The organism is Streptomyces sp. NPDC111628, assembly GCF_055635195.1.
In genome coordinates, this window is record NZ_JBVKBZ010000002.1 from 1,029,772 (window position 1) to 1,086,216 (window position 56,445).

Sequence of the window (56,445 nt, forward strand, 5' to 3'; positions counted from 1 at the left end):
CCTTCGCCGGCACCCCGCTCGGGCCCTGGCTGCTGGCCCTGGTGGCCGCGGGGCTGGTGCTGTTCGGCGTCTTCTCGTTCGTCCTCGCCCGCCGCCGGAGGGTCTGAGCCTCCCGGCACGGGGAACACGGGGCGAATGAACGAACACGAGATTCCTCCGCCGGACGGACGTCCCGTGGACGTCTACCTCGACCTGCTGCGCGTGCGCATGGCCAGCGACGACTACCAGCTGCTGCTCAGCGTGGTGGAACCGGTCCTCCAGGCGATCGACGAGCAGCAGATGCCGACCATCGACTTCTCGCTGGACGGGGACAGCACCGAGGCGCTGCCCCAGGAGATCAGGGACGAGGCCGCACTGGTCATCGCCACCGCCGTCACCGGACGTCTCGACAACGAGGTCGTCGAGATCAGCACCGACGAGACCGGCCCGGTACGGGTCGTCACCGACGCGGCCACCGCCTCCGACCCCGAACGACTCGGTGAGATCGCCGACTACCTCAAGGAACGCCACCAGCAGAACGAGGAGCTGCGCGGCATCGCCGAGGCGAGCGGTCTGCCCAGCGACTTCTGACCCTCATCACCCGGGCGGGGCCGTCAGCGCTGCGGCGCCCTGACGGACACGCCCAGCGGCCGGGCGAGGCCGACCACCGCCTCGTCCAGCCGCTCCAGGTGCCGCAGTACCCGGCCCGTGATGCGGCCGTACCGCGGCACTCCGGCGGCGTCCGGTTCCAGCAGCGAGGCGATGCTCGGCCCGGTCTCCACCTGCGTCCCGGCGTTCTCGTCCGCGACGTGGGCGGCGATCGCCTCGATGTTGCGCACCGTGCGCCGCACCGCGCCGCGCAGCCGCGGGTCGGCCGCGATCGACGGATGGGTGGGCAGCAGCTCGGCCGTCGCCGCCAGCGACCGCGCGTGATAGGCACAGGTCTCCAGCAGCGCCACCACGTACTGGGCGGTGTCCCGCCGGGCCCGCAGCGGTGTGATCGGATGGGTCAGCGGCTGGGTGGCGGCCCGCAGGTCGCCCAGCGCCTGGTCCAGCTCCCGCGCGGTGTCCAGCAGATCCGCCGCGGGTCCGCCGCTGAGCTGGTCGACGGCGCCCTCCGTGACGTCGGTGAGCCGCTCCAGCACCGTGCCGAGGAGGTCGTTGGTCCGCCGGTCGGTGCGTATCGGCAGCACCAGCGCCGCGGCCACGATCCCGCAGGCCGCGCCGAGCGCCGTCTCCTCCACCCGCAGCAGCAGCACCGACAGGCTGTAGGTGTGCAGCAGCGTGTACAGCAGCCCGAGCATCGCGGTGACGAAGAACGACATCAGCGTGTAGGACAGCGGCGCCGTGTAGAACATCGCGAAGATCAGCACCAGCACCAGCCCGAACGCGGTCCAGGTGTGGTTGCCGACCAGACCGGCCAGCACGATGCCCGCCACCACGCCCAGCACGGTGCCGAGCAGCCGGCGGTAGCCCTTGACCAGGATCTCGCCGGTCGAAGCGGTGTTGATGAAGACGATCCAGCAGGTCAGCACCGCCCAGTACCAGCGCTGCGAGGACAGGAACTCGCCGCCGACGATGGCCAGCGAGGACCCCACGGCCACCTGCACCGCGGCGCGCGTGGTGGGCCGCCGCCACCCGGTCTGCTCCTCCTCCTCGGCCGCCTCCTCACCGGCGTCGATGGCCGCGTCCTCGGCGTCCAGCTCCTCCCGGGAACGGGCGGTGGCCGGTGAGTCGTCGGACTCGTCCTGCGGCCCGTCCAGCGCGATCCTGAGGCCCATGACCGCGCGCGCCGTCTCTCCGATGCCGCGGAACACGTCCTGGACGGCCGCGGTCGCCTCGGGCAGGTTCTCCTCGTCGCGGTAGCCGAGCAGCCGGTTGCGCAGGTGGGACAGGGCCGTGCCGCGCGCCTCCGCGGGCGGCCGCAGCACCAGGGTGCGCAGCGCCGTGAGATCCCGGCGCAGCAGCTCCGTGGCCTCGCCGGGTGCGGGCGAGTGGCCCACCGCGGGAGCGGGCGCGCCCGGCAGATGCAGCGTGAGGGTGTCGGCCCGCTCGGCGCTGCGCGCGGTCAGCAGCAGCAGACCGAGGCGCTCGGCGGCGATCTCGGCGTCCGCGACGCGCCGCTGCACCAGGCGCGCCGTGGACGCGTCGGGCGTGCCCTCGTCCAGCCGGGACTGGATCATCAGGGCCGTCTCGTGCAGGCGCGCGGTGCCCTCGCGCAGGCGCTCCAGCGTCTTGTCGATGTCGTCGGGACCGGCGTCCAGCAACTCGATCTGCGTGGCGATCAGCTGGGCCAGCCGGGCCCGGAAGGCCTGCCGCAGCAGACCCAGGATGCGCGCGGGTGTCGCCGGGACCACCCCGAAGCGCACCACCGCGCTGGACGCGAACGCCACGGCGACGGCGGCCCACAGCCCCGGCAGCCCGGACACCTTCCCGCCGACGAACAGCGACACGAAGTAGACCTGGAAGCCGATCAGCCCGAGCGCGGTGCCCCGGTCGCCGAACCGGCGGACGAAGACCGCGCAGAAGATCAGGACGACGAAGAAGGCGTCGCCGACCACGACCAGGGAGGTGAGCAGCGTGCTCAGCGAGACCGAGGCCAGGGCGACGGGCAGGCCCAGCGCCAGCGTGAGGGCCTGCGGGCCCGGTTCCTTCTCCCGGATGGAGAAGGTCGCGACCATCGCCGCCATGGCGCCCGCGACCAGATGCTTGACGTCCACGCCGAACACGGCGAGCACGCCCAGCGTCAGCGCGATGGCGCCCACCGTCCGCAAACCCGCCGTCAGCCGCAACAGACCCGGGTCGGACGCGGCGACGCGGTCGCGCAGCCGTGTCCGCGCCGAGCGTCCCGCTGCCTTCACGCCGCCGTACACTCTCCCGATTCACAGCCGGCCCTGACAGCCGGTTCCAGCCATGTCCCGGCCGGTTCACGCCGAGATCCACTTCTCAGCATGTCATGCCCCGGTCCGTCACGGGAGGTGGGGGCGGGCGGGGGTCACGGCTTCGCCCGGTCCGCCTCCGCGACCCGCTCCCGCACCTGTTCCGGTGTCAGATACGCGTCGGTGTACTCGAAGTCCCTCAGCTTGGCGGGCTTGCGGGCCTGGAAACCGGTGCGGACGAAATCGTCGCCGGCGACCGCGTTGAGCGCCCAGTTGGCCGCCACCCGGGCCTTGGCCACGCCCGTGCGCAGCGCCGACCAGTGGTAGCCGCGGGCCACCGCCTGCGCGGGCAGTCCCGTCAGCTCGACCCCGAGCGGCTTGGAGACCGCGTCGGTGCCGCCGAGGTCGACGACGAGGCCCAGGTCCTTGTGGACGTACGGCCGCATCGGCTGGTTGCGCAGGGTGGCGATGAGGTTCTCGGCGACGTGCCGTCCCTGCCGCATCGCGTGCTGGGCGGTCGGCGGGCAGACGGCACCCTCCTGGCCCTTGGCGAGGTCGGGCACGGCCGCGGAGTCGCCCAGCGCGAACACCCCGTCGTGGTTCGGCAGGCACATCTCGGCGGTGACCGCGAGCCGCCCCTTGACCGTCTCCGCGCCCAGCGTGGCGATCAGCGGGCTCGCCACCACGCCGGCCGTCCAGATCAGCGTGCGGGTGGGCACCACCCGGCCGTCCGTGAAGGTGACCTCCTCGGGCGCCGCCTTGGCGATGGACACGCCCAGGGAGATGTCGATGCCGCGCCGCGTCAGGATCTGCTGCGCGTCGCGGCCGAGCTTCTCGCCCAGCTCCGGCATCAGCTTCGGCGCGATGTCGATCAGGTGCCACTTGATCAGGGCCGGGTCCAGCCGGTTGTAGCGCTTGACGGCCGCGTGCGTCAGCCGCTGCAGGCACGCCGCGGTCTCGGTGCCCGCGTAACCGCCGCCCACCACCACGAACTGCAGCCGGGAGGCCCGCTCCACGGGGTCCTGGCTGGCGTCGGCGAGGTCCAGCTGGGAGATGACGTGGTCGCGGATGTACGCGGCCTCCGCCAGGGTCTTCATGCCGAACGCGTTGTCGGTGAGCCCCGGGATGTCGAAGGTGCGGGTGATGCTGCCGGGCGCCAGCACGATGTAGTCGTAGGGCTCGTTGACGATCCGGTCGGTGATGGTGCGCACCACGCAGACCTTCGCCTCGAGGTCCACCCCGATCGCGCCGCCCGGAATGATGCGGGTCCGGTAGCGGCTGCTGCGGCGCAGCGAGAGCGCGATCGACTGGGGGGTGAGCACCCCGGCGGCGACGTGCGGCAGCAGCGGCAGATAGAGCTGGTAGGAGAACGGCGTCACCAGGGTGACGTCGGCCTCGTCGGGCGAGAGCCGCCGCTCCAGACGACGGACGCACTCCACGCCGGCGAAACCTGCGCCGACCACCAGGATCCTGGGTCGTGTCACGGTGTTCATCCCTTTCTGCGGCTCCGGGGCGGTCTGCCGCGAACGCCATTCGCCTGCCCGTGGATCGCCGCTTCGCACCTCGTCCATGCCACCGCGCCCGCACCGCTTCGGCCAGCCGGGTGCGGCAGGCAGGCGACACGTCCTGATCACCACCATGCCCCGCCCGGGCCCGCAGCGCACCGGGCGGGAGCGAACCGTTTGGAACTTTTCCCGGGGATCAGCCCGTACCGCGCAGGTGACACAGCAGCAGACACACGTCGTCGTCCCGTTCGGAGTCGCTGAGCATCGGACGCAGGATCCCGTCGGCCGAGCCCTCCAGGTCCGTGTCCAGCTCCGCCGGACCGAACGACCCGAGCGCGTCCGCCAGCCGCGCGATGCCCGGGTCTATGCCGCGGGCGCGGCGCTCCACCAGACCGTCCGTGTACAGCGCGAGCGTCGAACCGGGCGCCATCGGCACCGTGTGGTCCGCGATCTCCTGGCGCATCGGAATGCCGAGCATCGCACCGGGTTTGGCGTCCAGGGTGCGAACCCCTCCGTCCGGGGTACGCAGCACCGGCGGCGGATGACCGGCGGCCGCCCACGTCACCGTCGGGTCGTCGGGGTGGAAGCGGGCGATGACCGCGGTGGCGAACAGGTCGGGCTGCAGATGGTGCAGGAAGGTGTGCAGCCGGGTCAGCAGCTGCCCGGGGCTGCCCCCGTCGACCGCGTACGCCCGCAGGGCGGTGCGCAGCTGGCTCATCATCACGGCCGCCCGCAGCCCGTGCCCGGTGACGTCCCCGACCACGGCGATGACACCGCCGTCGGGCTGCCGGAAGGCGTCGTACCAGTCGCCGCCGATGTTCAGCCCGTGGGTGGCCGGCAGATAGCGCGCGGCCAGGGCGAGGCCGGGCGGGGCCGGCAGCTCCGTCAGCAGGGCCCGCTGAAGCGTCTCGGCGATGTCGCGGTTGTGCTGGTAGCGCTGGGCGTGGTCGATCGCGATGCTGGCCCGCCGGGTCAGCTCCACCAGCATCACGGCGTCGTCCGGGTCCCAGCGGTCCCCGGGCGGGGACAGGGTCACCACGCCCAGCGGCGCCTGCCGCGTCGGCAGCGGAATGCACAGCAGCGGCCGGTCCGGGGCCAGCGCCGAGGGCGGCTGGTCGTCGACGCCGGGCAGCCCGCCGGGGTGCGCGGCGGCGTACTGCGGGCGACCCGTGCGGGCGGCGACCACCGCGGCGGCCGCGTGAGCGGGGCCCGGCCGGTCGCCGTCCTGGTCGAACAGCCAGATGTCCACACCGGCCGCGTACTCCGGCACCAGCAGCTCCGGCAGCCTGCGCACGATCTCGTGATGGTCGAGCGACGCGGTCAGCACCGCGCTCGCGTCCGCGAGGAACGTCAGTCTGCGCCGGGCGTGCTCCGCCTCCGTACGCGCCTTGCGCTCGGCGGCGAACGCCTCGCGCTGGGCCCGCCCGGCGGCGTCCAGTTCGGCGTGCAGCGCCACCACGCCCTGGTTGGTCTGCTGGAGCTCCTCCCAGTGGAAGTCGACCAGACCCTCCTGCTCGGTGAGCCGCTCCAGCACCAGCGCCGTGTCCTCGTCGGCACCCAGGAGGGCCTGAGCCAGCTGCGCCGGGTCGTCCGCCACGGCACCGGCGTCGGTGCCGACGTCCGCCGTCTCCTCGGGACACGGCACCGTCACCCGCCACGGCAGCTGACCGGCGGCAGCGGCCTCGGGCGAGGGCGTCACCACGGCGTGCAGCACGCGCTCCGCGGTCTCCGGAGCGGCGCGGGAGACGGTGCCCGTCTCCAGCGCGAGCCGCCAGGTGCCGCCCTTGGTCAGGCACAGCCGCAGCTGTGCGCCGAGGGAGGCCGTCAGCCGCGCCCGTTCCACGGGCGGCACACCGAAGGCCGTCGCCAGACGTGCGGCGGCGATGCGTGCCGCCGCCGCGTCGGTGACGTCGCTGATCTGCCAGGTACGGGTCATGGGCCATCCGGCGGGGTCGGGGCCAGCACGGCGACGGCGGTGTCGTCCCGCACGGGCCGCGCCGAGCTGCTGGCGTCACGGATCGTGACGGCGGCGGTCACCGCCGGGTCGGTCGTGGTGCGGCAGGTGTCGGACGTCGGCGACCACCGGCTCGGCAGACCGTCGCTGTGCAGGACCAGTACCCGGTCGTCCGCCCAGGCCGTCTCCTCCTCGCGCAGCGTGCTGGGCCGGTGGGTGCCGACGATGCCGGGCCGCGACACCAGGTGCCGCCAGGTACCGCCCTCGCACAGCCGCGCCCCGATGTTGCCGACGCCGGTGAACCGGAGCACCGAGGCCCGGGTGTCGACCTGGGCCACCGCGACGGCGGCGCCGCGGGTGCCGGACAGCGCCCGGTCCAGTCGCCGCACCGCCTCGCCGGGCGGCAGGTGGGCCGAGGCGCGCAGTGCCTCCACGGCTGCGGTCGAGGCACGGGCGGCCTCGGGGCCGTGGCCCAGACCGTCGGCCAGCATCAGTGTGACGAGGTCGCCGTCCCGCACCCAGGCCCAGGCGTCGCCCGAGTACTCCGCACCGCCGAACGGTACGTTCACCGCGCCGGCCCGCAACCGCTCCGCCGGACCGGGACCGGCGGCGCGGGCCTCGGACACGCCGATCCGGGCGACCACCACCGTGCCCCGGCCGGGGACGCTGTGCAGGTCGAAGTCGTCGGCGACGCGTGCGCAGGTGCCGAGGCCCGCGCCGAGGGAGCCCGTGGTGGTGAAACCGTCGCGCAGCGCGGCGGACACGTCGGCGATCCCCGGGCCGTGGTCGAGCGTCGCGACCTGCACCCGCGGCCTCGGCTCCCCGTCGGCCGCGAGGGCGGGAGGCGCGACCACGTCGACGACGACCCGGCCGCCCCCGGCGTGCTTGAGCAGGTTGGTGGACAGCTCGGTCGCCACCAGCGCCGCCGCCGACGTCCGCTGCTCGTCGAGACCGGCCACGGCCGCCGCGTGCTCGGCGGCCACCCGGGCGTCCCGCACCCGGGTCGAGTCGTGCACCGGGACGTCCCACACGCGGGGCATCAGGACTCCTCACGTGGGCGTGGCGGCCGGCCCACCCAGGACGCCACCCGCACGGTCGTTCCGCAGCCCGGGGCGCTCTCGATCGCGAACTCGTGCACCAGGCGCCGCGCGCCGCCCAGCCCCATGCCGAGGCCGTCGCCGGACGTGAACCCGTCGCTGAGCGCCTGCTCCACGTCCGGGATGCCGGGACCCTCGTCGCTGAAGGTCAGCCGCAGCCCGTGCGTGGTCCCCTCCGCGAGCGACTCCGTCTCCATGGTGCCGCCACCGCCGTACACGAGCGTGTTGCGGGCCAGCTCACTGGCCGCCGTGACCAGCTTGGTCTGGTCCACCAGGCCGAAGCCGAGCTGGGCTGCGGCCTGGCGCACATGCTGTCGCACCCATACCAGATCCATGTCCGAACGGATCGGCAGGCGGGCCTGGGAGCCCGCGGCGGTGTGCATCACTGACTCTCCTGGCGCAGGCCGCCGAAGCGGGACGACGGGGCCTGCTGCCTGAGGAGCTCCAGGGCCACCTCGGTACTGAGCGCGGTGTGCACGCCCGGCAGCGTCAGCCCCAGCTCCACCAGGGTGATGGCCACCGCGGGCCGCATCCCGACCAGCACGGTCCGCGCCGCCAGCAGACCGGTCTGCCCGGCGATCTCGGCCAGGACCCGGCCGAGGAAGGAGTCGACGATCTCCACGCCGGAGACGTCGATGATCACGCCGGTGGCGCCGCTGCGCACGATGGTCTCGGCGAGATCCTCCTGGAGCTGCTGCGCCGTGCTGTCGTGCAGGTCCCCCTGAAGGGTGACCAGCAGGACCTCACCGAGCCGGAGCACCGGTACATGCCCTGTCACCGGAGCCCCGTGGGGCCCGGGAAACGCCTGGCTCACCGTGCGACCGCACCGTTCGCGTCGGGCGTCACGATGCCCACCCCGAGCTGGTGCAGCACGTACCCCAGCGCGTCGGCGAGGCTCGCCCGGGTGACCACCGTGCCCAGATCCAGACCGAGGTGGACCATGGTCTGCGCGATCGCGGGCCGGATGCCGGAGACGATGCACTCGGCGCCCATGAGCCGGGCCGCCGCGACCGTCTTCATCAGGTGCTGCGCCACCAGCGAGTCGACGGTCGGCACGCCGGTGATGTCCAGGATCGCGTAGCGCGCCTGCTGCTCCACGATGGACTCCAGCAGGGTCTCCATCACCACCTGGCTGCGCGCGCTGTCCAGCGTGCCGATCAGCGGCACGGCCACGATGCCGTCCCACAGCTTGATGACCGGCGTGGCCACCTCCAGCAGCTGCAGCCGCTGGCGGTCGATGAGCGCCTGCCCCTCGCTGAGCGCCGTCTGCATCACCACGACCCGCAGGGTGCCCATCAGTACGTTCAGCGCGGTGACACAGTCACGGACGTGTTCCGCGGGGGACTGCTCGGGCAGGGCGGCCACCAGCAGGTTCTCGACGGGCGGACGCAGCGCGGCCAGCTCGCTCGACACCTGCGCGGTGCTCAGCCCGGCGCGCGAGCGGGCCGCGCCCATCCGGGCCAACTGCTCGCGCACCGTCGTGAATCCGGCGGCGTCCGGGTCCTCGACCCGCGCCGCGTCCGCGACTTGGGCCAGCGCGTCCACGACGGCCTTGCCCGCCTCGACCGCCTCGTCGCGCGAGACGGTGAACACCGCCCGGAACAAGGGCTCGTCCGCCCATCGCTGGGCGATCTGCTCACGGTGGCGCCGCAGAAAGTCCCTGACCTCGCGCGTCGGCGCTCCCGCCGTTCCCTCCGCCTGCTCCGGCACCTGTCCCACTCCTCATCCGCGTTGCGCCGCACCCCACCCCGACCGGGACGGTGTACCGGCGGCGTGACCCAGCCGGTCGACAACTCTAACCACCCGCCGACCTGGCGCGTGACCTGCTTCCGCACGACCGGTACGGGGCGGGACGCGAGCGTGCGGCGGCTCAGGCGTCGGGTATCTGCGGACCCTCCGGCCGGGCGTCCACCCGGGCGAGGGCCTCGTCGAGGCTCTGCGAGACCGGCACCGTGATGCTCACCCCCGTCAGGTCCAGGACGCGCAGCACCGCCGGGGCCGGCGAGATGATGTGCACGCTGCCCGGCAGCTCGCGGGCCTCCTGGTAGACCCGCAGGATGATGTTCATGCCGGACGAGTCCATGAACGGGACCGCCGACAGATCCAGCAGGAAGTGCCTGCGGCCGTGGTGGAGCTGGTTGGCCAGATGGTGCTGGAACTCGGTCGCTGTGTCGACGTCCAGGTAACCCTCAACCTTGAGCAGCGCGACATCCTCCCGGGGCAGCGTCACCTCGACGGACAACGGGTTCTGGGCTATGGGCACGTGTACCTCCAACAACGCGGCGGCGCGGCGGGCCGTCGTTGTGGCCCACCGCGCCGGGCGGTTACCCCCGAATTCCGACTGCACACCTGCCGGCCGGGCCCGTTCGCCCCGCCGTGACTCACCCCACCCGGATGCCCACCAGACACGTGTCGTCGTCCGTGTCCGACCTGCTGTAGGTGAGCAGCCGGTCCAGATGCTGGTCCAGGGTGCTGGGCGTCGGACGCACCGTGCTCAGCAGCTGGGCCAGCGCCTCCTCCACCGGCCGGTCGCGGCGTTCGATCAGACCGTCGGTGTACATCAGCAGCGTGTCCCCGGCGGCCAGTTGGGCCTCCGCCTCCTCGTACGCGGCCTCCGCCACCGCGCCCAGCAGCATGCCCCGCACCAGCGGCAGCGGCTCCGCCCCCGGGCCCCGCACCAGCACCGGCGGCAGATGGCCCGCCCTGGCCCAGCGCAGCGTGCGCCGGGCCGGGTCGTACAGGCCGCACACCGCCGTGGCGGTGACCCCGCCCGTCAGATGGTGCGCCACGATGTTGAGCCAGGACAGCAGCTGTCCGGGACCGGCCCCGGTCACCGCGAGACCGCGCAGCGCGTTGCGCAGCACCACCATGCTGGTCGCCGCCTCCATCCCGTGCCCGGCGACGTCCCCCACGCACAGCAGCACAAGACCGCTCGGCAGCATCACCGCGTCGTACCAGTCGCCGCCCACCAGCTGCTCCGTCTCCGCGGGCCGGTACCGGACGGCCACCTGGAGGTCCGGCACCCGCAGCGGGGTCTGGGCGGGCGGCATGATGGCGTGCTGCAACTGCAGGGTGAGCCGGGCACGCTCGACGGCCTGCTGCTCGGTGTGCGCCAGCTGGTCGCGGGTCGCGGCGAGCGCCACCTCCGTCCAGTGCTGGGCCGAGATGTCCTGGCAGGCGCCCCGGACCAGGAGCAGCCGGTCGTCGGTGTCCAGGACCGGCTCGGCCACCACCCGCACGTGCCGGGTCACCCCGTCGGGCCGCCGCAGCCTGAACGCCGCCGACGCCGGCCGCCGGTGGTGCAGCAGCGTGCGCAGAAACCGCCCGATGGTCACGGCGTCGTCCGGGTGGGCGTGGGCGGCCAGCTCCTCCAGCGGCACCGGCGTGCTCGTGTGCGGGCGCCCGTACAGGTCGAACAGCTGCCCGTTCCAGGTGATCTCGCCGGTCAGCAGGTTCTCCTCGAAACCGCCGATGCGGCCGAGCCGCTGGGCGTGCTGGAGGAGGCTGGCCAGCCGGGCCGTCTCGTCCTCGATGCGCCAGATGAGCAGCACCGCGTTGCCGTGCCGGCTGATGCTGATGTCCGCGACCGCCGCCAGCGGCACCTGGTCCACCAGCGCGGTCAGGTTCAGATGCCGGGCGCGGAACGGCTCGCCCGTGGCGTACACGCGCTCCACGTTCTGGAACAGCTCGCTGTCCCCGGCGGCCATCGGATAGGCCTCGAGCAGCAGCGCACCGCCCACGACGGCACGCGGCCGTCCGGCCGGATCCATGAAGCGCCTGTTCACGTGCTGGATACGGAAGTCCGCCAGCTGCCCCGCCGCGTCCAGGTGCGGCACCAGCACCAGGGCGGGGTCGTGCAGCCCGTCGGCCAGGTCCATCAGCTCCACCGCGTCCGGGACGACCCGCGGCTCCTGCCCGGGCTCGCGCGGCGGCGTGTACGACTCCAGGGTGTGCGCGCACAGCTCCGCCAGGGCCTCCACCTGACGGACCACCTGCGGGGGCTGCGGGGCCAGCGGCACCGGCCAGGCGATCTCCAGCACGCCGTGGATGCGCCCCCCGGTGCCGGCGGGCACGGCGACCCTGCCGCCGTCCGGGTACTGGTGCCGGCCCACGCTGGGCAGCCCCGTCCCGGCGAGGGACGCGAACCACTGCCCCGAGCGCTCCGTCAGTCCGCACCGGGCCACCGTCGCCACGTCCGGCGGCACGTACCGCCAGCGGGCCGCCTCGGCGGGCGGGAACCCGGCGCTGCCCACCAGGGTGAGCGCCCCGTCGTACCCGGCCGACCAGATGGCCACCGCGACCGCGCCGAGCGGGCGCAGCGCCTGCTCCAGCAGCGCGTCGGCGACGGCCTGGGTGTCGTCCGCGGCCAGTGCGCCGCTCTCGGCCGCCCGCAGGCGTACGGCGGCGGACTCGGCCACCGTCCCGCCCGCCTCCCCGGCGCCCGTGCCGTCCGGGTCGTCCGGGTCGTCTTCGGGGGGTGCGGCCCGCACCGCGGCGGTGGCCGCGAGGAACGCGTCCGTCACCTCCGACACACGGTCCCGGGCGGCCTGGTTGATGACGTCGACCGCGAACTCCAGCGGCGTCGCCCGGGACTGCTCGGCCAGCTCGGCGAGCTGCCGGGCGGCCTCGGCCGGGCCGCAGCCGAGCCGCGCGACCAGGACGCCCTTGGCCAGCTCGATCAGCGCCCGGCCCTCGGCCTCCGCCTGGGCGGCCCGCACCTCGCGGCTGAGCCGGTCCACCGTGGCCGCCAGCCTGCCCACGGGCGACAGCGGCGTCATGCCGACCGGGTCGGACAGGCCCCGCCGGACACCGCCGCCCGGCTCGCCGGGCTGCTCGGACACGCTCATGCGGGCAGCCACCGGCGGACACAGGCGATCAGGTCCTGGGTGTCGACCGGCTTGGTGACGTAGTCGCTGGCACCCGAGGCCAGGCTCTTCTCCCGGTCGCCGGGCATCGCCTTCGCCGTGACCGCGATGATCGGCAGCTCGGCGTAGCGCGGGATGCGCCGGATCTCGGCCGTCGCCGTGTAGCCGTCCATCTCCGGCATCATCACGTCCATCAGGACCAGCGCGACCTCCGGGTGGTCCACGAGCGCCTCGATGCCCCGGCGGCCGTTCTCCGCGTGCAGCACCCGGAACCCGTGCAGCTCCAGGATCCCGCTGAGCGCGAACAGGTTGCGCGCGTCGTCGTCGACGACGAGGACGGTGCGCCCGGCGGGCGGACCCTGACCGGCCCGCGGGTCCGGACGCGGCGGCTCCTCCGGCCGCACCAGGGACAGCACGTCCCCGGGTTCCTCGGCGGCCAGGTGCAGCGCGATGCGCTCGCGCAGCTCGTCGAGGCCGGCCAGGAACTCCAGCGTCCCGCCGGCCGCGCGCGAGCGCAGGTCCTCCTCCACGGCGGCGTCCGCCCGGTGACCGCTGTGCACGAGCACCGGCACGCTCGCCAGCGCCGAGTCGCCCCGCAACGCCCGCAGGAAGCGGGACGCCTCGTCGTCCGGCATGCCCAGCTCCAGGACGACGCAGTGGCACGGCTCGGCGGCCAGTGCTCCGGCGGCCTCCTCGGCGCTCACGGCCGTGATGACGTCGAGCGGGGGCCGGTCGCCCGCGTCGTCCCGCCCGTGCGTCAGGTCGGCGACCACGCTCTCCGCGACGAGGGTCAGCAGACCGCGCGGACGCTCCTCCACGACGAGCAGGCGCCGCGGCCGCCGGCGGTGGCCGCCGGTCAGCTCGGCCACCGGTGCCGGACGGTCGAGGACGTCGGACGACGCGTCGGCCGCAAGGTGCTCGGGGGCGCGGGCCAGCAGGTCCTCGAAGTCGGGCCGGGCCACCGGCAGGTAGAGCGTGAAGGTGCTGCCCCGGTCGGGCGTGCTGTCCACCGTGACGGCGCCGCCGAGCAACCGGGCGATCTCCCGGGTGATGGACAGGCCGAGCCCGGTGCCGCCGTACTTGCGGCTCGTCGTGCCGTCCGCCTGCTGGAAGGCACCGAAGATCGACTCCAGGTTCTGCTCGGGGATGCCGATGCCCGTGTCCTTGACCCGGAAGGCCACCACGGACCCGCCCCGCACCACGCCCCTGGGCACCTCGTCGTCCGGTGCCGGTTCGACGGCCAGCTCCACGCCGCCCCGCTCGGTGAACTTCACCGCGTTCGACAGCAGGTTGCGCAGCACCTGTCGCAGCCGGGAGTCGTCGGTCAGCAGGTCCGCCGGTGCCCCGGGGGCCGTCGTGACCGTGAACTCCAGGCCCTTCTGGCTCGTCATGGGCCGGAAGGTGGCCTCGACGTACTCGATGAGCCGGCCCAGCGTCACGCGCTCGGGGGAGACGTCCATCTTGCCCGCCTCGACCTTCGACAGGTCCAGGATGTCGTTGATCAGCTGGAGCAGGTCGGAGCCCGCCGAGTGGATGATGCCCGCGTACTCGACCTGCTTCGGGGTGAGGTTGCGCGAGGGGTTCTGGGCGAGCAACTGGGCCAGGATGAGCAGGCTGTTGAGCGGGGTGCGCAGCTCGTGGCTCATGTTGGCCAGGAACTCCGACTTGTACTTCGAGGCCAGCGACAGCTGCTGGGCGCGCGCCTCCAGCTCCTGCCTGGCCTGCTCGATCTGCAGGTTCTTCGCCTCGATGTCCCGGTTCTGCGCCGCGAGCAGGGAGGCCTTGTCCTCCAGCTCCGCGTTGGAGTGCTGCAGCTCCTCCTGCTGGGTCTGCAACTCCGCGGAGCGGGCCTGCAGTTCACCCGTCAGGCGCTGCGACTCGGCGAGGAGTTCATCGGTACGGGCGTTGGCCACGATCGTGTTGACGTTGACGCCGATGGTCTCCATCAGCATTTCCAGGAAGTCCTGGTTGATCTGGCTGAAGGCGGCGACCGAGGCCAGTTCGATGACCCCGAGTACCTGCCCCTCGACCACGATGGGCAGCAGCACCAGCGCGGCCGGGACCACTTCGCCGAGCCCCGAGGAGATGGTCAGGTAGCCCGGCGGAAGCTCGTTCACCATGATGGTGCGCCGGCTGCGCGCGGCCTGGCCGACCAGGGTGCGGCCGAAGGCGATACGGGTGGGTCTGGCCGTGTCCTCCGGGTAGCCGTAGGAGCCGACGAGCCGCAGCTCGGGTCCGTCGTCCCCGTCCTCGGCCAGGTAGAAGGCGCCGTACTGGGCCGACACCAGCGGCACCAGCTCGTCCATGATCAGCTCGGCGACGACCGGCAGGTCCCGGTGCCCCTGCATCAGGCCGGAGATGCGGGCGAGGTTGGTCTTGAGCCAGTCCTGCTCCTGGTTGGCCCGCGTGGTCTCGCGCAGGGACTCCACCATCGCGTTGATGTTGTCCTTGAGCTCGGCGACCTCGCCGGACGCCTCCACGTTGACCGAGCGGGTCAGGTCGCCCTCGGCGACGGCGGAGGTGACCTCGGCGATCGCGCGGACCTGGCGGGTGAGGTTGCCGGCCAGTTCGTTGACGTTCTCCGTGAGGCGCTTCCAGGTGCCGGAGACGCCCTCCACCTCGGCCTGGCCGCCGAGCCGGCCCTCGGTGCCGACCTCGCGGGCCACCCGGGTGACCTCGTCGGCGAAGGCGGAGAGCTGGTCGACCATGGTGTTGATGGTCGTCTTGAGTTCGAGGATCTCGCCGCGGGCGTCGACGTCGATCTTCTTGGACAGGTCGCCCCGGGCCACCGCGGTCGTCACCAGGGCGATGTTGCGCACCTGGTTGGTGAGGTTGTTGGCCATCGAGTTGACGTTGTCGGTGAGGTCCTTCCAGGTACCGGCGACGTTCGGCACGTTCGCCTGGCCGCCGAGCCGGCCGTCGGTGCCGACCTCGCGGGCGACCCGGGTGACCTCGTCGGCGAACGCCGACAGCGTGTCGACCATGGTGTTGATCACGTCGGCCAGCGCCGCGACCTCGCCCTCGGCGTCCACGGTGATGCGCTGCGACAGGTCGCCCCGGGCCACGGCGGTGGCCACCTGGGCGATGGAGCGGACCTGGCCGGTCAGGTTCGACGCCATCACGTTGACGTTGTCGGTGAGGTCCTTCCAGGTGCCCGACACCCCGCGCACCCGGGCCTGCCCGCCCAGGTTCCCGGCCGTGCCGACCTCGCGGGCGACGCGGGTGACCTCGTCGGCGAAGGCGGAGAGCTGGTCGACCATGGTGTTGATGGTGTTCTTCAGTTCCAGGATCTCGCCGCGGGCGTCCACGGTGATCTTCTGGGAGAGGTCGCCCTTGGCCACCGCGGTGGCCACCTGGGCGACGTTGCGGACCTGGTTGGTCAGGTTGCCCGCCATGAAGTTCACCGAGTCGGTGAGGTCGCGCCAGGTGCCCCGGACGCCCTGGACGTCTGCCTGGCCGCCGAGCCGGCCGTCGGTGCCGACCTCGCGGGCGACGCGGGTGACCTCGTCGGCGAAGGCGGAGAGCTGGTCGACCATGGTGTTGATGGTGTTCTTCAGTTCCAGGATCTCGCCGCGGGCGTCCACGTCGATCTTCTGGGAGAGATCGCCCCTGGCGACCGCCGTGGCCACCTGGGCGATGTCACGGACCTGGGTGGTGAGGTTGCCCGCCATGGCGTTGACCGAGTCCGTCAGGTCGGCCCAGGTGCCCGAGACCCCCGGCACCCGCGCCTGCCCGCCGAGGGCACCCTCCGTGCCGACCTCGCGGGAGACCCGCGTGACCTCGGAGGTGAACACGGACAACTGGTCCACCATGCCGTTGAAGACCTTGGCGATGTCACCCATCAGCCCGTCCGCGTCGTCCGGCAGACGGGTGCCGAAGTCGCCGTCCCGCACGGCCGTCAGGCCCGCCAGGAGACGGCGCAACTCCTGATCGCCCGGAACCGCGTCGACCGGTCCCGTGCTGTCGCTGGTCATGCGCACCCTCGTTCCGCTCCCCGGGAGTCCTCGCGGCGAGGACCCACCACCCCCTGCCGGACCGTTCGGGCGGTCCGGCCCGCCGTGCCCGCGTTCGCGCAGTTCACGGATTCGCACCCAGCAGAAAAATATCAGCGCGCCGGTTCCGCCGCGCGCCCCGCACTCCCCGGCGGCCGCCCCTCACCAGGGCAGAAAGACGTGGATGTCCTTGCCCCGTTCCCCGGCGACGACGCTCACCTGGTCGGACAGGGTGTGGATCAGGTGCCAGCCGATGCCGCCGCCGCCCTTGCTCGGATGGAAGGGGCGCGGCGCGGGCTCCGTCGTGCTGGTGTCGTGCATCACCACGTGCACGCCGTCGAAGGTCCGCCGCAACCTCAGCTGGAACGGCCCCGGAGCGTACTGCACGGCGTTCGCCGCCAGCTCCGTGACGACGAGGAGTATGTCGTCCCAGTGCTCGGGCGCCGCGGGCGGCGCCGCACGGGCCAGGTCGTAGAGGAACTCCTCCGCGACCAGCCGCGCACCGGTCACGTTGTGCAGCTCCCCGGTGAAGCTGGCGGTGCGGTTCGTGATCTCCTCGGAAGCCAGTGTCCTGTCCCAACGCGACTCGGCTGCCATTGCGCCTTCCCGGCCCGGCACCGGCCGGGCGTCGTTCCGTCTCCTTTGCATCCCCTTCGTTTGTAAGTTCCCGTGCAGGCCGAACCTAGTCGCGCCGGTGTGCCTGCCGGGCCGGGGACGGGCCGGGCGCCGGTTCAGCGGAGGAACACGTTGTCCGTGTCCTCCCAGCCGGCCGGCTCCTGCGGCGGCGGCGCCGGCCGGCGGTGGGACCGCGCCTCGTACATGGCGTCGATCTCCAGGGAATAGGTCCGCACGATCTCGTCCCGCCGGAGTTTCATCGACGGGGTGAGCAGTCCGCCCGCCACGTCGAAGGGGTCGGGCAGGACCCGGAAGACCCTGATGGACTCCGAGCGCGACACCGCGCTGTTGGCCGCGGCCACGGCCCGCGCGACCTCCTCCCGCAGCGCGTTCTCCTCGCGTGCCTCCCGGGCCGGGGCGTCGCCGGGCAGGGCAAGGGACGCCCGCCAGTGCGTCAGGAACTCCGGGTCGAGCGTGATCAGCGCACCGACGCAGGGCCGGTTGTCGCCGACCAGCACCGCCTGGTGGACCAGCGGGTGCATCCGCAGCCGCTGCTCCAGGGCGGCCGGGGCCACGCTCTTGCCGCCGCTGGTGATGATCACGTCCTTCTTGCGGCCGGTGATCGCCAGGTAGTTCTCGTCGTCCAGGTGCCCGAGGTCGCCGGTGGCCAGCCAGCCGCCGCGCAGCACCTCGCGGGTGGCGGCCTCGTCGCCGACGTACCCCTGGAACAGCGACGGCCCGCGCACCAGGATCTCCCCGTCGTCGGCCACCCGGATCTCCATGCCGGGCAGCGGCTGTCCGACGGTGCCCGACTTCTCCCGGCCCAGCGGCTGCATCGTCAGCCCGCCGCTGGTCTCCGTCAGCCCGTAGCCGTCGTGCACGTAGACGCCGATGCCCTCGTAGAAGAGGGAGAGCTCGCGGCTGAGCGGCGAACCGCCCGACGTCGCCCGGGTCACCCGGCCGCCCAGCGCGGTGCGCAGCCGCCGGTACACCGTCCGCTCGTACAGGGCGTGCTGGAGGCGCAGGTCGAATCCGGGCCCGGTTCCCCGGCCCAGGCGTCGGCGCTCCAGCGCGGTGGCGAAGTCGCGCGCCGTGTCCGCGGCCCGCTCGAACAGGGCACCGCGTCCCGCCTGCTGGGCCGTGCGCAGGAAGTTCTTGTAGATCTTCTCCAGGACCGACGGGACGGCGTACAGATACGTCGGACGGAAGGAACGCAGGGCCGAGGTGAGCGCCTCCCCGGTCAGCACGGGCTCGTGGGCCATCAGGAACCCGCCGCGCACGCACAGGTTCTGGATCATCAGCCCGTACACGTGGGAGAAGGGCAGGTAGGCGAGGACCGCGCCCTGCTCTCCCGGCGGCGCCACCGTGTGACCCCAGCCGGCGAGCAGCGTGTCGCACGGGCCGGCCAGGCCGCGGTGGCTCAGCGCACAGCCCAGCGCGCGGCCGGAGGTGCCCGAGGTGTACGCCACCACCGCCGTGGCGTCCGGCAGCACGATGCGGCGCATGGAGTCGACCGTGGCCGACGGGAGGAACGCGCCGCGCGCCACCAGCGTGTCCAGCGCCCCCGCGTCCAGCTGCCAGACGTGGCGCAGCGCGGGCAGCGACGCGCACACCGAGCCGACGGTCATCACGTTCTGCTCGTCCTCGACCAGTACGCCCACGCAGCCCGCGTCCCGCAGGATCCACTCGACCTGGTCGCGCGAGGAGGTCGGGTAGATCGGCACCACCTCGGCGCCCACCGTCCACAGGGCGTAGCTGAAGACCGTCCACTCGTACCGGGTGCGGGCCAGGATCGCCACCCGGTCGCCCGGCGAGACCCCGCTCGCGATCAGGCCCTTGGCCAGGTCGACCACCTCGTCGCGGAACTCCACCGCGGTCACCTCGTCCCACGCCGTCGAGCCGGGGCCGCGGCGGCGGGCCAGCATCGGCAGGGTCGGTGTGCGGGCGGCCGTCTGGAAGAGGCTGTCGGCGAGACCGCCGGTCAGCGGCGGGACGGTCCGGGGAGCGAGTGCGGGGTCGTGCATGCGCCGGCTCCTGACGTGTACGGACGGTGACGTCGCCGACGAACACCGTGGTCGACGGTGCTCGGAGGCTAGCCCAGCCGCAGGCGGCGGGGGGCCCGGACGGCAGAAGTGTTCCCACCCGGTGATCTCGCCCGATCGGGGGACTCGGGGGACATGAGCTATGTGAATCCGGATCCCGAACCCCGACTCAGCACCGGCCTGGAGCCGGGCGGCGGCGTGCCGCCCGGGGAGACCCCGCCGGCGGAGAGCAGCATGCCCGAGGCAGGCCCGCAGGACCTGCTCAGCAATCCGGCCAAGGGCTGGGCCAAGGGGCCGATGGCCCTGATCCTCGCGGTCGTGCTGATCTTCGCGGTGGGCCTGCTGGGCTACGCGCTCGCGCTGATCTACTGATGCCCCTGACCCACTGATGTCTCAGGCCGCCTGCGTACGGCGCACGCACGCGGCGACGACCTCCCGCAGGCTGCCTGTGCGCGCCAGCAGCTCGCGCTGGACCCGGGCGCCGTTGCCGTGCCGCAGCAACTCCTCCGCGCCCTCGCGCACCCGTGCCAGGTCGCCCGCGGCCGCGAGGGCTTCCCCGGCATGCTCCAGCAGGTCCTGTACGACCGTCTCGGCCGGCATCCGCCGCATCGTCGCCGGGTGGAGCAGCTCACTCGTCAGCCCGGACCGGGCGGCCCGCCAGGCCGCGAGGCGGAGCAGGCTCACACTGTGCTCGGCCGGTTCCGCGCCCGCCCGCCACTCCCGCGCCGCCGTGTCGACCAGCGCGCGGGCGAGCGCGGCCAGGACGACCGCGGTGGAGGCGTCGAGACAAACGTCCGCGACCCGGAACTCGACCGTCGGATACCGCTGGGAGAGCCGGATGTCGAAGTAGACCATCCCGTCGTCCAGGATCGTCCCGGTGGCGAGCATGTCCGCGACCCTGCGGTGGTAGCGCTCCGCCGAGCCGAACAGCTCCGTGGGACCGGCCGACGGCCAGCGCTGCCACACCCGGCTGCGATAGCTGCTGTACGAGGAGTCCCGGCCCTGCCAGAACGGCGAGTTCGCGCTCAGCGCGGCCAGCACCGGCAGCCAGGGCCGCACCCGGTCGATCACCGCGACGCCCTCCTCGTCGGAGTCGACCGAGACGTGCACGTGGCACCCCAGGACCAGCTGCTCGTGGACCACGACGCCGTACTGCTCGGCCATCCACTCGTAGCGCCGGTTCACGCCGATGGAGGGCGTCACCGGCAGCGGTGAGGTGGCGAGCGCGGCGACGGCACACCCGATGCCCCCGGCATGCCGCCCGGCCTCCTCGCGGCAGCGGACGATCTCGGCGTGCAGCCGCTCCATGTCCGCCTGCGGATGCGTGGCGAACTCGAGCATCTGCTCGTGCAGCTCCTTCTCGAACATGTCCTGCCCGGAGCCGTCGAGGAAGGCCCGGGCCAGTACGGCGGCGGACAGCGCCCGCGGCTCACCGGTCGCGGGATCGACCAGGAGGAGCTCCTCCTCCACTCCGACGGTGCGCACGTGATGCCGCCTCTCTGTGGGCCGGTGCCACCGACCGACTGCCCCGGACAGCCGGCCGGACACCTGGCCGGCTCACAGGGCGTACGGCATCAGCCACACCGTCGCCAGCGGGGGCAGCGTGATCCGGATGCTCCCGTCCTCCGGCTTCACCGGGTCCGGGTTGGCCACGCCGCCGCCGCCGTACTCCTCGGCGTCGGTGTTGAGCACCTCCTGCCAGGCGACGGCCTCGTCGCCGACGGCGAGCCCGTACCCGTGCCGGACGACGGGGGAGAAGTTCGACACCGCCAGCAGCGGGGTGCCGTCCGTGCCGTACCGCAGGAACGCGAAGACGTTGTCCTCGGCCGCGTCGACCGACACCCACCGGAAGCCGGCCGGGTCGGTGTCGCGCTGCCACAGGGCGGGCGTGCGGGCGTAGCGGGTGTTGAGCTCGCGGACCAGGTCCCGCACCCCGCGGTGGTCGCCCGCCGAGTGGTACCCCTCGTCAAGGAGCCACCACTCGGGGCCCTGCTTCTCCGACCACTCGGCGCCCTGGGCGAACTCCTGGCCCATGAACAGCAGCTGCTTGCCCGGGTGGGCCCACATGAAGCCCAGGTACGCGCGCACGTTCGCCCGCCGCTGCCACCAGTCGCCGGGCATCTTCGACACCAGCGCCTGCTTGCCGTGCACCACCTCGTCGTGGGAGATCGGCAGCACGTAGTTCTCGCTGTACGCGTACACCATCGAGAAGGTCATCTCGTGGTGGTGGTACTTGCGGTGCACCGGCTCGTGGGCGACGTACTCCAGCGAGTCGTGCATCCAGCCCATGTTCCACTTCAGGCCGAAGCCGAGCCCGCCGGTGTCGGTCGGCCGGGTCACCCCGCCCCACGCGGTCGACTCCTCGGCGATGGTCACCACGCCGGGGCAGCGCCGGTAGACGGTCGCGTTCATCTCCTGGAGGAAGGCCATGGCCGCCAGGTCCTCCCGGCCGCCGTACTGGTTGGGCTCCCACTGGCCGGAGTCGCGCGAGTAGTCCAGGTACAGCATCGAGGCGACCGCGTCCACGCGCAGGCCGTCGATGTGGAACTCCTCGCACCAGTACACGGCGTTCGCCACGAGGAAGTTGCGCACCTCGGTCCGCGCGAAGTCGAAGGTGTACGTGCCCCAGTCCGGGTGCTCCGCGCGCCGGTCGTCCCCGGGCTCGTACAGCGGGTCGCCGTCGAAGCGGCCCAGTGCCCAGTCGTCCTTCGGGAAGTGCGCCGGCACCCAGTCCATGATCACGCCGATCCCGGCCCGGTGCAGCGCGTCGACCAGGAAGCGGAAGTCGTCCGGCGAGCCGAGGCGCGCGGTCGGCGCGTAGAAGCCGGTGACCTGGTAGCCCCAGGACGGCCCGTAGGGGTGCTCGGCGACCGGCATCAGCTCGACGTGGGTGAAGCCAAGGTCCTTCACGTACGCGGGCAGCTCCTCGGCCAGCTCGCGGTAGGTCAGGCCCGGCCGCCAGGACGGCAGATGCACCTCGTACACCGAGAGCGGCGCCTCGTGCACGGGCGTGTCGGCGCGGGTCCGCATCCACTGGGTGTCGCCCCACTCGTAGCGCGAGGCGGTCACCACGGACGCGGTGTTCGGCGGCTCCTCGGCCGCGCGGGCCATCGGGTCGGCCTTGAGGAACCGGTGCCCGTACCGCGAGTGGATCTCGAACTTGTACCGGGTGCCCTCGCCGACGCCCGGCAGGAACAGCTCCCACACCCCGGACGAACCCAGCGAACGCATCGGGAACGCGGTGCCGTCCCAGTGCGTGAAGTCGGTCGCGACGCGCACCCCCTGCGCGTTCGGCGCCCACACCGTGAACCGGGTGCCGGTGACGCCCTCGTGGGTCATCGGCTCGGCGCCGAGGGCCTGCCACAGCTGTTCGTGCCGGCCCTCGCCGATCAGGTGCAGGTCCAGCTCGCCCAGGGCGGGCAGGAAGCGGTACGGGTCGTGGGTCTCCTGCGGCTCCGCGCCCTCGTACGCCACCACGAGGGTGTACGCCGGGACCCCGGCGAGCGGCAGGACACCGGAGAACAGGCCGTCCTCCTCCGACGCGAGGGCGTGGCGCTCGCCGTCCACGACCACACCCACCTCGCGGGCGAAGGGGCGCAGCGCGCGGAAGGCGATGCCGCCGGGCACCGGGTGGGCGCCCAGCAGGGCGTGCGGGTCGTGGTGGGCGCCCGCCAGCAGGCGCCCCCGGTCGGTGGGGTCCAGGGGCGGCGCGGTCGCGCACGCACCGGGTGCGGGCGCGACGGGACCGGAGGGCTCGGGGATCGAGGTGTCGCGGAGGGCCACGGGTCAGTCTCCTCTCACGGCGAGTCGTTCGATCGCCGCCATGGGTACGGGAAGCCAGTCGGGGCGGTGCCGGGCCTCGTACAGCACCTCATACACGGCACGGTCGGTCTCGTAGGCGCGCAGCAGGCCGTGCTTCTTACGGGGGTCCCATCCGGCGCGGGCGGCGTAGCCCGCGCAGAACGCCTCCCGGCAGCGGCGCGCCCACTCGGGGCGCCACGGGCGGCGCTGCCGGGCGGCGTAGTCGAAGGAACGCAGCATCCCCGCGATGTCCCGCACGGGGGAGTGGGCGCTGCGCCGCTCGGCCAGCGGACGTGAGGGCTCGCCCTCGAAGTCGATGACGAACCAGTCCCGGCCGGCCCGCAGCACCTGACCGAGGTGCAGGTCGCCGTGGATGCGCTGGGCCGGCGGGCCCCAGTCGCAGGTCGACAGCGCCGCGAAGGCCGCCCGCAGTCCGGGGACGAAGGGCTGCAGCGCCGGGACGCAGTGCGCGGCCGAGGTGAGGCGTTCGGTCATGGCCGCCGCGGTGCGGCCGTTCTCGCCGGGGGCGCCGACCGGGAAGGCCGAGGCGAGCGCGAGGTGCACGTCGCCCATCGCCTGCCCCAGCTCGTGGGCCTGCACGGTGAACTCGTCCCCGGCGGCGAGCGCGTTCAGGGACAGGGTCCAGCCGTCGGAGGCGCCGTGCAGGAACGGCTGGAGCACGCCGAGCGTCGCCCCGTACGGATGGGTCGTACGCATCCAGGCCACCGGCGCCGGTACCCGGCCGCAGCCCTGCCGGGCCAGCGCGTCCGGCACCTCCAGGTCGGGGTTGACGCCGGGCTGGATGCGGCGGAACAGCTTCAGGATGAACTCGTCGCCGTAGATCAGTGAGGAGTTGGACTGCTCGGCGTCCAGCAGCCGCGGCGCGAGACCGCCGGGCACCGGCCGCGCGGGGTCGGCCTCGAAGCGCAGGGGGCCCGCCTTCCCCGGGTGCCGGAGCCGCTCCAGGAGCAGCTGTGCGGTCCGGGGGTCGTGCAGCGCGTCGTAGACCGTCCGCCCGGCCAGCGGCCCGTCCTGCACCTGCCCGATGACGGCCCGGCCCAGCCGCGGCGCGGGCTGCTCGCGCACGCCGAGGAGCAGCTGGTAGCAGTCCCCGGCCGGGGGAGCGCCGCCCGGGGAGGGCACGGAGCCCTGCCCGGTGTGCACCAGAAGGTGCAGACAGCCCGGGAACAGCTCGGTCATCGACAGCAGACCCAGCTCGGCCACGGGCCGGTCCTTGCCCGCGAACCAGCGCTGGCGCGGCAGCCACTGGCGCAGCAACTCGCCGAGCGACGCCATCGGCTCGGCGAGCTGCCTGCGTCTGGGGCGCAGGGGTGCGGTCTTCGGCATGGTGACGCGTCCTTTCCTCGGCCCACGCTCAAGCGCGGCGGCCGATGCGGGATGCGACTCGGGTGAGCCGGAACCAGTAGAAGCCGTGGCCCCCGAGGGTCAGCAGGTACGGCAGGTCACCGATGGCGGGGAAGCGGACCCCGCCGAACAGCTCGACCGGATGGCGACCGGCGAACTCGCGCAGGTCCAGCTCGGTGGGCTGGGCGAACCGCGCGAAGTTGTTCACGCACAGCACCAGGTCGTCCTCGTACTCCCGCAGGAAGGCCAGCACCGCCGGGTTGGACGACGGCAGCTCGGTGTAGGTGCCCAGGCCGAAGGCGGGGTTCTGCTTGCGGATCTCGATCATGCGCCGGGTCCAGTGCAGCAGCGAGGAAGGTGAGGCCATGGACGCCTCGACGTTCGTCACCTGGTAGCCGTAGACCGGGTCCATGATCGCGGGCAGGTAGAGGCGGCCCGGGTCACAGGTCGAGAAGCCGGCGTTGCGGTCGGGCGTCCACTGCATGGGGGTGCGCACGGCGTCGCGGTCGCCGAGCCAGATGTTGTCGCCCATGCCGATCTCGTCGCCGTAGTAGAGGATCGGTGATCCCGGGAGGGCGAGCAGCAGTGCGGTGAACATCTCGATCTGGTCGCGGTCGTTGTCCAGCAGGGTGGCGAGCCGGCGGCGGATGCCGATGTTGGCGCGCATGCGCGGGTCCTTGGCGTACTCCGCGTACATGTAGTCGCGTTCCTCGTCGGTGACCATTTCCAGGGTCAGCTCGTCGTGGTTGCGCAGGAAGATGCCCCACTGGCAGCCGGAGGGGATGGCCGGGGTCTTGGCGAGGATTTCCGAGACCGGGTAGCGGGACTCCCTTCTGACCGCCATGAAGATGCGGGGCATGACCGGGAAGTGGAAGGCCATGTGGCACTCGTCGCCGCCGGTGGCGTAGTCGCCGAAGTAGTCGACGACGTCCTCGGGCCACTGGTTGGCCTCGGCCAGCAGCACGGTGTCCGGGTACTGCGCGTCGATCTCGCGGCGCACCCGCTTGAGGAACGCGTGCGAGGCGGGCAGGTTCTCGCAGTTGGTGCCTTCTTCGGCGTACAGATAGGGCACGGCGTCGAGACGGTAGCCGTCCACGCCCAGGTCCAGCCAGAACTTGAGGGCGGCCAGCATCTCCTCCTGCACGGCCGGGTTCTCGTAGTTGAGGTCCGGCTGGTGGGAGAAGAAGCGGTGCCAGTAGTACTGGCCGCGGACCGGGTCGTAGGTCCAGTTGGAGGCCTCGGTGTCGACGAAGATGATGCGGGCGTCGGCGTACCGGGTGTCGTCGTCGGCCCAGACGTAGTAGTCGCCGTACGGCCCGTCCGGGTTCTTGCGGGACTCCTGGAACCACGGGTGCTGGTCGCTGGTGTGGTTCATGACGAAGTCGATGATCACGCGGATGCCGCGCTGGTGGGCGGCGTCGATGAAGGCGACGAAGTCCGCGAGGTCGCCGAACTCGGGCAGCACGGCGGTGTAGTCGGAGACGTCGTAACCGCCGTCGCGCAGGGGCGACTTGAAGAAGGGCGGGAGCCACAGGCAGTCCACGCCGAGCCATTGCAGGTAGTCCAGCTTGGCGGTCAGGCCCTTGAGGTCGCCGATGCCGTCGCCGTTGCTGTCCTGGAAGGAGCGGACGAGGACCTCGTAGAAGACGGCTCGTTTGAACCAGTCCGGGTGCCGGTCCCCCGCGGGGGTGTCCTCGAAGGTGTCAGGTACGGGCTCGTTGACGGTCATGAGGCTCCTGACCCTCCGTTCTGCGGCGCGGCGGCGGACGGATGCCGGACGTGGAAGACGTGGGCGGGAGCCCGGCCGGGCTCGAGCCGCACGTAGTTCGTCCGGCCCCAGTGGTAGGTCCGGCCGGTGAGTTCGTCGTGGACCGGCACCGACTCGTGCCAGTCCAGGCCGAGCTGCGGCATGTCGAGCGAGATCGTGGCCTCCTGGGTGCGATGCGGATCGAGGTTGGCGACCACCAGGACGACGTCGGAGCCCACGCGCTTGCTGTACGCGATGAGCGCGTCGTTGTCGGTGTGGTGGAAGCGGAGGTTCCTGAGCCGGTGCAGCGCGGGGTGTTCGCGCCGGATGGTGTTGAGGCGGGTGACGAGGGGGGCGATGGTGGTGGCCTCGCGGGCGGCGGTGGCCCAGTCGCGGGGGGTGAGCTGGTATTTCTCGCTGTCGAGGTATTCCTCGCTGCCTTGGCGCAGGGGGGTGTTCTCGCAGAGTTCGTAGCCGCTGTAGATGCCCCAGGTGGGGGAGAGGGTGGCGGCGAGGACGGCGCGGACCTCGAAGGCGGGGCGGCCGCCGTGCTGGAGGTAGGCGTGCAGGATGTCGGGGGTGTTGGTGAAGAGGTTGGGCCGCATGTAGGAGGCGGCGTCCCCCGACAGTTCGGTGAGGTATTCGGTGAGTTCCTGCTTGGTGTTGCGCCAGGTGAAGTAGGTGTAGGACTGCTGGAAGCCGATCTGGGCGAGGGTCGCCATCATGGCGGGGCGGGTGAAGGCCTCGGCGAGGAAGATGACGTCGGGGTCGGTGGTGTTGATGTCGGCGATGACGCGTTCCCAGAAGGCGACGGGTTTGGTGTGGGGGTTGTCGACGCGGAAGATGCGTACGCCGTGGTCCATCCAGTGGCGCAGGATCCGTAGCGTTTCGGCGGTGAGTCCGTCGGGGTCGGCGTCGAAGGCGATGGGGTAGATGTCCTGGTATTTCTTGGGTGGGTTCTCGGCATGGGCGATGGTGCCGTCGGGGCGGTGGTGGAACCACTCGGGGTGTTTGTGGACCCAGGGGTGGTCGGGGGAGCACTGGAGGGCGAAGTCGAGGGCGACTTCGAGGCCGAGTGCGGTGGCCCGGGTGACGAAGTGGTCGAAGTCGTCGAGGGTGCCGAGGGCGGGGTGGACGGTGTCGTGGCCGCCTTCGGGGGAGCCGATGGCCCAGGGGACGCCGACGTCGTCACCGGTGGCGCTCAGGGTGTTGTTGCGGCCTTTGCGGTGGGTGGTGCCGATGGGGTGGATCGGGGGGAGGTAGACGACGTCGAAGCCCATGGCGGCGATGGCGGGCAGGCGTCGGGCGGCGGTGCGGAAGGTGCCGTGCGGGGTGTCGGGGGTGCCTTCGGAGCGGGGGAAGAACTCGTACCAGGCGCCGTAGAGGGCGCGTTCGCGTTCGACGAGCAGGGGGAGCGGGTCGGAGGAGGTGACCAGGTCTCGCAGCGGATGGTGGGCCAGGACCGCGTCCACCTGGGGCGTCAACGCCGCCGCCAGGCGGGTGGCCACGGGCAGCGTGTCGTCGAGCAGGGCCGTGGCGGCGGCCAGCAGTACGTCCCGTCCGGAGTCCTTCGGCACTCCCGCGGCGGCCCGCCGGTACAGCTCGGCCCCCTCCTCGAGCACGAGGCCGGCGTCGATGCCGGCCGGGACCTTGATGCGCGCGACGTGCCGCCAGGTGGCGACGGGGTCGCTCCACGCCTCCACCCGGTAGGTCCAGTTGCCCGGCGCGCCCGGGGTGACCTCGGCGCCCCAGCGGTCGCTGCCCGGGGCCAGCTCCCGCATCGGCGTCCAGGGGCCCGGCCGGCCCTCGGGGTCCTTGAGCACGACGTTGGCGGCCACCGCGTCGTGCCCCTCACGGAACACGGTGGCGGTGACCCGGAATGTCTCTCCCGTCACCGCCTTCGCCGGACGCCTGCCGTACTCCACCACCGGCTGGACGTCCCGGACCGGGATACGTCCGATCCCCACGGTCGCGCTCATCCGCATCTCACCTCCGCCGTGCTCGTGGCCGGGCGCGGGCCCGGCCGGTTGGGTTGGGTTGGGCCGATCGGGTCAGGCCGCTCCGGAGGGGGCCTTGTGCCCCGTCGGGGCGAGCCGGTCCGGCTGTTCCTGCGCGTAAGTGACCAGGTTCGTCCGCAGATACCGTTCGGCGGCGTCCGCCGCCTCGCGTGCACACCGCTTCCCCATCAGCACGCAGAGGGTGTAGCCGGAGTCCTCGAAGGTGGTCCGGACGGTGACGTCCGTGGGGGATGCGAGCATCGAGCGTTCCCAGGCGCGGTAATGCCGCAGCTGCCGGGCGACTTCGCTCTTCGCGGGGAGCAGCATGGCCGGTCACCTTCCGGACGGTCCGGTGGTACGGACGATCGAGTTCTTCACACATGGTGCACGGGTGGTGACGCCCCGTCTTGTTGGATCTTCAACTGTTTCCCGTCATCCGCTGGGCCCCGAATTCGGCCCCCGACCTGCTCGTGTTGCACGAATGGACTACCGCTCCCACTCTGGAGTGACTCAGAAGCGATCAGCGCTCACGCTTCGTGATCGGGGAGCCCGTCCCCCAAGGGACGAGGAGGAGCGAGAGCCTTCGCGGTGAGGAGCCACGACGATGAAGACCGCAGTGCCCTGCTACTACCACCTCGACGTGGAAGTGAGCCCGGAACGGGTCGGACAGGTCAGGCGCATCCTGGCCGCTCACCTCCGGTTCTGGAACCTGGAGAACCTCGTCGAACCCGTCTGCTCGGGCGCCGAGATGCTGCTGCTGGCGATCGACGAGCACGCGAGCGACAAGAACACGTCGATCGAGATGTGGTGGAACCGCCAGCACCTGATCACGGCCGTAGCGGGCAACGACCACGCGCTCCGTCCCGACCACGACCTGCGCAGCTGTCTGCAGCACCTCGCCGCCAACAGTGACGGCTGGGGCTGCTGCGCCACCGACACCGGCGCCAAGGTCATCTGGTTCTCGCGCCGCGCCCGGGCCGGCGAACGCGTCCCGCTGGTGGCGACTGAGCCCGAGCCGATCACCCAGGAGGGGCTGGAAGTGCCGCGCGAGATCATGCCGGTGGCCCAGGTGGCCGGCTGGGCACGTACGGGCGGCGGCGTTCTGGAGGAGGCCCGGTGACCCGCGCCAGGCCGAACTGGAAGGGGTCGCCCGTGTGGAGCGGGCACCCCTACCCCCTGGGGGCCGCGTACGACGGGCAGGGCACGAACTTCGCCCTGTTCAGCGAGGTCGCCGAGCGGGTCGACCTCGTGCTCGTCGACGACGACGGCAACCACAGCACCATCCCGCTGCCCGACGTCGACGGCTTCGTGTGGCACTGCTACCTGCCCGGCGTCGGCCCGGGACAGCGTTACGGCTACCGGGTCCACGGCCCGTGGGCCCCGGCCGTGGGTCACCGCTGCAACCCGGCGAAGCTGCTCCTCGACCCCTATACGCGGGCCGTGGACGGGCTGGTGGACAACCACGCCTCCCTTTTCGAGCGGGCCAGGGGCAAGGCCGACCCGGGCGACAGCGCCGGGCACACCATGCTCGGCGTGGTCACCGACCCCTTCTTCGACTGGGGCGACGACCGCCCGCCCCGGCGCCCGTACTCGGAGAGCGTCATCTACGAGGCCCACGTCCGCGGCCTCAGCCGCACCCACCCCGACGTGCCCGAGGAACTGCGCGGCACCTACGCGGGCCTCGCCCACCCGGCGGTCGTGGAGCACCTGACCTCCCTCGGAGTGACCGCCGTGGAGCTGATGCCGGTGCACCAGTTCGTCCACGACGGCGTGCTCCAGGACCGCGGCCTCGCCAACTACTGGGGCTACAACACCATCGGCTTCTTCGCGCCGCACAACGGCTACGCCGCCCTCGGCACCCGCGGCCAGCAGGTCAGCGAGTTCAAGTCGATGGTCAAGACCCTGCACGAGGCCGGACTCGAGGTGATCCTCGACGTGGTCTACAACCACACCGCCGAGGGAAACGAGAAGGGCCCCACCCTCTCCTTCCGCGGCATAGACAACGCCTCGTACTACCGACTGGTGGACGGCGACTGGCAGCACTACTACGACACCACCGGCACCGGCAACAGCCTGCTGATGCGCCACCCCTACGTGCTCCAGCTCATCATGGACTCGCTGCGGTACTGGGTCACCGAGATGCACGTCGACGGCTTCCGCTTCGACCTCGCGGCCACCCTCGCCCGGCAGTTCCACGAGGTGGACCGGCTGTCCGCGTTCTTCGACCTGATCCAGCAGGACCCGGTGATCAGCCGGGTCAAGCTGATCGCCGAGCCCTGGGACGTGGGCGAGGGCGGCTACCAGGTGGGCAACTTCCCGCAGCTGTGGTCGGAGTGGAACGGCAAGTACCGCGACGCCGTACGGGACTTCTGGCGCGCGGGGGAGCACACGCTCGGCGAGTTCGCCTCCCGGCTGACCGGCTCCTCCGACCTGTACCAGCACAGCCGCCGCCGCCCTCGCGCCAGCGTCAACTTCGTCACCGCGCACGACGGCTTCACGCTGCACGACCTCGTCTCGTACAACGACAAGCACAACGAGGCCAACGGCGAGGACAACCGGGACGGCGAGAGCCACAACCGCTCCTGGAACTGCGGCGTCGAGGGCGAGACCCGGGACCCGGCCGTCCGGGAGCTGCGCGGTCGGCAGCAGCGCAACTTCCTCGCCACGCTCCTGCTCTCGCAGGGCATCCCGATGCTGTGCCACGGCGACGAACTGGGCCGCACCCAGCGGGGCAACAACAACGCCTACTGCCAGGACAACGAGATCTCCTGGATCGACTGGCGGCTCGGCGGCGAGCAGCGCGCGCTGCTGGACTTCGCCCGGCGCCTGATCGCGCTGCGCGCCGACCACCCGGTGCTGCGCCGGCGCCGCTTCTTCCGCGGCGAGACCCTCACCCACGCGGACCAGCCGCTGCCCGACCTGGTGTGGCTGCTCCCCGACGCGCGGGAGATGACCGACGACGACTGGCAGCGCTCCGACGCGCACACCGTCGGCGTCTTCCTCAACGGCGACGCCATCGCCGAACCCGACCCCCGGGGCCGGCCCGTGGTCGACGACTCCTTCCTGCTGCTGCTCAACAGCCACTGGGAGCCGGCCGACTTCCGGCTGCCCGACGCCGGCTACGGCGAACGCTGGACGGCCCTGGTCGACACCGCCGACCCGGACGGCGTCCCCGACGAGGCCGAGCACAAGGCGGGCACCCGGCTGACCGTCGAGCAGCGCAGCCTCGTGCTGCTCTCCCGGACCTCCCGCACCGGCCGGTGAGCCGGTGAGATCAGCTGCCGAGGCGGCGCGCGGTCACCGTGAACTGCGCGCCGTCGGCGTCCCGGAGCACCGCCTCGTCCGGGCTCAGCGAGAGCACGCTGCCGCCGTGCCGCTCCGCGACGCGGGCGCAGGCCGTGACGTCCTCGACCGCGAAGTGGATCTGCCAGTGCGGCCGGACGGCCGGGTCGGGAGCAGCGCCCAGCGCTCCCGACTCGATGCGGGCCACGACCTCGCCCTCGTGGCGCAGGACCACCTCGTCGCCCTCGTACCGGACCTCGCAGCCGCCCTGCCCCGACGCCCACTCGAAGATCTCGCCGTAGAAGATCGCGGCGTCGAAGGCGTCGCGGGTGTGCAGCCGGATGAAGGCGGGGCGCTTGGTGCGCCAGGCGTCCCAGTCCGAGAAGAGCTCGCCCTCCCAGATCCCGAACGTCGCGCCGTCCCGGTCGGCGAGCAGGGCCGCCCGCCCCGGCGGCAGGGAGATCGGCCCGACCGCGGTGGTGCCGCCGCGCTCCTGCGCCCGGGACACGGCCTCGTCCGCACTGCGCACGGCGAAGTACGGCGTCCATGCCACCGCCATCTGCCACATCGCGGCGACGGCGGCGATCCCGGCCACCGGCACCCCGTCGGCCAGGGCGATCCGGAAGGGTTCGCCCAGCCGGGCGGGCCGCCACCGCCAGCCCAGCACGGCGGAGTAGAACTCCTCGGTGGCCTTCAGATCACGGCTGGTGAGACTCACCCAGCAGGGGGCCCCGTACACGGCGTGCGTGGACAGAAGGCTCTCCCCGCGGGTGGAGGAGGTCGTGTCGTGGTTCATGGCAGTCGTGTCCTGGTCTCGTCCACCGGCAGCCACCGGCTCCACACCAGTGTCCGGCCGGGAGTGCGGCGGGCGCCTGGCGAGTACCCCGCACATGGCGCCGAAACGGAGGCCCCGAGGTGACCGTGCCCCCCACCGGCGTGCGCCCGAACCCCGACCCGGATTCCGACTCGGACCAGATCTTCCGGCTGCAGGAGGAGGTCCGGCAGCTCAAGGAGGCGGTCGTCTCGCACGCCGTCGTCGACCAGGCCATCGGGGTGGTCATCGCCCTCGACGGGGTGACGCCGGACGAGGGGTGGATCGTCCTGAAGGAAGTTTCCCAGCATACGAACATCAAACTCCGCAATGTGGCGGAAACGATACTCATCTGGGGGCGCACCGGAGTGATGCCGCCGGAGATCCGGGCCGCCCTGGGGGACCGCCTGGGGCGGCCCGTGTGCGGCGGGCCCGGACTCAGCGGGCCTCCGTCAGGATCTCCTCGCGTATCCGGTCGAAGCAGCCGGTGAGCAGCCGGGAGACGTGCATCTGCGAGATGCCGAGCTGCTGGGCGATGCGGCTCTGCGTCATCCCTCCGAAGAAGCGCAGGTAGAGGATGGTGCGCTCGCGCTCGGGCAGCGCCTCCAGGCAGGGCCGGACCGCCACCCGGTCCACGACCGCGTCGAAGGCGGGGTCGGGGCCGCCCAGCGCGTCGCCGAGGGCGTACCCGTCGGTGCCGGGCATCTCCGCCTCCAGCGACAGCGCCGAGAAGCACTCCAGGGCCTCCATGCCGGTGCGCACCTCGACGGTGGTCAGCTGCGCGTGCTCGGCGATCTCCTCGACGGTCGGGGCGCGCCCCGGCGTGGTCTGCGCCAGTTCCTTCGCCGATCTGCGGACCCGGTTGCGCAGGTCCTGGATCCGGCGCGGCACGTGCAGCGTCCACATGTGGTCGCGGAAGTGCCGTTTGATCTCGCCGGTCACGGTCGGCACCGCGTACGCCTCGAAGGCGTGGCCGCGCGCCGGGTCGTAGTGGTCGACGGCCTTGACCAGGCCGAGGGCCGCCACCTGATAGAGATCCTCCAGGTTCTCGCCGCGGCCCCGGAAGCGGACGGCGATCCGCTCCGCCATGGGCAGCCAGACCCGGATCAGTTCGTCCCGCAGCGCCTTGCGCTCCGGTCCCTCGGGCAGCCCGGCGAGCCGTTCGAACGCAGCGGCCGTGTCGGGAGCGTCGTCGTGCGGGTGGGGCTGGGTTCTGCCGGCGACACGCATCACGCGCACCTCCCTCAGCAGGGGTGCTGGCAAGTCCTCGTATATATGGATACTGAGCGCGAATCCCCCGGACGGCCACTCGAACGGCTGCATGCCGGGACCGGTGCGGCCGCCCCGTCGCGGGACGTGATGTGCGGCACGCTCCCGGTGATCGCGCGGACCGGCGTCGGCGGATCGTCCCTGGGCAGCGCTTGATCACCGATCAAAAGGGACGAAGTCCCTGGCCACAGCGCATTCCGCTCATTTGACAGTGCGCTGAGCGTACGGATAGGAAGCAGCGTCGAGAGGTCGAGAGGGGCACCGTGTACGAGCCGAACGTGGTCGGGGACTGGCAGGAGTACGACGAGCACGCCGGCCTGCGGGTCCGCGTCCACGGTCTTGAGCCGGCCGAGCCGCCGCGGGGCCGCGACGACGCCGCCGAGGGGCTGACGTACTTCCGGGTCCGGGTGACCGTGGAGAACCGGGGCGGGCGGCACCTCGGCATCCACCTGGAGGACGGCCAGATCGACGTGCGGATCGGCCCCGACGGGGAGAGCGCCTTCCTCGACTGGCGCAACTCCCAGTTCATCGAGGGCTTCGACGTCTACCCGCTGCGCCGGGCCACCGCAGTGCTCTACGCGGCCGGGCCGGAGGCGAGCCTGAGCCAGGTCGACGTCCAGGTGCAGCTGAGGGTGGACGAGGAGTGGGCCGACCGCCGGCTGTGGAGCGGTGCCCCCGGGCTGCCCGACGGCGCCGGCGCCGCCCCGTGCGGCGGGGTGCGGGACGAGGGCCTCGTACACCAGGTGAGCGCGTTCCTGCGGGGCCAGTCGGAGGAGGGCACCGCCTGACCCGCCGGGCGGCCGCCGCTCAGTGCGCGATGCCGTCGATGATCTCCCGGGCGCCCTGCCGCAGCAGGGCCACCGCGACCGACGTGCCCAGGGTCGCCGGGTCGAGGCGGCCGGCCCACTCGTGCGCGTTCAGCCGGATTTTGCCGTCGGGGGTGAACACGCAGGCTCGCAGCGAGAGTTCACCGCTCCGGTCCACGTGCGCGTGCCCGGCGATCGGGCTGTTGCAGTGCCCCTGCAGGACGTGCAGGAACATGCGCTCCGCCGTCGCCTCCCGGTGCGTACGCGGGTCGCCGAGTGCGCCGACCGCCTCGATCAGCGCACCGTCGCCCTCGCGGCACTGCAGGGCGAGGATGCCCGCGCCGATCGGAGGCATCATCGTCTCGGCCGAGAGGACCTCGCTGATCACGTCGGTCCGGCCGATGCGCTCCAGTCCGGAGACGGCGAGCAGCAGCGCGTCCGCCTCGCCCGCGTCGAGCTTCGCCAGCCGCCGGTTGGCGTTGCCGCGGAAGGGAACGCACCGCAGGTGCGGGTGGGTGGCGGCCAGCTGGGCGACACGGCGCACGGAGGACGTGCCGACGCGCGTCCCCTCCGGCAGCTCGTCCAGCGTGAGCCCGCCCGGGTGGACCAGCGCGTCCCGCACGTCGTCCCGCTTCAGGAACGCGGCGAAGACCGTACCGGCGGGCAGCGGCCGGTCGGCGGGCACGTCCTTGACGCAGTGCACCGCGAGATCGGCCTCGCCCGACAGCAGCGCGGCGTCGACCTCCTTGGTGAACGCGCCCTTGCCCTCCACCAGAGACAGGTCCCCGAGCCACTTGTCGCCGGTGGTCCGCACCGGTACGACCTCGGTGCGGACGCCGGGGTGGAGGGCGGTCAACTCGGCCCGGACGCGCTCGACCTGAGCCAGTGCCATGGGGGAGTCGCGGGAGACGATGCGGATGAGTTCGGGGGCGGACATGCGGACACGATAGTGCTCCGGGGGAGCCCGGGCCGACCGCTTCGCCCGACCGGCCCACTGTCCGCCCCCCGCAGGGTCAGGCGTTCGGGTCGAAGGGGATGCCGGCGGGCTTGGCGGCGGCCAGGTGGGAGGCGAAGCTGCCGTCCTTGAGGCCGAAGTTGGCGCTGCCGAAGTCGTAGCCGCTCAGCCTGGAGCGCAGGCCCGCCGGATAGCCGTTCCAGCCCACCAGGGCCGGGTACTGCCAGGTCCCCTTGTGGTTCTCCGGCGGCTCGTCGCCCGAGGTCGCCGGGCGGAAGCAGTGGGTGCTGATGCCGTCCTTGTGGTAGACGATCTTCGGGTGGGTGCCGTCGAAGCGGATGGCCGACCGCTCGTGCACGCTGAACGAGCCGTGGTTGGACGTCGACACGTACTGCGCGGTGCCGTCCCGCACCCACACCACCACGTGCTCCCAGTCGTGCCGGTGGCCGCCCAGGCTCGTGCCGGGCAGGGCCTGGTCCTTCTCGAAGTAGAGGCCGTACATGTAGGCGCACCAGTCGCCGTCGCACTTGGCGCGGGCGTAGCCGTTGGTGTTGTCGAGGTCGGCGGCGTCCCGGCAGTTGCCGTTGAGCGCGCCGGTCGGGTTGAGCCCGCCGTTGACCGCTCCGTCGGCGCCGATGGCCGGTGTGGGATAGCAGCCGTCGGTGTCGTAGTCGTAGGCGGGCTGGTACATCCGCTCCAGGCTGTCGGCGTTGCCGGGCAGCCCCGGCGGCGGGGCGGCGAAGGCGGTGGCGGGAAAGGCGACGACGAGGGCGAGGGCACCGAGCGGTACGGTGAGCCATCTGTGGCGGGGCGTCGCGGTGGTACGCGGGGACATCGCGTCCTCCTCGGGCTGGCGCAGCCCAACGGCTGTGGGGGGAAGGGGAGTTCAGGTTCCCCTCTTTTTCCTCCCGCGCCAAGGGCGCACAGGCGTCCCCGCGGTGAAGGCGAGCCCAACACCCGACCCGGAGTCGCCCGCTCACACCAGGTCGTCCGGAAGGTCCGCGGCCGACTCCTCGGGCGCCAGGTCCGGGCGGAGCCTGAGCCAGGACGGCTGGCGCAGCATGCCCTCCCGGGTGCGGGTGCTGTAGCGGACCTCGCCGACCAGCCGGGGCACCACCCAGCGCGCCCCCGGCACCCGCGGCACCGGGTCGAAGGGGCAGACGTCACTCGCGGCGGCCGCCAGCAGTGCGGCCAGCTCGGTCCGCTCGCCCGCGCTCCAGCCGGTGCCCACCCCGCCGACGTAACGCAGCCGGCCCGCGGCGCGCTGGCCGACCAGGACGGCGCCGGGAAGGCCGCCGAGCCGCCCCTTGCCGGGCAGCCAGCCGCCGACCACGACGTCCTCGCTGCGCATGTTGCGGATCTTGATCCAGGCCCGGGAGCGGACCCCGGGCTCGTACACCGAGTCCAGCCGCTTGCACACCAGCCCCTCCAGGCCGTGCTCGCGGGTGGCCCGCAGGGCCTGTGCGCCGTGCCCGACCAGCGCGGCCGGGGTCGACCACGACGGCCCGTTCAGCCCGAGCTCCGTCAGCCGCTCACGGCGGCCGGTGTAGGGCAGGCGCAGCAGGGAGCGGCCCGCCAGGTGCAGGGCGTCGAACAGCACCAGGTGGACGGGGACCTTCGCCGCCCGGTGCGCCGCCCGGGCCGGGGTGTGCGCGAGGCCCATCCGGGACTGGAGCAACTGGAAGTCGGCACGGCCCTGTTCGTCCAGGGCCAGCACCTCCCCGTCCAGTACGGCGGGGGTCTCGCCGAGCGCGGTGGCGAGCGGCGCCAGTTCCGGATAGGCGACGGTGATGTCCTGGCCGGAGCGGGCACGCAGCAGGACGCTCCCGTCGCCGGGCAGGTAGACCACCACGCGCTGCCCGTCCTGCTTGGTCTCGTAGGCCCAGCGCGCGTCCTGCCCGGCGGGCGGCAGGGCGCCGGCGGTGGCGAGCATCGGAGGGATCGCAGGCAGCTCCACGGGTCAGTACTCGACCCGCCGGAGCGCCGTCACGCGCGTTGCCCGCCAGGTTCGCCTGAACGGCGCCGGCCCCGGGCAGGACCGGCGCCGTCGCCGTCAGCGGACGGAGGCGGGCTCCGAGGCGACACCGTCGGCCGGAGCCGGGCCCGCCGGGGTGCCGGCCGGGCGGTGCCGGGGGATGAAGGACGCGAGGGCGGTGGCCAGCAGGGCCGCGCCCGCGCCGATGGCCATGACCACCTTGAACGCGTTCTCGGACGGCAGGGCGAAGCCGCCGAGGTCGATGGTCATCTGGGCCAGGATCACACCGGCGATGGCACTGGCGACCGACGTGCCCAGGGACCGCATGAGGGTGTTGAGGCTGTTCGCGGCGGCCGTCTCGCTCGGCGGCACCGCGCCCATGATCAGCGACGGCATGGCGCCGTAGGCGAAGCCGATGCCCGCGCTGATGACGCAGGAGACCAGTACCAGGTGCCAGACCTCGGCCATCAGCACGATGTTCAGGCCGTAGCCGGCCGCCACGATCAGGGCGCCGATCATCAGCGTCACCTTCGGACCCCTGGACTTGGAGACCTTCGCGGAGACCGGGGCGAACGCCATCATCACCAGGCCGGACGGCGCCATCACCAGACCCGTGGTCAGCAGCGAGCGGCCGAGTCCGTAACCGGTGGCCTCGGGCAGCTGCAGCAGTTGCGGAAGGACGAGGGACATCGCGAACATCGAGAAGCCGATGGCGACGGACGCCAGGTTGGTGAAGAGCACCTGGCGGCGGGCGGTGGTGCGCAGGTCCACCAGGGGCTCCGGGGTGTGCAGCTCCCACCAGCCCCAGACCAGCAGGATCACCACGGCCGCCGCGAACAGGCCCAGGGTGGTGGCCGAGGACCAGCCCCAGTCGCCGCCCTTGGAGATGGCCAGCAGCAGGCTCGCGAGGCCGGCGGCCATGCCGATGCCGCCGGGCAGGTCGAAGCGGCCGCCGGTGCGCACCGCCGACTCGGGCACCAGCGACAGCACGAGCACCAGGGCCACCACTCCGAGCGCGCCGGAGAGCCAGAACAGCATGTGCCAGTCGAGCTTGTCCGCGATCAGCGCGGCCGCGGGCAGGCCGAGCGCGCCGCCGACGCCGAGGGAGGCGCTCATCACGGCGGTGGCACCGGCCAGCCGCTCGACGGGCAGTTCGTCGCGCATGATGCTGATGCCGAGCGGAATCACGGCGGCCGACAGGCCCTGCAGGGCGCGGCCGACGACCATCGGGACCAGCGCGTCGCTCAGTCCGCAGACCGCGGAACCGACGATCAGCAGCACCAGGCTGAGCAGCAGCATCCGCCGCTTGCCGAACATGTCGCCGAGCCGGCCGACGACCGGAGTGGCCACCGCGGAGGCGAGCAGGGTGGCGGTCACCGCCCAGGCCGCGTCCGACGCCGACGCGTCCAGGAGCTTCGGCAGCTCCGGGATGATCGGGATGACCAGGGTCTGCATCAGCGCGACGACGATCCCGGCCAGGGCCAGTACCGCCACCACGGCGTTCGGCCGTGGTGAGGCGGGGGAAGCGGGCATGGAAGAGCCTTTCCGGCGATGAGTCTTGCGACGGTGGGAGAAAACGGGTGGGAGAAAACGGAACGCGAGCTTTTAAGTCAGTCGCTTGAAGTATCCTACGGGGTGTGAGGGGCGAACGCCCGTCCGGGCCGGGCGGCGATGCCCCGCCGCCGCGCCGTAGGCTTTCGTGAGACCCGCCGTACGTCGGCGGACCTGCGACGACTCGAGGGACTGGTCGTCGCGGGCGGTGCGGAAAAGTCCCGGCGCGGTGGTGATCATGGCGGGCAGGGCGGTCCGGACGGAACAGGTCAGCGCGACCCGGCAGCTGATCCTGACCACCGCTGAGCGGCTGTACGCCGAGCACGGGGTGTACGCGGTCTCCAACCGACAGGTCAGCGAGGCCGCCGGGCAGGGCAACAACGCCGCGGTCGGCTACCACTTCGGCACCAAGACGGACCTCGTCCGGGCCATCGCCCGGCGCCACTCGGAGCGGGTCGAGGAGCTGCGCGCCCGGCAGCTCGCCGCCCTCGGCGACTCACCGGACCTGCGGGACTGGGTGGACTGCCTGGTCCGCCCCCAGTTCGACCACCTGGCGGCGCTGGGCAGCCCCACCTGGTACGCGCGGTTCTGCGCCCAGGTCATGACCGACCCGGCGCTGCGGCAGATCCTGACCGAGGAGTCCCGGGCCTCCGTCTCCCTGCGGGCGATCATCGAGGGGCGCCGCCGGTGCATGCCCGCGCTGCCGGACGAGGTCAGCGCGGAGCGGGGCGACATGGCCCGTCATCTCATCGTGCACACGGCGGAGGAGCGCGAGCGGGCCCTGGCCGGGAACCGCCCGACCCCGCGGGCCAGCTGGCAGGACGCGGCCGACGGCCTCGTGGACGCGATCGTGGGCATGTGGCTGGCCCCCGTCACGCCCCGGGGCGGGGACTGACGGGCGCCGGAAGACGACGGGGCGCGGTCGGCGGGCGAGACGGTTCCGGGTCACGGTGCCCTCGGCGGCGCGGGCTGGTCGACCACGTAGGCGGTGCCGTCGGCGATCTCCACGTGGTTGGGGTCGGCGCCAGTGGTCACGGTCTCCTCCACGGCGCCCCGGCGCGGGTCGACCCGGGTGACGGTGGCGTCGGTGCGGTTGACGACAAGGACGTCGCCGGAGCGCTCGCGCGTCGGCCGGTGTGCCCGGCGCCGGGGGAGCCGATGCTCACCGCCCCCGCACGTCGGCGTCGCGTGTCGTCGGTGGCCCGACGGCGGGCGGCGCCGGGGGCGGGCCCGGATCGCGCAGGCCGCACAGGAGCAGCCTGCCCACGGCGGGGAGCGCCACCAGCGGCAGCAGGGCCGCCCGCAGCGAGGACGCGTCGGTCGGTGTGCCCGGCGCTGGGGAGCCGATGCTCACCGCCCCCGCATGTCGGCGTCGCGTGTCGTCGGTGGCCCGACGGCGGGCGGCGCCGGGGGCGGGCCCGGATCGCGCAGGCCGCACAGGAGCAGCCTGCCCACCGCGGGGAGCGCCACCAGCGGCAGCAGGGCCGCCCGCAGCGAGGACGCGTCGGCCAGTGCGCCCAGCGCCGGGGCGGCGAGCCCGCCGACGCTCACCGCCAGCCCCAGCGTCACCCCGCTCGCCGTCCCCACCCGGCGCGGCAGGTAGTCCTGGCCCAGCGTGATGTGCAGGGAGAACGGCACGTACAGCCCCGCCGACGTCAGGGCGACGAACAGGTACACCGCGGGACCCGGCACGAGGACGACCCCGGCCACCGCGAGGACCGTCAGGACGTACGACCGCCGCACCACCTTCAGCCGCCCGTACCGGTCCGCGAGCCGGCCCCCGGCGACGGTGCCCACCGCGCCGCCCAGATAGAGCACGAACAGCGCCACCGTCCCCGCCGCGCTGCCGCCGCCCACCCGCTCCCGCACGTACAGCGCCACGAACGTGCTCAGGCCGACGAAGACGACGGAACGGCACACGACTGCGCCGGTGAGCCGCAGGAAGGACGCCCAGTCGTCGGCGCCCGCCGCCAGCGCCGTACGGCCGCCCGCCGCACGGGCCGCCCCGGCCGAACGCACCGCCGCCCCGCACAGCACGGCTCCCACCACCGCGGGCAGCGCCAGCAGCCAGGACGCGCCGAGACCTCCGCCGCCGACGACGGCCCACACCAGCGGAGGCGCCAGTGCGAAGCCGACGTTGCCGCCCAGGGAGAACCACCCCATCGCCGTATGGCTGCCCCGTGCGGCCGCCCGCGCCGCCCGCGCCGCCTCGGGGTGGTACGCGGCGATCCCCACGCCGCCCGCCGCGACGGCCGCGAGGGTGAGCGGGTAGGAGTCGGTGACGCCTCCGAGGGCGATGCCCGCCCCGGCGGTCAGGGTGCTCAGCGGCAGCAGCCACGGCAGCGCCCACCGGTCGGTGAGCGCCCCGAACAGCGGCTGCACCAGCGACGACAGCAGCGAGGCGGCGAGCACGACGCCCGAGGCGGCGGCGTAGCCGTACGCCCGCTCGGCGACGAAGTACGGCACCAGGGCCGCCACGGTGCCCTGGTAGACGTCGACGCAGGCGTGGCCGAAGGACAGCAGGACGAGGGGCCGGTTCCGATTCGGGGTCACGCATCGATCGTCACGCCTTCCACCGGTGGCCCGCTTTCGATAACCTGCCCTCTTGTGTCGAAGAACCGCCAGACTCCGTCCGTCCGCCACACGCCCACGGCACCCACCCGTGCCCAGCGGCTGGTCGCCGGGCAGCGGATCGACGCGCACCGCCACGACGAGCACCAGATCGTCCACGCCGGGTCCGGAGTCGTGGCCGTCACCACCGAGTCCGGCACCTGGTTCGCGCCGGGGACGCGGGCCATCTGGATCCCGGCCGGCACCGTGCACTCCCACCGCGCCCACGGACGCCTCGACCTGCACCTGGTCGGCCTGCCCGCCGACGCCAACCCGCTCGGCCTGGACAGCCCCGCCGTCCTCGCCGTCGGCCCGCTGCTGCGCGAGCTGATCGTCGCCTACACCGTCGACCCCCGGGACACGAGCCCGGAACGCGGCCGCCTCCTGGCCGTGCTGTGCGACCAGTTGCGCGCCTCGCCGCAGCAGCCCCTGCGCCTGCCCACCCCCAGGGACCCCCGGCTGGCCGAGGTCTGCGCGCTGGTCCACGCCGACCCCGCGGACACCCGTACCCTGGCCGCCCTCGGCGCGGCCACCGGCACCGCGGAACGCACCCTCAGCCGGCTCTTCCGCCGCGAGTTCGGCATGACCTTCCCCCAGTGGCGCACCCAGTCCCGCCTCTACCACGCCCTGCGCATGCTCGCCGACGACCTGCCCGTCACCACCGTCGCCCACCGCTGCGGCTGGTCCTCGGCCAGCGCGTTCATCGAGGTCTTCCGCCGTGCGTTCGGCTGCACGCCCGGCACCCGCAACCGCCGGGCGGGAACCGATCACCACCCGGTTCTTACCGTCGAGTAATATCGCGCGGCAGGCCCCCATGAGGAGGAACCGTGTCACGGTCCGAACGCTCGCCCCTGCTGCTCGCCGGCCTCCTGGCCACCGCGGGCGTCGCCCACTTCGCCCAACCCCGCCCCTTCGACGCGACCGTCCCGCGCTCCCTGCCGGGCACCCCCCGGGCCTGGACGTACGCCAGCGGCGTCGCCGAACTCGCGCTGGCCGCCGGACTCGCCGTGCCGCGCACCCGCAAGGCCGCCGCGCTGAGTGCCGCCGCCTTCTTCGTCGGGGTGTTCCCCGCCAACGTCAAGATGGCCTGGGACTGGCGGCACCGCCCCGCTCCGCAGCAGGCCGCCGCCCTCGGACGGCTGCCCGTGCAGGTGCCGCTCGTGCTGTGGGCCCGCGCCGTCGCCCAGAGCAGCGGGAGCCGGTCATGAGCGCGCTCCCCGCCGTGGGCGACACCGTCGAGGACTTCACGCTGCCGGACGAGACCGGCACCCCCCGCCGGCTGTCCGACCTGCTCGCCGAGGGCCCGGTCGTCCTCTTCTTCTACCCCGCCGCCCTGACCACCGGCTGCACCGCGGAGGCCTGTCACTTCCGCGACCTCGCCGCCGAGTTCGCCGCGGTCGGCGCCCGGCCCGTCGGCGTCAGCGGCGACCCCGTCGAACGCCAGCAGGAGTTCGCCGGGCGCCACACCCTGGGCATGCCGCTGCTGTCCGACACCGACGGCGCGGTCCGGGAGCGGTTCGGGGTGAAGCGGGGCTTCAGCCTGGCTCCCACCAAGCGGGTCACCTTCGTCGTCGGGCAGGACCGCACCCTGCTGGAGGTCGTCCGCAGCGAGATCAGGATGAACACCCACGCCGACCGCGCCCTCGCCGCGCTCCGCGCTCACCGACCGTGACCGGACCACCGGCGCCCCGCCCCGGTTGATACCGCATCGTCCTGGGATGATCCTGGACGGCATGGAGGATTCCTCCGCCGCGATGACCGTCGACGCCCGCGGACTGGTGACGGGCTGGAGCGACGGCGCGAGGCGGCTCACCGGACACGCGGCCGAGGAGGTCGTAGGGCGCCCCGCGCGGGACCTGCTCGCGCGGGGCGCTCCCACCCGCCCCCTGTCCCGCACCGACCCGGCCGGCACCGCCCTGTCCGGCACCGTCGTGGTCCGCCACCGGGACGGCCGCCCGGTGAGCCTCGGGCTGCGGATCTGCCCCCTGCGGGGCGCCGACGGCGCTCCCGGCGGCTACCTGGCGACCGCCGACGCACCCGGCGGCCCGGCGCCCGGCCTGGTCGACGACGCCGTACGGCAGGCCTCCCTGTCCATGTCCGTCCTCGACCCCGAGCTGCGCTTCGTACGCGTCAACGACACCGCGTGCCGGATGCTGGGCAGGCCCGCGGAGGAACTGCTCGGCCGCAGCCTGTCCGACACGCTGGCCGACTTCGAGGGCGACCCCCGGAGCTTCCTGCACCACCTGCGGGTGGTGGCCGACCGGGGACGGCCCGTCCAGTACGAGAGCTACGCCCCCGCGCCCGCCGGCAGCTGCCTGCACGCCTGGACCGTGGAGATGTGGCCGGTCCACGACGCCTCCGGCACGCTCACCGCCGTCGCCATGGCGGCGTTGGAGAGCACCGAACAGCACCGGGCCCGGGAGCGGCTGGCCCTGCTGAACGCGGCCGGCGCGGTCGGCAGCACCCTCGACGTCGTCCGCACCGCCGAGGAACTGGTCGGGCTCCTCGTACCCCGCTTCGCCGGTTTCGCCAGCGTGGACCTGCTCGACTGGGTGCTCGGCACCGACGAACCCCTCGCCGCGCCCCCCGGGACCGGCGAACTGCGCCGGGTGGCCCACGCCTCCGCCACCGAGGGCTTCCCCACCCCCGCCGTGCACCTCGGCGGGCAGGAGATCCACCCGTCGGACAGTCCGCCCGCCCGGGCGGTGCGGGAGGGCCGTGTCGTCCTCAGCGGCCCCGGCGACCCGGACTTCGACCGGTGGATGCGGACCCGCGATGCCGAGGCCCCGCACAACCGCCCGTTCCGTGACGCCGTCTGCTCGACCCTGTCCGTCCCCCTGCGCGCCCGCGGCACCACCCTGGGCGTCGCGCTGGCCGCCCGGACCGTGCCCCGGGAGCCGTATGCCAGGGAGGACGCCGTACTGGCCGAGGAGCTGGTCTCCCGGGCCGCCGTCTCCGTGGACAACGCCCGCCGTTTCGCGCGCGAGCGCTCCACGGCCCTGGCGATCCAGCACAGCCTGCTCCCCAGGGACCTGCCCGGGCAGGCCGCGGTCGAGGTGGCCCACCGCTACCTCCCCTCCGCGTCCGCGGCGGGCATCGGGGGCGACTGGTTCGACGTCATCCCGCTCTCCGGCACCCGCGTCGGCCTCGTCGTCGGCGACGTCGTGGGCCACGGCATCCCGTCCACCGCGACCATGGGCCGCCTGTGCACGGCCGTACGCACCCTCGCCGACGTCGATCTGCCCCCCGACGAGCTCCTCACCCACCTCGACGACCTCGTCACCCACCTCGCGGCCGGCGGCGCGAACGACGGCGGAGAGGCGGAGATCGCGGAACTGGGCGCCACCTGCCTGTACGCCGTGTACGACCCCGTCTCGCGCCGACTGGCCCTGGCCGCCGCCGGTCACCCCGCGCCGGCCCTCCTCCTCCCCGACGGCACCACCCGCCTGGTCGCCATGACCGCCGGGCCACCGCTCGGCGTCGGCGGACTGCCCTTCGAGGCGACGGAGCTGGAGCTGCCGGAGGGCTCCGTCGTCGCGCTCTACACCGACGGACTCGTCGAGGACCGGGACCGCGACGTCGACCACGCCACCGCGGAACTGTGCCGGGCGCTGACCGCGCCCGCGACCTCGCTCGACGCGCTGTGCGACGGCGTCCTGAAGGCAGTGCTGCCCGAGGAGCCCGGCGACGACGTAGCGCTGCTGCTGGCCCGCACCCGGGCGCTGGGCGAGGACCGGGTACGCACCTGGGACGTCCCCCCGGACCCCGCCGGAGTGGCGGCCACCAGGCGGTCCGTCGGCGAACAGCTGACGGCCTGGGGACTGGACGACACCGCCTTCGTCACCGAACTCGTCGTCAGCGAACTGGTCACCAACGCGATCCGGTACGGCGAGCCGCCCATCCAGCTCCGCCTCATCCGCCACACCGCCCTCATCTGCGAGGTCTCCGATGCCAGCTCCACCTCACCCCACCTGCGCCGCGCCCACGCCTACGACGAGGGTGGCCGCGGACTGCTCCTGGTGGCCCAGCTCACCCAGCGCTGGGGCAGCCGGCAGACGGGCAGTGGCAAGACCATCTGGGCCGAACAGCAGCTGCCCACGGAGTGAATGAACCGCCTGCCTACCCCTGGCCGTCCTCCGCCGCCACCCGCGCCAGCGTCCGGCCGGTGCGCGCGGACCGGGCCCGCCGGGGATCGGGGGTGCCGTGCCCGCGCCCGCCGCCGGCCGTCTTCACCAGCAGCCACGCCGCGTCCTCGCCTGCGCCGCGGTCCGGGCCGCCGCGGAACCGGGTCAGCGCGTACTCGCCGTGCAGTTTCGCGCCGTGCAGCCGGAACCTGGCGTGTCCGTGCGCGAGGGACTCGGCGAAGTCGACCGGCCGTCCCCGCCGGTCGTGGCTGAGCGGCTCGTAGGTGCCGTGGTCCCACACGATGACCGTGCCGCCCCCGTACTCACCCGCGGGGATCACGCCCTCGAACTCCTCGTACTCCAGCGGATGGTCCTCCGTCGGCACCGCGAGCCGCTTGTCGCTCGGATCCGCCGACGGCCCCTTCGGCACGGACCAGGACTTCAGCACGTCGGCCACCTGAAGACGGAAGTCGAAGTGCAGGGTGCTCGCGTCGTGGATCTGCACGACGAAGCGCGGTGGCCCGCCCTCGTCCGTGGCTGCGCCCTCGCCCGGGGCTCCGCCCTCGCCGGGCGCCCCCGGTCCCGCGGGTTCCCCGGTCCGGCCGAAGTCCCGTTTGCCGTGGTAGTCCCGCAGTCCGTCGCCCTCGCCGTCCACCTGCCGCTCCTTCCCGGGAGACCGGCGCTCCTCGCCGACCCGGACCGGGTACCCCGCTCAGAACTCCTCGTGCACCTCCGGGTCGCCGCCGATCCGCCGGTGGACGCGGTCCGCCACCGCGCGCATCTGCCCGGCGTCCAGTTCGAAGCCGAAGACGTCCAGGTTCGCCCGCTGCCGCTCCGGGTCGGCGGACTTCGGGATCGGCACCGCGCCCAGCTGGGTGTGCCAGCGCAGCACCGCCTGGGCGGGCGTCACACCGTGCGCCGCGGCGACCGCGGCGACGGCGGGGTCGTCGAGCAGGTCGCTGCCCCGGCCCAGCGGGCTCCAGCTCTCGGTGCGGATGCCCTTGCGCTCGTGGTAGACGCGCAGCTCGTCCTGCGGAAGGAGCGGGTGCAGCTCGATCTGGTTGACGGACGGCAGGACGCCGGTCTCCTTCTCCAGCCGCTCGATGTGCTCCGCCGTGAAGTTGGAGACGCCCACCGAACGTACGAGGCCGTCCTCGCGCAGCTTGACCATGGCCTTCCAGGAGTCGACGTACTTGTCCACGCGCGGCAGCGGCCAGTGGATCAGGTACAGGTCGACGTACTCCAGACCGAGCCGGGCGCGGGACTCCTCGAAGGAGGCGAGCGTCTCCTCGTAGCCGTGGTGCCGGCCGGGCAGCTTGGTCGTCACGACGATCTCCTCGCGGGGGAGACCGGCGGAGGCGACCCCGCGGCCGACGCCGGTCTCGTTGCGGTAGTTCGTCGCCGTGTCGATCAGGCGGTACCCCGTCTCCAGGGCCGTGCGGACCGCCCGTTCGGCCTCCTCGTCCTTCATCGGCCAGGTGCCCAGGCCCAGGGCGGGGAGGGTGGTGCCGTCGTTGAGCGTGTACGCGGGGGTGCTGATCACCGTGGGACCTTCCCTCGACTGTGCGCGGCGGTGTGCCGCCCCTCCAGCCTCGCCCAGGGAAGGACCGGTGATCAACCGGACGGCCCGGCGGAGGGCCTGCCCCGTTGCGGGTGGCGGTCACCCGAGTGGGATCGTCACCTCGTCCTCGACCGGCGGGTCCACCTCCTGCGCCCGGTTGCCCGTGGCCGCGTAGCAGCGCAGCCTGACCGCCTCCGGCGTCACGTCCAGGCGCAGGAAGCACTTGAAGAAGGGCGGGCTGTACGTCGCCGACCCCGGCGAGAACACCGACGTGTAGATCTTGCGCACGGGCAGCCGGAACCGCTTGCGGCGCTCGGGCCGCCGCGCGGTGCCGAGCAGCCCGGCCACGATCCGGGTGCGCCGGGTGACCCGGGCGCCGTCGCCCGGCGCGCGGCCGGTGCGGATGCCGAGGCGTTCGGCGATCACGGCCGTCGCCTCGGCCTCCGTCAGGGTGAACAGGCGCCGCATCCGCAGCCGGCGGCCGTACAGGGCGCTGTAGAAGGCCAGCGAGTCGCCGCGCAGCGGATAGGAGCGGAAGTCGTCCTCGGTGACCCCGGCCACCGAGACGCGCGGGATGGTGTGGGTGGCGTGCATGAACGCGCCGCCGCCGCCCGCCACGACGTACTGCACGGTGCGGCCGTCCACGTCGACCGGGTAGCGCTGGTAGTTGTGGATGTCGCCGCCGATCGCCGCGACGTAGTGGTGGGCCGGGTCGCGCACGATGTCGTCGACCGTGCCGCCGCCCTCGATCTCGCACGGGTGGTGCTCGCCGTCCACGTACAGGGGCGAGCCGGTGACCAGGATCTTCGGCCGGTCTCCCGCCGACACCTCGCGCAGCCAGGCACCCTGCTCGGCGTCGACGGTGCCCAGCAGACCCGTGTCGATGCCGACGATCCTGACCGGACCGGCGTCGACGGCCCAGTACGGTCCTGGCTGGGCGGCCTGCTGGGAGGGTGCGGGGCGCAGCTTGCGCGCCTCGTCCAGGCGGCCGCCGTCGTCCGGGCGCGGCCGGTGCCACAACAGCGACCGCAGCCACGCCGGGGTGAGGGGGCGCGGCGCGGGTTGCGGCGGCAGCGGCGGGGCGTCGTCGCAGAAGACGCGCATGAAGCCGCCCAGGTCCTCGTACCAGTCGTGGTTGCCCGGTATCGCGTATATGGGCGCCCGGTAGTCGCGGTAGGGGCGGAAGAACTTCGTGCCGTAGTCGTCGGCACTGCCCACCGGGTAGATCACGTCGCTCGCGAGGACCGCGAACCGGGTGTCCCGGCCGGCCTCCAACAGCCCGGGCACGACGGCGTACTGGGGATCGTCGCCCTCGCCCGTGTCCCCGATGACCAGGAAGGAGAACCGGTCGGGGTCGTCCCGGCGGATCACCTTGTCGGCCGGTACGCCGGCCGCCGCCCGCTGCGTCACCCACCGGGAGCGGGTCCGGCCCGTGGGGTCCCCGAACCAGGAGGCCAGCACGCCGTTGCGGGCGGCCCACAGTGTTCTCGGGTTCAGCCAGGACAGCTTCTCGGTGCGTCCCGGCATGAGCGTTCGGTAGGCGCCGGGCTCGGCGGAGCCCCAGCCGGCGCCTTCGGCTGAATCGCGTGAGGAGTTGGACACCCGGGCACGGTAACAACGCCCGCACCCGGGGCCGGACGGGGGGAGGCACGCCAACTCCCGCTCAGGACGGGCCGTTTCGGGGCGTCCGGGGTCAGAACGTCCGCTTCAGGAGGCCGGGCAGAGCCGGTCAGTGCCGCTCGGTCGCCTCCGGGTCGGTGTACCCGGCACCGGCCGGCCGGTCGGCCGTCGACCGCGGGCTCGGGCGCAGCCCGAAGGCGGGTGCCGTCGCCGGTGGGGATGCCGAAGGCGGGTGCCGTCGCCGGTGGGGATGCCGACGGCGGTTCCCGCTGGTGGGGCCTGCCGCTCTCGGTTCGTGCGGTCGGGCGGCGGACGTCTCGCTACTCGAACCGGGTCGGGTCGCCCGCGCCGTACCGCACGATCTCCGCCTCGCCGTCGGAGAAGTCGACGACCGTGGTGGGCTCGGTGCCGCAGTCCCCGGAGTCGACGACCGCGTCCAGCACGTGGTCGAGCCGGTCCTTGATCTCCCAGCCCTGCGTCATCGGCTCCTCCTCGTCGGGCAGCAACAGCGTGCTGGACAGCAGCGGTTCACCGAGCTCGGCGAGCAGGGCCTGGGTGACGACGTGGTCGGGGATGCGCACACCCACCGTCTTCTTCTTCGGGTGCTGGAGCGCGCGCGGCACCTCCCTCGTCGCGGGCAGGATGAAGGTGTAACTGCCGGGTGTCGAGGCCTTGATCGCCCGGAACACGTCGTTGTCGATCTGCACGAACTGCCCGAGCTGCGCGAAGTCCTGGCAGACGAGGGTGAAGTGGTGCCGGTTGTCCAGGTGCCGGATCGACCGGATGCGGTCGATCCCGTCGCGGCTGCCCAGTCGGCAGCCCAGCGCGTAGCAGGAGTCCGTCGGATACGCGATCAGCGCGCCGGAGCGGACGCTGTCGGCGACCTGGGCGATGCTGCGCGGCTGGGGGTTGTCGGGGTGCACGTCGAAGTACTTCGCCATTCACCGAGCTTATGCCCGCTCGCCCGCCCCGCCCGACAGGCCCGGCGCGGCCCCGCCGCCGACGCCGGAAGGGTCCCGTGCGCGGAGCCATGAGGTAACGTCCCCGACTTGGGCCGGGGACGAGGCGAGACGAGGAGAAGGCCGACGTGGCGGGCCGAGAGGACGGCGGACGTCAGCGGACGTCCGGGGCCGGTGAGCACGCGGGATGGGCGCAGGAGCTGCTCGAGCACCTGCGGCCGGCCGGCCGCGACCTGAACCGGGTCGTGGCGTGGCTCGCGGGCATCACCCGGGCGAGCGTCGCGCTGCAGGACGACACCGGCCGGCTGCTGGCCGGCACCCGGGTCCCGGTGGACGAGGTCCTGGCCGCCGACGTCACCTCCGGCCGGATCGCGTCCGCCGCACTGGAGGACCGGGGCCGCCATCTGCGGCTGGTGCGCGTGGAGCGGTCCCGTCCGGCACCGGCCGCCGTCCTCGCGGTCGCCCGCGAGGAGCCCTTCGACCGGCGTGTCTCCGACATCGTCACGCACGCCGCCCAGGTGCTGGAGCTGCTGCTGGCCGGCCACGAGTCGACCGCGGCCGGACACCGGCTGCGGCGGGCCACCGCCGACCTGCGCCTGGCCATCCTGCAACTGCTGATGGTGGAGGACACCGTCTCCGCCCGCCGCGTGGCCGCCGGACTCTGGCCCGGCCTCCTCGACACCGACACGGCGTGCGTGTACGTCGTGGAGAGCAGCCCGGCCGAACGGGACCGCCTCGCCGAGGAGTGCCTGTCGGCGACGGGGGAGCGGGCGCTGGTGGTGCGGTGCCCGGCGGTCGACGGACACGTCATCGTGCTCGCCCCGCGCGACACGGCCGGGCAGGAACTGCGCACGCTCGTCGGCCGCCGCCCCGGCGTGTTCGTCGGCGGCAGCGCCCGGCAGGGCCTCGCCCGCACCGCGGCCGCCTACGGACAGGCCGTCAGCGCCCTGGCCGTGGCCCGGTTCCGCCCGGAGAAGGCGGCCCTGTACGCCGAGCGGACCCGTCCCGAGCGACTGATGGACCCGGCGGCGCTGCACGACTGGACGGCGGACGTGCTGAGCCCGCTGGACAGCCTGTCGCACCCCACGCGCGCCGAACTGATCGCCACCACCCGGCTCGGCCTGGAGTTCACGGCCGTCAACACGGCGAAGGTCCTCGGCGTCAGCCGCAACACGGTCCGCGCCCGCATGGACCGGGTCGAGTCGCTGCTGCGCACGGACTTCGCCGACCTGACCGTCCGGGCCGCCGTCCACCTGGCCCTGAACGCCCAGGTGGGCCTCGCCGAACCCCCGCCGGGCGCCGGGGCCCGGGCAGGTGCCGCCCGGCTCACCGACCTGCTGTCCGGGCCCGCACTGCACACCTGGGCCGTCGACCTGCTCGGCCGCCTCGACCCGGACGGCCGGGACCTGCGGCGCACCCTGCGCACCTGGATCGCCGCGGGCGGCAACGCCGAGCGCGCCGCCCAGAAGCTCGGCATGCACGCGCAGACCGTCCGCGAGCACGTCCGCAGCGCCGAGCCCGTCCTCGAACGCCAGCTGCTCGCCGCGGGCAGCGACCTGTACGAGGTCGTGCTGGCCCACCTGGCGGCCGGTGACCTCGGCCAGCCGCTCCTGCACGGGACGAAACCGGGCCATCCGGACTCACCTGTGCACGAGTGAGTGCTCCGGGCCCGGCAGCGGGCACCGGCACGATTCACAACGGCGGACCCGTCCACGTAGGTTCGACGTGAGGGGGGCACGACCGGAACGGGGGACCGGTCGCGCCCCCTCGGCCGCTGCGGTGGATCATGCCGCGGCCACGGGGTCCGGGCCGGTCAGCCGTGGGGCAGGATCACCGCGCGGCCGTTGACCCTGCCCTCGTGCAGCCGCTCGTAGGCGAGCGGGGCGTCGTCCAGGGAGTACGTCTCGGTGTGCACCGACACGGCACCGGAGCGGGCCAGGTTCAGCACCTCGATCAGCTCGCTGCGGCTGCCCCAGTAGGGTGCGCTGACCGACACCTCGAACGGCAGCATGCCGAAGCCGACGGGCAGCGATCCGCCGCCGATGCCGACCAGGGTGACATCGCCCTCGACGGCCGCGACGGCACCGGCGGTCTGCACGGTGGGCGCCACGCCGACGAAGTCGAACACGGCCTCGGCGCCGAGACCGCCGGTGAGCTCGCGCACCGCGTCCGCGGCCTTCGCGTCCGACAGCACCGCCTCGTGCGCGCCGACCGCACGGGCGAGGCGCAGCTTCTCCTCGCTGACGTCCAGGGCGACCACCCGGGCCGACGTCAGGGCGCGCAGCAGCTGGATGGCGACGTGGCCGAGACCACCGGTGCCGATGACCACCGCGGTCGAGCCGGGCACCAGCTTGGGCAGCGACCGCTTGATCGCGTGGTACGGCGTCAGTCCGGCGTCGGTGAGCGGCACCGCCGCGACCGGGTCGAGCCCGTCCAGCGGGACCAGGTGCCGGGGGTCGTCGACGAGCAGGTACTCGGCCATGGAACCGGGGCGTCCGAGTCCCGGCGGGCGGATGCCCAGCTCGTCGGCGCGCAGGCAGTAGTTCTCCTTGCCCTCCGCGCACTTGGCGCAGGTGCCGCAGCCCCAGGGCCCGTACACGGCGACCGCGTCGCCCTCGGCGAGCCCGGTCACCCCGGCGCCGAGCGCGGCCACGGTGCCGACGCCCTCGTGGCCGAGGGTGAGCGGCAGCTCGTACGGGAAGCCCTCGGCGGGCCAGCTCATCACCGCGATGTCGGAGTGGCAGACTCCGGCGGCGGTCACCTTCAACAGCACCTGGCCGGGGCCCGGTTCCGGGTCCGGGACCGTGACGACCTCGGGCGGGGCCCCGATGGTGCGGTACTGCAGTGCCTTCATGATCGAACTCCTTTGTTCTCTCCCCCCGAGACGGGTGAGCGCTGCTCAGACGGCGGTGTAGGCGCCGTCGACCAGGTGGTAGCTGCCCGCGACGAAGGACGCGCGGTCGGACAGCAGGAAGGCGATCAGCTCCGCGACCTCCTCGGCGCGCCCGAGGCGGCCGGCCGGGTGCAGGGCGACCAGGCCGTTGTAGGCGGCCTCGTCCATGGTCTTCAGCAGCGGGGTGTCGATGAAGCCCGGGCCGACCGCGTTGATCCGGATGCCCCGGGCGGCGTACTCGGCGGCGGCCGCCTTCGTCAGCCCGACCACGCCGTGCTTGGCGGCGACGTAGGCGGGCGAACCGGCGAAGCCGACCGAGCCGAGGATGGAGGCGACGTTGACGACGGAACCGCCCTGGCCGGCCGCCTCGATGGCCGGCAGTTCGTAGCGCATCGAGTAGAAGACACCGTCGAGGTTGGTGCGCACGACGCGCTGGTAGGCCTCCACGTCGTACTCGCCGGTCGGGGCGCTGGGGCCGCCGATGCCGGCGTTGTTGACGGCGAGGTCCAGCGAGCCGAACGTGTCGACGGCGAACCCGACGGCCGCCTCGACGGAGTCCGGACGGGTGACGTCCAGCTCGACCGCGGCGGCCTCGACGCCCGCGGCCCGCAGGTCGGCGGCGGCCTTCTCGGCGCCCTCGGCGTTGTAGTCGGCGACGACGACCCGGGCGCCGCCGGCGCCGAGCCGGCGTGCGGTGGCCAGGCCGATGCCGGAGGCGGCGCCGGTGACGAGGGCGGTGCGTCCGCCGAACTCGGTCGCCCGGCCGGGAGTGGATGCGGTGGCGGGGGTGGTGCCGGTGGTGCTGCCGGTGGTGCTCATGGTGCTTTTCTCACTCTTCGGTGGTGCTTTCGGGGGTCGCGGCCGCGGCCTCCGAGGTCAGGGCGTCGTAGGCCTGCTCCACGAGGGCGGCGAGGTCTGCGGCTGCCGAGTCCCCCTCACCGCCGCGCGCCCACAGGCGCAGGGCGGCTATCAGGACCCCGGCGGCGGCGTCCACGACGGCGGCCGGGCGCACGTCCCGGACGTCGTCGCTGCCGAGCCGGGCGGCGACGATGCGGATCGACTCCTCCTGGGCGTCGACCCGGATGCGCTGGTAGGCGGCGAACAGCTCGGGCTCGGTGTCGGCCAGGGCCAGCAGGCGGCGCATCCGCGGACGCACGTGCCAGGCCGGGTCCTCCCGGTCGGCCAGCCACTCCCGTACGGCCCGGCGATAGGCCAGCAGGGGCGGCTCCTCGGCGGGGCGGGAGCGCAGCAGCGCGTTGATCCGGTCGCCGTCCCGGCGGACGAAGTCGAGCGCCGCGTCCTCCTTGCCGGCGAAGTGCCGGCTGAACGTGCGGCGCGTGACGTCCGCGCGCTCGGCGATCGCCTCCACCGTGGCCGCCGCCGACCCGCGCTCCAGGATCAGGTCGCAGGCGGCGGTGGCGAGCGCGTCGCGGGTCTGCCGCGCCTTGCGCTGCCGCCGGTCCTCGGTGGCGGGGGAGGGCTTCGTTGCCGTCATGCCTCCGAGCGTACACCTGAAAATGTCCCAGTGGGACATGTGACCCGCTGGGACATTACTGCTCGGGACGCCGCTGCCGCCGACCCGGTGAAAAGCGCCCGGGGTGCCGATCGAAGAGCCCGGGTGCGGGGGAGCAGTGGGACTATGACCAGTTCAGCGTTTCATCGCACCATCGTTCTGCCCGCCCCTGTGTGCCGGCAGGCCGCACAGCACCTCGAACAGGCGGTGCACAAGGCCATCGACGGTGCCGCCACCCCGTGGCGCGCCTTCCGCGGAGCCGACGGCGACGACTTCGCCTTCTCCGTCCCGGTCGTCGAGCAGGCCGCGGGCTGCCTGCTGGTGCTGGCCGCCGAGAGCGCCCAGAGCCTGCGGCCCTCCGCGCTGCGCGCCCTGATCTCCGTCGCGCTGCACCTGCGGGACGCCGCCGAAGCGGTCCGGCGCCCCGCCGTCCCCAGCCCGGCGTGGTGAGCGCGGGCCGGGCGAGGGGGCACGGGCGCGGGGACGCCGGGACCGTGGAAAACGGCGTGCCCCGGCCCTGAACGTGTGTTTGGGTCGGCGGCATGGAGTTCACCCGCTTCCTCGACCGCCTCGCGACCGACCACGACCGGCTGCGGGGCGTCGTCGAGACCGCCCCCGACGCCCCGGTGCCCACCTGCCCCGGCTGGACCGTCGCCGATCTGACCCGTCACGTCGGCGAGGTCTACCTGCACAAGGCAGCCGCCATGCGCGACGGGGTCGAGCCCGAGCCCTGGCCGCCCGAGGAGTTCGCCGACGAGGCACCGACGGCGCTGCTCGACCGTGGCTACACCGCGCTGCGCGCCGAGTTCGCCGCCCGCGCCCCCGAGGACCCGGCCGGCACCTGGTACGGCCCCGACCAGAGCGTCGGCTTCTGGATCCGGCGGATGGCGCAGGAGACCGTCGTCCACCGCATCGACGCCGAACTCGCCACCGGGGCCCCCGTCACCCCCGTACCGGACGACCTCGCCGTGGACGGGGTCGACGAACTGCTCAAGGTCTTCGCCGCGTACGCCGTGGCCGAGTGGGGCGAGTACTTCACCGAGATCCTGGACGGCTCGCCGGGGCACACGTTCCTGGTACGGGCCGGCGACGACGCCGCATGGCGGGTGCGGACCGGGCCGGGCGAGTTCACCGTCACGGACGGCGCGGGCGACGGCACGGCCGACGTGACGCTGAGCGGCCCTCCGGAGAGCGTGCTGCGGTCGCTCTGGAACCGGGCGGGTGCCGACGGGGACGCCGGTGTGGCGGTCGAGGGCGATCCCCGGGCCGTGGCGGAACTGAGGCGCTGCATCGTCGTGGCCACCGAGTGAGCGCACGTCCGGCGGGCCGCGGTGCCGCGGGCCTCAGGCGCCGACGAGGCGCAGCGCCCCCCACAGGGCCACCGTCGACGCGGCGACGGTGGCCGGCACGGTGAGCAGCCCCAGCGCGGTGAACCGGCGCAGCTCCACCTCGATGCCGTGCCGGTGCAGAATCCGCCGCCACAGCAGGGTCGCCAGCGAACCGACGTAGGTCAGGTTGGGGCCCAGGTTCACCCCGATCAGCACGGCGAGGACCTGGGCCGGACCGGCGGGCGCGGCCAGCGGGAGCAGGGCGAGTACGGCGGGCAGGTTGTTGACGACGTTGGCCAGCACCGCGGCGACCGCCGCCACCGCGAGCAGCGCCGGCAGCGAGTCCCCGTCCGGCAGCAGCCGCCCGAGCCCGGCGGCCGGCGCGCCCGCCACCACCCCCTGCACCACGATGCCGAGGGCCAGGACGAACAGGCAGAACAGCGGCGAGGCGGCGCCCACCATCTCCCGGGGCGTGACATGGCGCCGGGCCAGCGCCCGCACCCCGAGCACCAGCACGCCGCCGAGCGCGGCCCAGGCGGGGTCCACCCCGGCCGGCGAGGCCACCGCGAACCCGGCCAGGGTCAGGGCCACGACGACCACGGTGAAACGGGGCACGGCGGGCGCGGTCGGCGCGGACGCCACGCTCGGCCCGTCACCGGGGGCGCCGCCCGGAGCCTTCGCGGAGGCGGGTCCGGCGGGTCCGGGAGCGACGGACACGGAGCCGACCCGTGCGGGGGCCACGGGCACCGGCTCGGCCAGGTCCGTGCGGAAGAACCGGCGGAACACGGCGTACTCGACGGCGATCGCGGCCAGCCAGGGCAGCGCCATCAGCGCGGCGAACCGGGTGAAGGTCAGCCCACTGGCCGCGAACGCCAGCAGGTTGGTCAGGTTGGAGACCGGCAGGAGCAGCGAGGCGGAGTTCGCCAGATGCGCGGTCGCGTACACGTGCGGGCGGGCCCGCGCACCGGCCCGGGACGCGGTGGCCAGGACCACGGGGGTGAGCAGTACGGCGGTCGCGTCCAGACTGAGCACCGCCGTGACCGCGCAGGCCACGCCGAAGACCCCGGTCAGCAGCCGCCGCGGACTGCCGCCGCACTTGCGGGCCACGGCCGCGCCGACGGCCTCGAACAGGCCTTCCTTGGCGCACAGGTACGCCAGCATCAGCACGAGTGCGAGGAAGGCGACGACCGGCAGCAGCGTACGGGTCTGCTCCCACGCCCGGTGCGGGGAGACCAAGCCGAGCGCCACGACCAGCACGGCGGCGGGCACGGCGGCCGCCGCCTCCGGCAGCCCCCGGGGGCGCAGCACGGCGAAGGCCAGGACGCCCAGCAGCAGGACGACGGGGACGGC

The 56,445-nt window shown here is 73.3% G+C and carries 49 protein-coding genes (2 of these 49 cut by a window edge); 15 read left to right on the forward strand and 34 right to left on the reverse strand.

The genetic code is table 11. From position 1 onward, the window contains the following. Together ACZ7MF_RS12345 and ACZ7MF_RS12350 are read left to right on the forward strand one after the other, a co-directional pair. Nucleotides 1-107, forward strand: the 3' portion of a protein-coding gene (locus ACZ7MF_RS12345) for a DUF1206 domain-containing protein (protein WP_471476284.1). It extends 736 nt beyond the left edge of the window; the window shows 107 of its 843 coding nt (coding positions 737-843); its start codon lies beyond the left edge, outside the window; it ends in the stop codon at nucleotides 105-107. A gap of 28 nt (nucleotides 108-135) precedes the next feature. Then, complete coding sequence (locus ACZ7MF_RS12350) at nucleotides 136-570, forward strand: hypothetical protein (RefSeq protein ID WP_087811174.1); 435 nt, start codon at nucleotides 136-138, stop codon at nucleotides 568-570. Nucleotides 571-593: 23 nt separating this feature from the next. On the opposite strand, the gene ACZ7MF_RS12355 is transcribed toward ACZ7MF_RS12350, so the two are convergent. The 12 genes from ACZ7MF_RS12355 to ACZ7MF_RS12410 all read right to left on the reverse strand — a co-directional run bounded on the left by ACZ7MF_RS12355 (nucleotide 594) and on the right by ACZ7MF_RS12410 (nucleotide 18,910). After that, a complete protein-coding gene (locus ACZ7MF_RS12355; RefSeq protein ID WP_471476286.1) occupies nucleotides 594-2,840 on the reverse strand; it encodes an FUSC family protein in 2,247 nt (748 codons plus the stop codon). Between the two features lie 134 nt (nucleotides 2,841-2,974). Then, the gene (locus tag ACZ7MF_RS12360) at nucleotides 2,975-4,351 is read right to left on the reverse strand and encodes an NAD(P)/FAD-dependent oxidoreductase (protein ID WP_356864571.1); all 1,377 of its coding nucleotides are present in this window, start codon (nucleotides 4,349-4,351) and stop codon (nucleotides 2,975-2,977) included. A gap of 208 nt (nucleotides 4,352-4,559) precedes the next feature. Next, on the reverse strand, nucleotides 4,560-6,299 hold the full coding sequence (locus ACZ7MF_RS12365) for a PP2C family protein-serine/threonine phosphatase (protein ID WP_471476288.1): 1,740 nt from the start codon (nucleotides 6,297-6,299) through the stop codon (nucleotides 4,560-4,562). Beyond that, nucleotides 6,296-7,357 (reverse strand): ATP-binding SpoIIE family protein phosphatase, encoded by a 1,062-nt coding sequence (locus ACZ7MF_RS12370; protein WP_471476290.1) that lies wholly within the window; start codon nucleotides 7,355-7,357, stop codon nucleotides 6,296-6,298. The genes ACZ7MF_RS12365 and ACZ7MF_RS12370 overlap by 4 nt, the downstream gene beginning before the upstream one ends. Beyond that, the gene (locus ACZ7MF_RS12375; RefSeq protein ID WP_356864568.1) at nucleotides 7,357-7,797 is read right to left on the reverse strand and encodes an anti-sigma regulatory factor; all 441 of its coding nucleotides are present in this window, start codon (nucleotides 7,795-7,797) and stop codon (nucleotides 7,357-7,359) included. Before ACZ7MF_RS12375 ends, ACZ7MF_RS12370 begins: the two co-directional genes overlap by 1 nt. Further along, nucleotides 7,797-8,228: an STAS domain-containing protein gene (locus tag ACZ7MF_RS12380; RefSeq protein ID WP_361014712.1), complete on the reverse strand. Its 432-nt coding sequence runs from the start codon at nucleotides 8,226-8,228 to the stop codon at nucleotides 7,797-7,799. Before ACZ7MF_RS12380 ends, ACZ7MF_RS12375 begins: the two co-directional genes overlap by 1 nt. Beyond that, a complete protein-coding gene (locus tag ACZ7MF_RS12385; RefSeq protein WP_471476293.1) occupies nucleotides 8,225-9,124 on the reverse strand; it encodes an STAS domain-containing protein in 900 nt (299 codons plus the stop codon). Before ACZ7MF_RS12385 ends, ACZ7MF_RS12380 begins: the two co-directional genes overlap by 4 nt. Nucleotides 9,125-9,284: 160 nt before the next feature. Further along, the gene (locus ACZ7MF_RS12390) at nucleotides 9,285-9,677 is read right to left on the reverse strand and encodes an STAS domain-containing protein (protein WP_471476295.1); all 393 of its coding nucleotides are present in this window, start codon (nucleotides 9,675-9,677) and stop codon (nucleotides 9,285-9,287) included. Between the two features lie 118 nt (nucleotides 9,678-9,795). Next, nucleotides 9,796-12,261 (reverse strand): SpoIIE family protein phosphatase, encoded by a 2,466-nt coding sequence (locus ACZ7MF_RS12395; protein ID WP_471476298.1) that lies wholly within the window; start codon nucleotides 12,259-12,261, stop codon nucleotides 9,796-9,798. Continuing rightward, on the reverse strand, nucleotides 12,258-16,253 hold the full coding sequence (locus ACZ7MF_RS12400) for a HAMP domain-containing protein (RefSeq protein ID WP_471476301.1): 3,996 nt from the start codon (nucleotides 16,251-16,253) through the stop codon (nucleotides 12,258-12,260). The genes ACZ7MF_RS12395 and ACZ7MF_RS12400 overlap by 4 nt, the downstream gene beginning before the upstream one ends. Before the next feature lie 180 nt (nucleotides 16,254-16,433). Beyond that, a complete protein-coding gene (locus ACZ7MF_RS12405; protein ID WP_471476303.1) occupies nucleotides 16,434-16,868 on the reverse strand; it encodes an ATP-binding protein in 435 nt (144 codons plus the stop codon). A gap of 134 nt (nucleotides 16,869-17,002) precedes the next feature. After that, complete coding sequence (locus ACZ7MF_RS12410; protein WP_471476307.1) at nucleotides 17,003-18,910, reverse strand: AMP-dependent synthetase/ligase; 1,908 nt, start codon at nucleotides 18,908-18,910, stop codon at nucleotides 17,003-17,005. 153 nt (nucleotides 18,911-19,063) lie between these two features. Between ACZ7MF_RS12410 and ACZ7MF_RS12415 the strand changes: the two genes are divergently transcribed. Beyond that, nucleotides 19,064-19,300: a DUF6480 family protein gene (locus ACZ7MF_RS12415; RefSeq protein WP_356719009.1), complete on the forward strand. Its 237-nt coding sequence runs from the start codon at nucleotides 19,064-19,066 to the stop codon at nucleotides 19,298-19,300. A 21-nt stretch (nucleotides 19,301-19,321) separates the two neighbouring features. Here the strand turns inward: ACZ7MF_RS12415 and ACZ7MF_RS12420 are convergent, their stop codons facing one another. The 6 genes from ACZ7MF_RS12420 to ACZ7MF_RS12445 all read right to left on the reverse strand — a co-directional run bounded on the left by ACZ7MF_RS12420 (nucleotide 19,322) and on the right by ACZ7MF_RS12445 (nucleotide 28,165). Then, the gene (locus tag ACZ7MF_RS12420) at nucleotides 19,322-20,413 is read right to left on the reverse strand and encodes a glutamate--cysteine ligase (protein WP_471476310.1); all 1,092 of its coding nucleotides are present in this window, start codon (nucleotides 20,411-20,413) and stop codon (nucleotides 19,322-19,324) included. 72 nt (nucleotides 20,414-20,485) lie between these two features. Beyond that, entirely contained in the window at nucleotides 20,486-22,711 is a 2,226-nt protein-coding gene (gene glgB, locus ACZ7MF_RS12425; RefSeq protein ID WP_471476313.1) for a 1,4-alpha-glucan branching enzyme, read from the reverse strand. Between the two features lie 3 nt (nucleotides 22,712-22,714). After that, nucleotides 22,715-24,076 carry a maltokinase N-terminal cap-like domain-containing protein gene (locus ACZ7MF_RS12430; RefSeq protein ID WP_471476315.1) on the reverse strand — a complete coding sequence of 454 codons (1,362 nt, stop codon included), beginning with the start codon at nucleotides 24,074-24,076 and terminating at the stop codon, nucleotides 22,715-22,717. A 28-nt stretch (nucleotides 24,077-24,104) separates the two neighbouring features. Beyond that, nucleotides 24,105-25,823 carry a maltose alpha-D-glucosyltransferase gene (gene treS / locus ACZ7MF_RS12435; RefSeq protein WP_471476317.1) on the reverse strand — a complete coding sequence of 573 codons (1,719 nt, stop codon included), beginning with the start codon at nucleotides 25,821-25,823 and terminating at the stop codon, nucleotides 24,105-24,107. Beyond that, complete coding sequence (locus ACZ7MF_RS12440) at nucleotides 25,820-27,826, reverse strand: alpha-1,4-glucan--maltose-1-phosphate maltosyltransferase (RefSeq protein ID WP_471476319.1); 2,007 nt, start codon at nucleotides 27,824-27,826, stop codon at nucleotides 25,820-25,822. Before ACZ7MF_RS12440 ends, treS begins: the two co-directional genes overlap by 4 nt. Before the next feature lie 66 nt (nucleotides 27,827-27,892). Continuing rightward, nucleotides 27,893-28,165, reverse strand: coding sequence for a DUF5133 domain-containing protein (locus ACZ7MF_RS12445; protein ID WP_471476321.1), 273 nt, complete (start codon nucleotides 28,163-28,165; stop codon nucleotides 27,893-27,895). Between the two features lie 277 nt (nucleotides 28,166-28,442). Between ACZ7MF_RS12445 and ACZ7MF_RS12450 the strand changes: the two genes are divergently transcribed. After that, entirely contained in the window at nucleotides 28,443-28,958 is a 516-nt protein-coding gene (locus ACZ7MF_RS12450; protein ID WP_471476323.1) for a pep a2, read from the forward strand. Further along, complete coding sequence (gene glgX, locus ACZ7MF_RS12455; RefSeq protein ID WP_471476325.1) at nucleotides 28,955-31,102, forward strand: glycogen debranching protein GlgX; 2,148 nt, start codon at nucleotides 28,955-28,957, stop codon at nucleotides 31,100-31,102. The genes ACZ7MF_RS12450 and glgX overlap by 4 nt, the downstream gene beginning before the upstream one ends. Nucleotides 31,103-31,112: 10 nt before the next feature. On the opposite strand, the gene ACZ7MF_RS12460 is transcribed toward glgX, so the two are convergent. After that, entirely contained in the window at nucleotides 31,113-31,916 is an 804-nt protein-coding gene (locus tag ACZ7MF_RS12460) for a VOC family protein (protein WP_471476327.1), read from the reverse strand. Between the two features lie 119 nt (nucleotides 31,917-32,035). Between ACZ7MF_RS12460 and ACZ7MF_RS12465 the strand changes: the two genes are divergently transcribed. Next, complete coding sequence (locus ACZ7MF_RS12465; protein WP_471476329.1) at nucleotides 32,036-32,422, forward strand: ANTAR domain-containing protein; 387 nt, start codon at nucleotides 32,036-32,038, stop codon at nucleotides 32,420-32,422. Here the strand turns inward: ACZ7MF_RS12465 and ACZ7MF_RS12470 are convergent. Beyond that, entirely contained in the window at nucleotides 32,370-33,161 is a 792-nt protein-coding gene (locus ACZ7MF_RS12470) for a SigB/SigF/SigG family RNA polymerase sigma factor (protein WP_356861155.1), read from the reverse strand. The two genes, ACZ7MF_RS12465 and ACZ7MF_RS12470, sit on opposite strands and share 53 nt — an antisense overlap. Before the next feature lie 302 nt (nucleotides 33,162-33,463). On the opposite strand from ACZ7MF_RS12470, the gene ACZ7MF_RS12475 reads away from it, so the two are divergent. Next, nucleotides 33,464-33,988, forward strand: coding sequence for a hypothetical protein (locus ACZ7MF_RS12475; protein WP_356861127.1), 525 nt, complete (start codon nucleotides 33,464-33,466; stop codon nucleotides 33,986-33,988). A 19-nt stretch (nucleotides 33,989-34,007) separates the two neighbouring features. On the opposite strand, the gene hemC is transcribed toward ACZ7MF_RS12475, so the two are convergent. The 4 genes from hemC to ACZ7MF_RS12495 all read right to left on the reverse strand — a co-directional run bounded on the left by hemC (nucleotide 34,008) and on the right by ACZ7MF_RS12495 (nucleotide 38,469). Then, nucleotides 34,008-34,943 carry a hydroxymethylbilane synthase gene (gene hemC / locus ACZ7MF_RS12480; RefSeq protein WP_471476332.1) on the reverse strand — a complete coding sequence of 312 codons (936 nt, stop codon included), beginning with the start codon at nucleotides 34,941-34,943 and terminating at the stop codon, nucleotides 34,008-34,010. Between the two features lie 76 nt (nucleotides 34,944-35,019). Continuing rightward, nucleotides 35,020-35,796, reverse strand: a complete 777-nt coding sequence (locus ACZ7MF_RS12485) for an NPP1 family protein (protein ID WP_471476335.1) — start codon at nucleotides 35,794-35,796, stop codon at nucleotides 35,020-35,022. A 141-nt stretch (nucleotides 35,797-35,937) separates the two neighbouring features. Then, a complete protein-coding gene (locus ACZ7MF_RS12490) occupies nucleotides 35,938-36,918 on the reverse strand; it encodes an ATP-dependent DNA ligase (protein ID WP_471476338.1) in 981 nt (326 codons plus the stop codon). A 96-nt stretch (nucleotides 36,919-37,014) separates the two neighbouring features. Continuing rightward, nucleotides 37,015-38,469, reverse strand: a complete 1,455-nt coding sequence (locus tag ACZ7MF_RS12495; protein WP_471476340.1) for an MFS transporter — start codon at nucleotides 38,467-38,469, stop codon at nucleotides 37,015-37,017. 256 nt (nucleotides 38,470-38,725) lie between these two features. Here ACZ7MF_RS12495 and ACZ7MF_RS12500 point away from each other — a divergent pair, with 256 nt between their 5' ends. Next, complete coding sequence (locus ACZ7MF_RS12500) at nucleotides 38,726-39,382, forward strand: TetR/AcrR family transcriptional regulator (protein ID WP_471476342.1); 657 nt, start codon at nucleotides 38,726-38,728, stop codon at nucleotides 39,380-39,382. 267 nt (nucleotides 39,383-39,649) lie between these two features. Here the strand turns inward: ACZ7MF_RS12500 and ACZ7MF_RS12505 are convergent, their stop codons facing one another. Together ACZ7MF_RS12505 and ACZ7MF_RS12510 are read right to left on the reverse strand one after the other, a co-directional pair. Beyond that, entirely contained in the window at nucleotides 39,650-39,841 is a 192-nt protein-coding gene (locus ACZ7MF_RS12505; RefSeq protein WP_471476344.1) for a hypothetical protein, read from the reverse strand. After that, entirely contained in the window at nucleotides 39,838-41,040 is a 1,203-nt protein-coding gene (locus ACZ7MF_RS12510; protein ID WP_471476346.1) for an MFS transporter, read from the reverse strand. The genes ACZ7MF_RS12505 and ACZ7MF_RS12510 overlap by 4 nt, the downstream gene beginning before the upstream one ends. Nucleotides 41,041-41,094: 54 nt before the next feature. Between ACZ7MF_RS12510 and ACZ7MF_RS12515 the strand changes: the two genes are divergently transcribed. The 4 genes from ACZ7MF_RS12515 (at nucleotide 41,095) to ACZ7MF_RS12530 (ending at nucleotide 45,203) form a co-directional block, all read left to right on the forward strand. Next, nucleotides 41,095-41,892: an AraC family transcriptional regulator gene (locus ACZ7MF_RS12515; protein ID WP_471476348.1), complete on the forward strand. Its 798-nt coding sequence runs from the start codon at nucleotides 41,095-41,097 to the stop codon at nucleotides 41,890-41,892. A gap of 32 nt (nucleotides 41,893-41,924) precedes the next feature. Then, on the forward strand, nucleotides 41,925-42,305 hold the full coding sequence (locus ACZ7MF_RS12520; RefSeq protein ID WP_471476350.1) for a DoxX family protein: 381 nt from the start codon (nucleotides 41,925-41,927) through the stop codon (nucleotides 42,303-42,305). Continuing rightward, entirely contained in the window at nucleotides 42,302-42,769 is a 468-nt protein-coding gene (locus ACZ7MF_RS12525) for a peroxiredoxin (RefSeq protein WP_471476353.1), read from the forward strand. The genes ACZ7MF_RS12520 and ACZ7MF_RS12525 overlap by 4 nt, the downstream gene beginning before the upstream one ends. A 61-nt stretch (nucleotides 42,770-42,830) precedes the next feature. Beyond that, entirely contained in the window at nucleotides 42,831-45,203 is a 2,373-nt protein-coding gene (locus ACZ7MF_RS12530) for a SpoIIE family protein phosphatase (protein WP_471476355.1), read from the forward strand. A 13-nt stretch (nucleotides 45,204-45,216) separates the two neighbouring features. Here ACZ7MF_RS12530 and ACZ7MF_RS12535 read toward each other — a convergent pair whose 3' ends face one another. From ACZ7MF_RS12535 to ACZ7MF_RS12550, 4 genes are all read right to left on the reverse strand, one after another. Continuing rightward, nucleotides 45,217-45,876: a DNA polymerase ligase N-terminal domain-containing protein gene (locus ACZ7MF_RS12535; RefSeq protein ID WP_471476358.1), complete on the reverse strand. Its 660-nt coding sequence runs from the start codon at nucleotides 45,874-45,876 to the stop codon at nucleotides 45,217-45,219. Between the two features lie 57 nt (nucleotides 45,877-45,933). Next, a complete protein-coding gene (locus ACZ7MF_RS12540) occupies nucleotides 45,934-46,764 on the reverse strand; it encodes an aldo/keto reductase (RefSeq protein ID WP_471476360.1) in 831 nt (276 codons plus the stop codon). Nucleotides 46,765-46,881: 117 nt separating this feature from the next. Further along, on the reverse strand, nucleotides 46,882-48,384 hold the full coding sequence (locus ACZ7MF_RS12545) for a metallophosphoesterase family protein (RefSeq protein WP_471476361.1): 1,503 nt from the start codon (nucleotides 48,382-48,384) through the stop codon (nucleotides 46,882-46,884). A gap of 338 nt (nucleotides 48,385-48,722) precedes the next feature. Next, a complete protein-coding gene (locus tag ACZ7MF_RS12550) occupies nucleotides 48,723-49,343 on the reverse strand; it encodes an L-threonylcarbamoyladenylate synthase (protein WP_471476363.1) in 621 nt (206 codons plus the stop codon). A gap of 146 nt (nucleotides 49,344-49,489) precedes the next feature. Here ACZ7MF_RS12550 and ACZ7MF_RS12555 point away from each other — a divergent pair, with 146 nt between their 5' ends. Continuing rightward, complete coding sequence (locus tag ACZ7MF_RS12555; RefSeq protein WP_471476365.1) at nucleotides 49,490-51,019, forward strand: helix-turn-helix domain-containing protein; 1,530 nt, start codon at nucleotides 49,490-49,492, stop codon at nucleotides 51,017-51,019. A gap of 155 nt (nucleotides 51,020-51,174) precedes the next feature. Here ACZ7MF_RS12555 and ACZ7MF_RS12560 read toward each other — a convergent pair whose 3' ends face one another. The 3 genes from ACZ7MF_RS12560 to ACZ7MF_RS12570 are packed head-to-tail and all read right to left on the reverse strand — an operon-like array spanning nucleotide 51,175 to nucleotide 53,749. Beyond that, entirely contained in the window at nucleotides 51,175-52,215 is a 1,041-nt protein-coding gene (locus ACZ7MF_RS12560; protein ID WP_471476367.1) for an NAD(P)-dependent alcohol dehydrogenase, read from the reverse strand. Nucleotides 52,216-52,260: 45 nt separating this feature from the next. Next, the gene (locus ACZ7MF_RS12565) at nucleotides 52,261-53,073 is read right to left on the reverse strand and encodes an SDR family NAD(P)-dependent oxidoreductase (RefSeq protein WP_471476369.1); all 813 of its coding nucleotides are present in this window, start codon (nucleotides 53,071-53,073) and stop codon (nucleotides 52,261-52,263) included. 10 nt (nucleotides 53,074-53,083) lie between these two features. Next, nucleotides 53,084-53,749 (reverse strand): TetR/AcrR family transcriptional regulator, encoded by a 666-nt coding sequence (locus tag ACZ7MF_RS12570; protein ID WP_471476371.1) that lies wholly within the window; start codon nucleotides 53,747-53,749, stop codon nucleotides 53,084-53,086. A gap of 144 nt (nucleotides 53,750-53,893) precedes the next feature. Here ACZ7MF_RS12570 and ACZ7MF_RS12575 point away from each other — a divergent pair, with 144 nt between their 5' ends. After that, nucleotides 53,894-54,217 carry a hypothetical protein gene (locus ACZ7MF_RS12575; protein WP_003971778.1) on the forward strand — a complete coding sequence of 108 codons (324 nt, stop codon included), beginning with the start codon at nucleotides 53,894-53,896 and terminating at the stop codon, nucleotides 54,215-54,217. A 92-nt stretch (nucleotides 54,218-54,309) separates the two neighbouring features. Then, nucleotides 54,310-55,077, forward strand: a complete 768-nt coding sequence (locus tag ACZ7MF_RS12580) for a maleylpyruvate isomerase family mycothiol-dependent enzyme (RefSeq protein WP_471476375.1) — start codon at nucleotides 54,310-54,312, stop codon at nucleotides 55,075-55,077. A 33-nt stretch (nucleotides 55,078-55,110) separates the two neighbouring features. Here ACZ7MF_RS12580 and ACZ7MF_RS12585 read toward each other — a convergent pair whose 3' ends face one another. After that, nucleotides 55,111-56,445 carry the 3' portion of an SLC13 family permease gene (locus ACZ7MF_RS12585; RefSeq protein ID WP_471477226.1) on the reverse strand. It continues 24 nt past the right edge of the window, so 1,335 of the gene's 1,359 nt are visible here — the last part of the coding sequence; the start codon falls outside the window, past its right edge; the stop codon is at nucleotides 55,111-55,113.

What these genes read in the sequence shown, in the direction of transcription:
- ACZ7MF_RS12350 (WP_087811174.1), top strand. Translation starts at nt 136, where the DNA reads ATGAACGAACACGAGATTCCTCCGCCGGACGGACGTCCCGTGGACGTC.
- ACZ7MF_RS12360 (WP_356864571.1), bottom strand. Translation starts at nt 4,351, where the DNA reads ATGAACACCGTGACACGACCCAGGATCCTGGTGGTCGGCGCAGGTTTC.
- ACZ7MF_RS12365 (WP_471476288.1), bottom strand. Translation starts at nt 6,299, where the DNA reads ATGACCCGTACCTGGCAGATCAGCGACGTCACCGACGCGGCGGCGGCA.
- ACZ7MF_RS12370 (WP_471476290.1), bottom strand. Translation starts at nt 7,357, where the DNA reads ATGCCCCGCGTGTGGGACGTCCCGGTGCACGACTCGACCCGGGTGCGG.
- ACZ7MF_RS12375 (WP_356864568.1), bottom strand. Translation starts at nt 7,797, where the DNA reads ATGCACACCGCCGCGGGCTCCCAGGCCCGCCTGCCGATCCGTTCGGAC.
- ACZ7MF_RS12395 (WP_471476298.1), bottom strand. Translation starts at nt 12,261, where the DNA reads ATGAGCGTGTCCGAGCAGCCCGGCGAGCCGGGCGGCGGTGTCCGGCGG.
- ACZ7MF_RS12400 (WP_471476301.1), bottom strand. Translation starts at nt 16,253, where the DNA reads ATGACCAGCGACAGCACGGGACCGGTCGACGCGGTTCCGGGCGATCAG.
- ACZ7MF_RS12405 (WP_471476303.1), bottom strand. Translation starts at nt 16,868, where the DNA reads ATGGCAGCCGAGTCGCGTTGGGACAGGACACTGGCTTCCGAGGAGATC.
- ACZ7MF_RS12410 (WP_471476307.1), bottom strand. Translation starts at nt 18,910, where the DNA reads ATGCACGACCCCGCACTCGCTCCCCGGACCGTCCCGCCGCTGACCGGC.
- ACZ7MF_RS12415 (WP_356719009.1), top strand. Translation starts at nt 19,064, where the DNA reads ATGAGCTATGTGAATCCGGATCCCGAACCCCGACTCAGCACCGGCCTG.
- ACZ7MF_RS12430 (WP_471476315.1), bottom strand. Translation starts at nt 24,076, where the DNA reads ATGCCGAAGACCGCACCCCTGCGCCCCAGACGCAGGCAGCTCGCCGAG.
- treS (WP_471476317.1), bottom strand. Translation starts at nt 25,823, where the DNA reads ATGACCGTCAACGAGCCCGTACCTGACACCTTCGAGGACACCCCCGCG.
- ACZ7MF_RS12440 (WP_471476319.1), bottom strand. Translation starts at nt 27,826, where the DNA reads ATGCGGATGAGCGCGACCGTGGGGATCGGACGTATCCCGGTCCGGGAC.
- ACZ7MF_RS12445 (WP_471476321.1), bottom strand. Translation starts at nt 28,165, where the DNA reads ATGCTGCTCCCCGCGAAGAGCGAAGTCGCCCGGCAGCTGCGGCATTAC.
- ACZ7MF_RS12450 (WP_471476323.1), top strand. Translation starts at nt 28,443, where the DNA reads ATGAAGACCGCAGTGCCCTGCTACTACCACCTCGACGTGGAAGTGAGC.
- ACZ7MF_RS12460 (WP_471476327.1), bottom strand. Translation starts at nt 31,916, where the DNA reads ATGAACCACGACACGACCTCCTCCACCCGCGGGGAGAGCCTTCTGTCC.
- ACZ7MF_RS12470 (WP_356861155.1), bottom strand. Translation starts at nt 33,161, where the DNA reads ATGCGTGTCGCCGGCAGAACCCAGCCCCACCCGCACGACGACGCTCCC.
- hemC (WP_471476332.1), bottom strand. Translation starts at nt 34,943, where the DNA reads ATGTCCGCCCCCGAACTCATCCGCATCGTCTCCCGCGACTCCCCCATG.
- ACZ7MF_RS12485 (WP_471476335.1), bottom strand. Translation starts at nt 35,796, where the DNA reads ATGTCCCCGCGTACCACCGCGACGCCCCGCCACAGATGGCTCACCGTA.
- ACZ7MF_RS12495 (WP_471476340.1), bottom strand. Translation starts at nt 38,469, where the DNA reads ATGCCCGCTTCCCCCGCCTCACCACGGCCGAACGCCGTGGTGGCGGTA.
- ACZ7MF_RS12500 (WP_471476342.1), top strand. Translation starts at nt 38,726, where the DNA reads ATGGCGGGCAGGGCGGTCCGGACGGAACAGGTCAGCGCGACCCGGCAG.
- ACZ7MF_RS12525 (WP_471476353.1), top strand. Translation starts at nt 42,302, where the DNA reads ATGAGCGCGCTCCCCGCCGTGGGCGACACCGTCGAGGACTTCACGCTG.
- ACZ7MF_RS12530 (WP_471476355.1), top strand. Translation starts at nt 42,831, where the DNA reads ATGGAGGATTCCTCCGCCGCGATGACCGTCGACGCCCGCGGACTGGTG.
- ACZ7MF_RS12550 (WP_471476363.1), bottom strand. Translation starts at nt 49,343, where the DNA reads ATGGCGAAGTACTTCGACGTGCACCCCGACAACCCCCAGCCGCGCAGC.
- ACZ7MF_RS12560 (WP_471476367.1), bottom strand. Translation starts at nt 52,215, where the DNA reads ATGAAGGCACTGCAGTACCGCACCATCGGGGCCCCGCCCGAGGTCGTC.
- ACZ7MF_RS12565 (WP_471476369.1), bottom strand. Translation starts at nt 53,073, where the DNA reads ATGAGCACCACCGGCAGCACCACCGGCACCACCCCCGCCACCGCATCC.
- ACZ7MF_RS12570 (WP_471476371.1), bottom strand. Translation starts at nt 53,749, where the DNA reads ATGACGGCAACGAAGCCCTCCCCCGCCACCGAGGACCGGCGGCAGCGC.
- ACZ7MF_RS12575 (WP_003971778.1), top strand. Translation starts at nt 53,894, where the DNA reads ATGACCAGTTCAGCGTTTCATCGCACCATCGTTCTGCCCGCCCCTGTG.
- ACZ7MF_RS12580 (WP_471476375.1), top strand. Translation starts at nt 54,310, where the DNA reads ATGGAGTTCACCCGCTTCCTCGACCGCCTCGCGACCGACCACGACCGG.